The organism is Bradyrhizobium sp. CCGUVB14, assembly GCF_024199935.1.
In the GTDB taxonomy this organism is placed as follows: Bacteria; Pseudomonadota; Alphaproteobacteria; order Rhizobiales; family Xanthobacteraceae; genus Bradyrhizobium.
Window position 1 is genome coordinate 5608624 of sequence record NZ_JANADS010000001.1, and the last position, 56663, is coordinate 5665286.

54 protein-coding genes (2 of these 54 only partly in view) are annotated in these 56663 nt (G+C 64.2%); 24 read left to right on the forward strand and 30 right to left on the reverse strand.

All coding sequences use genetic code 11. The annotated features are described in order from the left end of the window. The 3 genes from NLM32_RS26165 to NLM32_RS26175 all read left to right on the forward strand — a co-directional run. Positions 1 to 1049, forward strand: the 3' end of a protein-coding gene (locus NLM32_RS26165; protein WP_254131719.1) for a PAS domain S-box protein. The gene continues 1384 nt to the left of window position 1, outside the view; 1049 of the gene's 2433 nt are visible here — the last part of the coding sequence; its start codon lies beyond the left edge, outside the window; its stop codon occupies positions 1047 to 1049. Beyond that, a complete protein-coding gene (locus NLM32_RS26170) occupies positions 1046 to 1711 on the forward strand; it encodes a response regulator transcription factor (protein ID WP_254131720.1) in 666 nt (221 codons plus the stop codon). Before NLM32_RS26165 ends, NLM32_RS26170 begins: the two co-directional genes overlap by 4 nt. An 88-nt stretch (positions 1712 to 1799) precedes the next feature. After that, positions 1800 to 2186: a response regulator transcription factor gene (locus tag NLM32_RS26175; RefSeq protein WP_254131721.1), complete on the forward strand. Its 387-nt coding sequence runs from the start codon at positions 1800 to 1802 to the stop codon at positions 2184 to 2186. Between the two features lie 51 nt (positions 2187 to 2237). On the opposite strand, the gene NLM32_RS26180 is transcribed toward NLM32_RS26175, so the two are convergent. The 16 genes from NLM32_RS26180 to NLM32_RS26255 all read right to left on the reverse strand — a co-directional run bounded on the left by NLM32_RS26180 (position 2238) and on the right by NLM32_RS26255 (position 19639). Then, entirely contained in the window at positions 2238 to 3209 is a 972-nt protein-coding gene (locus tag NLM32_RS26180; protein ID WP_254131722.1) for a tripartite tricarboxylate transporter substrate binding protein BugD, read from the reverse strand. 87 nt (positions 3210 to 3296) lie between these two features. Next, the gene (locus NLM32_RS26185; protein WP_254131723.1) at positions 3297 to 4538 is read right to left on the reverse strand and encodes a threonine synthase; all 1242 of its coding nucleotides are present in this window, start codon (positions 4536 to 4538) and stop codon (positions 3297 to 3299) included. Between the two features lie 162 nt (positions 4539 to 4700). Then, positions 4701 to 6122 (reverse strand): dihydrolipoyl dehydrogenase, encoded by a 1422-nt coding sequence (lpdA, locus tag NLM32_RS26190; RefSeq protein WP_254131724.1) that lies wholly within the window; start codon positions 6120 to 6122, stop codon positions 4701 to 4703. Positions 6123 to 6139: 17 nt separating this feature from the next. Next, positions 6140 to 6343, reverse strand: a complete 204-nt coding sequence (locus NLM32_RS26195; protein ID WP_309143701.1) for a hypothetical protein — start codon at positions 6341 to 6343, stop codon at positions 6140 to 6142. 46 nt (positions 6344 to 6389) lie between these two features. Next, a complete protein-coding gene (locus tag NLM32_RS26200) occupies positions 6390 to 7745 on the reverse strand; it encodes a pyruvate dehydrogenase complex dihydrolipoamide acetyltransferase (protein ID WP_254131726.1) in 1356 nt (451 codons plus the stop codon). Between the two features lie 62 nt (positions 7746 to 7807). Beyond that, on the reverse strand, positions 7808 to 8260 hold the full coding sequence (locus tag NLM32_RS26205; RefSeq protein WP_254131727.1) for a nucleoside deaminase: 453 nt from the start codon (positions 8258 to 8260) through the stop codon (positions 7808 to 7810). A 2-nt stretch (positions 8261 to 8262) separates the two neighbouring features. Continuing rightward, positions 8263 to 8565 (reverse strand): DUF5076 domain-containing protein, encoded by a 303-nt coding sequence (locus tag NLM32_RS26210; RefSeq protein ID WP_254131728.1) that lies wholly within the window; start codon positions 8563 to 8565, stop codon positions 8263 to 8265. Positions 8566 to 8568: 3 nt separating this feature from the next. Further along, positions 8569 to 9951, reverse strand: coding sequence for a pyruvate dehydrogenase complex E1 component subunit beta (locus NLM32_RS26215; RefSeq protein WP_254131729.1), 1383 nt, complete (start codon positions 9949 to 9951; stop codon positions 8569 to 8571). A gap of 29 nt (positions 9952 to 9980) precedes the next feature. Then, the gene (gene pdhA / locus NLM32_RS26220; protein WP_254131730.1) at positions 9981 to 11003 is read right to left on the reverse strand and encodes a pyruvate dehydrogenase (acetyl-transferring) E1 component subunit alpha; all 1023 of its coding nucleotides are present in this window, start codon (positions 11001 to 11003) and stop codon (positions 9981 to 9983) included. A gap of 253 nt (positions 11004 to 11256) precedes the next feature. Then, entirely contained in the window at positions 11257 to 12639 is a 1383-nt protein-coding gene (locus tag NLM32_RS26225; RefSeq protein ID WP_254131731.1) for a glycerophosphodiester phosphodiesterase family protein, read from the reverse strand. 163 nt (positions 12640 to 12802) lie between these two features. Further along, positions 12803 to 14320: an aldehyde dehydrogenase gene (adh, locus tag NLM32_RS26230; protein ID WP_254131732.1), complete on the reverse strand. Its 1518-nt coding sequence runs from the start codon at positions 14318 to 14320 to the stop codon at positions 12803 to 12805. 134 nt (positions 14321 to 14454) lie between these two features. Then, on the reverse strand, positions 14455 to 15414 hold the full coding sequence (locus tag NLM32_RS26235; RefSeq protein WP_254131733.1) for a GAF domain-containing protein: 960 nt from the start codon (positions 15412 to 15414) through the stop codon (positions 14455 to 14457). Between the two features lie 200 nt (positions 15415 to 15614). Next, entirely contained in the window at positions 15615 to 15932 is a 318-nt protein-coding gene (locus NLM32_RS26240) for a septum formation initiator family protein (protein ID WP_254131734.1), read from the reverse strand. Between the two features lie 205 nt (positions 15933 to 16137). Further along, complete coding sequence (locus NLM32_RS26245; protein ID WP_254131735.1) at positions 16138 to 16689, reverse strand: NADPH-dependent FMN reductase; 552 nt, start codon at positions 16687 to 16689, stop codon at positions 16138 to 16140. 194 nt (positions 16690 to 16883) lie between these two features. Beyond that, complete coding sequence (locus tag NLM32_RS26250) at positions 16884 to 17879, reverse strand: MBL fold metallo-hydrolase (RefSeq protein ID WP_254131736.1); 996 nt, start codon at positions 17877 to 17879, stop codon at positions 16884 to 16886. Positions 17880 to 18139: 260 nt separating this feature from the next. Further along, entirely contained in the window at positions 18140 to 19639 is a 1500-nt protein-coding gene (locus NLM32_RS26255; RefSeq protein WP_254131737.1) for a hypothetical protein, read from the reverse strand. Positions 19640 to 19726: 87 nt separating this feature from the next. Here NLM32_RS26255 and NLM32_RS26260 point away from each other — a divergent pair, with 87 nt between their 5' ends. Further along, the gene (locus NLM32_RS26260) at positions 19727 to 21004 is read left to right on the forward strand and encodes a S8 family serine peptidase (protein ID WP_254131738.1); all 1278 of its coding nucleotides are present in this window, start codon (positions 19727 to 19729) and stop codon (positions 21002 to 21004) included. On the opposite strand, the gene NLM32_RS26265 is transcribed toward NLM32_RS26260, so the two are convergent. Beyond that, complete coding sequence (locus NLM32_RS26265; protein WP_254131739.1) at positions 21001 to 22143, reverse strand: zinc-binding dehydrogenase; 1143 nt, start codon at positions 22141 to 22143, stop codon at positions 21001 to 21003. The genes NLM32_RS26260 and NLM32_RS26265 overlap by 4 nt on opposite strands. Before the next feature lie 34 nt (positions 22144 to 22177). After that, entirely contained in the window at positions 22178 to 23461 is a 1284-nt protein-coding gene (eno, locus tag NLM32_RS26270; RefSeq protein ID WP_254131740.1) for a phosphopyruvate hydratase, read from the reverse strand. A 128-nt stretch (positions 23462 to 23589) separates the two neighbouring features. Here eno and queF point away from each other — a divergent pair, with 128 nt between their 5' ends. Then, positions 23590 to 24066: a preQ(1) synthase gene (queF, locus tag NLM32_RS26275; protein WP_254131741.1), complete on the forward strand. Its 477-nt coding sequence runs from the start codon at positions 23590 to 23592 to the stop codon at positions 24064 to 24066. Positions 24067 to 24082: 16 nt separating this feature from the next. After that, the gene (locus tag NLM32_RS26280; protein WP_254131742.1) at positions 24083 to 24892 is read left to right on the forward strand and encodes an extracellular solute-binding protein; all 810 of its coding nucleotides are present in this window, start codon (positions 24083 to 24085) and stop codon (positions 24890 to 24892) included. A 29-nt stretch (positions 24893 to 24921) separates the two neighbouring features. Here the strand turns inward: NLM32_RS26280 and NLM32_RS26285 are convergent, their stop codons facing one another. The 5 genes from NLM32_RS26285 to NLM32_RS26305 form a co-directional block, all read right to left on the reverse strand. Continuing rightward, on the reverse strand, positions 24922 to 25374 hold the full coding sequence (locus NLM32_RS26285; RefSeq protein WP_254131743.1) for a universal stress protein: 453 nt from the start codon (positions 25372 to 25374) through the stop codon (positions 24922 to 24924). A gap of 196 nt (positions 25375 to 25570) precedes the next feature. After that, positions 25571 to 27664, reverse strand: a complete 2094-nt coding sequence (locus NLM32_RS26290; protein WP_254131744.1) for a methyl-accepting chemotaxis protein — start codon at positions 27662 to 27664, stop codon at positions 25571 to 25573. A 143-nt stretch (positions 27665 to 27807) separates the two neighbouring features. Next, on the reverse strand, positions 27808 to 29019 hold the full coding sequence (locus NLM32_RS26295; RefSeq protein ID WP_254131745.1) for an MFS transporter: 1212 nt from the start codon (positions 29017 to 29019) through the stop codon (positions 27808 to 27810). Beyond that, positions 29019 to 29870: a 3-deoxy-8-phosphooctulonate synthase gene (kdsA, locus tag NLM32_RS26300; RefSeq protein WP_254131746.1), complete on the reverse strand. Its 852-nt coding sequence runs from the start codon at positions 29868 to 29870 to the stop codon at positions 29019 to 29021. The genes NLM32_RS26295 and kdsA overlap by 1 nt, the downstream gene beginning before the upstream one ends. A gap of 126 nt (positions 29871 to 29996) precedes the next feature. Continuing rightward, on the reverse strand, positions 29997 to 30323 hold the full coding sequence (locus NLM32_RS26305) for an NIPSNAP family protein (RefSeq protein WP_254131747.1): 327 nt from the start codon (positions 30321 to 30323) through the stop codon (positions 29997 to 29999). 172 nt (positions 30324 to 30495) lie between these two features. Between NLM32_RS26305 and NLM32_RS26310 the strand changes: the two genes are divergently transcribed. The 4 genes from NLM32_RS26310 (at position 30496) to NLM32_RS26325 (ending at position 35155) form a co-directional block, all read left to right on the forward strand. Continuing rightward, positions 30496 to 31170 carry a response regulator transcription factor gene (locus tag NLM32_RS26310; RefSeq protein ID WP_254131748.1) on the forward strand — a complete coding sequence of 225 codons (675 nt, stop codon included), beginning with the start codon at positions 30496 to 30498 and terminating at the stop codon, positions 31168 to 31170. Then, entirely contained in the window at positions 31167 to 32543 is a 1377-nt protein-coding gene (locus NLM32_RS26315) for a HAMP domain-containing sensor histidine kinase (protein ID WP_254131749.1), read from the forward strand. The genes NLM32_RS26310 and NLM32_RS26315 overlap by 4 nt, the downstream gene beginning before the upstream one ends. Before the next feature lie 111 nt (positions 32544 to 32654). Next, positions 32655 to 33290: a class I SAM-dependent methyltransferase gene (locus NLM32_RS26320; protein WP_254131750.1), complete on the forward strand. Its 636-nt coding sequence runs from the start codon at positions 32655 to 32657 to the stop codon at positions 33288 to 33290. 206 nt (positions 33291 to 33496) lie between these two features. Further along, the gene (locus NLM32_RS26325; protein WP_254131751.1) at positions 33497 to 35155 is read left to right on the forward strand and encodes a tetratricopeptide repeat protein; all 1659 of its coding nucleotides are present in this window, start codon (positions 33497 to 33499) and stop codon (positions 35153 to 35155) included. A gap of 43 nt (positions 35156 to 35198) precedes the next feature. Here the strand turns inward: NLM32_RS26325 and NLM32_RS26330 are convergent, their stop codons facing one another. The 3 genes from NLM32_RS26330 to tpiA all read right to left on the reverse strand — a co-directional run bounded on the left by NLM32_RS26330 (position 35199) and on the right by tpiA (position 38280). Then, on the reverse strand, positions 35199 to 36830 hold the full coding sequence (locus NLM32_RS26330) for a CTP synthase (RefSeq protein ID WP_254131752.1): 1632 nt from the start codon (positions 36828 to 36830) through the stop codon (positions 35199 to 35201). A 166-nt stretch (positions 36831 to 36996) separates the two neighbouring features. Further along, positions 36997 to 37386, reverse strand: coding sequence for a preprotein translocase subunit SecG (secG, locus tag NLM32_RS26335; RefSeq protein ID WP_254131753.1), 390 nt, complete (start codon positions 37384 to 37386; stop codon positions 36997 to 36999). Positions 37387 to 37524: 138 nt separating this feature from the next. After that, positions 37525 to 38280, reverse strand: coding sequence for a triose-phosphate isomerase (tpiA, locus tag NLM32_RS26340; RefSeq protein ID WP_254131754.1), 756 nt, complete (start codon positions 38278 to 38280; stop codon positions 37525 to 37527). Positions 38281 to 38502: 222 nt separating this feature from the next. Here tpiA and NLM32_RS26345 point away from each other — a divergent pair, with 222 nt between their 5' ends. The 4 genes from NLM32_RS26345 to moaC are packed head-to-tail and all read left to right on the forward strand — an operon-like array spanning position 38503 to position 42787. Then, positions 38503 to 40401, forward strand: coding sequence for a SurA N-terminal domain-containing protein (locus NLM32_RS26345; RefSeq protein ID WP_254131755.1), 1899 nt, complete (start codon positions 38503 to 38505; stop codon positions 40399 to 40401). Between the two features lie 14 nt (positions 40402 to 40415). Continuing rightward, positions 40416 to 41429, forward strand: a complete 1014-nt coding sequence (gene trpD, locus NLM32_RS26350) for an anthranilate phosphoribosyltransferase (RefSeq protein ID WP_254131756.1) — start codon at positions 40416 to 40418, stop codon at positions 41427 to 41429. A gap of 7 nt (positions 41430 to 41436) precedes the next feature. Further along, complete coding sequence (gene trpC, locus NLM32_RS26355; RefSeq protein ID WP_254131757.1) at positions 41437 to 42258, forward strand: indole-3-glycerol phosphate synthase TrpC; 822 nt, start codon at positions 41437 to 41439, stop codon at positions 42256 to 42258. Position 42259: 1 nt separating this feature from the next. Continuing rightward, on the forward strand, positions 42260 to 42787 hold the full coding sequence (gene moaC / locus NLM32_RS26360; RefSeq protein WP_254131758.1) for a cyclic pyranopterin monophosphate synthase MoaC: 528 nt from the start codon (positions 42260 to 42262) through the stop codon (positions 42785 to 42787). Positions 42788 to 42796: 9 nt separating this feature from the next. Here moaC and NLM32_RS26365 read toward each other — a convergent pair whose 3' ends face one another. Beyond that, on the reverse strand, positions 42797 to 42961 hold the full coding sequence (locus NLM32_RS26365) for a Flp family type IVb pilin (RefSeq protein WP_254131759.1): 165 nt from the start codon (positions 42959 to 42961) through the stop codon (positions 42797 to 42799). 323 nt (positions 42962 to 43284) lie between these two features. Here NLM32_RS26365 and NLM32_RS26370 point away from each other — a divergent pair, with 323 nt between their 5' ends. Next, the gene (locus NLM32_RS26370) at positions 43285 to 46005 is read left to right on the forward strand and encodes an EAL domain-containing protein (protein WP_254131760.1); all 2721 of its coding nucleotides are present in this window, start codon (positions 43285 to 43287) and stop codon (positions 46003 to 46005) included. A 44-nt stretch (positions 46006 to 46049) separates the two neighbouring features. On the opposite strand, the gene NLM32_RS26375 is transcribed toward NLM32_RS26370, so the two are convergent. Both NLM32_RS26375 and NLM32_RS26380 read right to left on the reverse strand, forming a co-directional pair. Next, positions 46050 to 46415 (reverse strand): hypothetical protein, encoded by a 366-nt coding sequence (locus NLM32_RS26375; protein WP_254131761.1) that lies wholly within the window; start codon positions 46413 to 46415, stop codon positions 46050 to 46052. Positions 46416 to 46483: 68 nt separating this feature from the next. Continuing rightward, positions 46484 to 48076 (reverse strand): tyrosinase family protein, encoded by a 1593-nt coding sequence (locus NLM32_RS26380; RefSeq protein WP_254131762.1) that lies wholly within the window; start codon positions 48074 to 48076, stop codon positions 46484 to 46486. A gap of 429 nt (positions 48077 to 48505) precedes the next feature. Between NLM32_RS26380 and NLM32_RS26385 the strand changes: the two genes are divergently transcribed. After that, complete coding sequence (locus NLM32_RS26385; protein WP_254131763.1) at positions 48506 to 49261, forward strand: SDR family oxidoreductase; 756 nt, start codon at positions 48506 to 48508, stop codon at positions 49259 to 49261. Between the two features lie 80 nt (positions 49262 to 49341). Here the strand turns inward: NLM32_RS26385 and NLM32_RS26390 are convergent, their stop codons facing one another. Continuing rightward, complete coding sequence (locus NLM32_RS26390; protein ID WP_254131764.1) at positions 49342 to 50676, reverse strand: S41 family peptidase; 1335 nt, start codon at positions 50674 to 50676, stop codon at positions 49342 to 49344. A gap of 290 nt (positions 50677 to 50966) precedes the next feature. On the opposite strand from NLM32_RS26390, the gene NLM32_RS26395 reads away from it, so the two are divergent. The 8 genes from NLM32_RS26395 to NLM32_RS26430 form a co-directional block, all read left to right on the forward strand. Beyond that, positions 50967 to 52094, forward strand: coding sequence for an alpha-hydroxy acid oxidase (locus tag NLM32_RS26395; protein WP_254131765.1), 1128 nt, complete (start codon positions 50967 to 50969; stop codon positions 52092 to 52094). A 4-nt stretch (positions 52095 to 52098) separates the two neighbouring features. Continuing rightward, positions 52099 to 52725 carry an HAD family phosphatase gene (locus NLM32_RS26400; protein WP_254131766.1) on the forward strand — a complete coding sequence of 209 codons (627 nt, stop codon included), beginning with the start codon at positions 52099 to 52101 and terminating at the stop codon, positions 52723 to 52725. Between the two features lie 135 nt (positions 52726 to 52860). Beyond that, complete coding sequence (locus tag NLM32_RS26405; RefSeq protein WP_254131767.1) at positions 52861 to 53046, forward strand: hypothetical protein; 186 nt, start codon at positions 52861 to 52863, stop codon at positions 53044 to 53046. Between the two features lie 230 nt (positions 53047 to 53276). Then, positions 53277 to 54488, forward strand: a complete 1212-nt coding sequence (glp, locus tag NLM32_RS26410; RefSeq protein WP_254131768.1) for a gephyrin-like molybdotransferase Glp — start codon at positions 53277 to 53279, stop codon at positions 54486 to 54488. 176 nt (positions 54489 to 54664) lie between these two features. Then, the gene (gene lexA / locus NLM32_RS26415; RefSeq protein ID WP_014494969.1) at positions 54665 to 55366 is read left to right on the forward strand and encodes a transcriptional repressor LexA; all 702 of its coding nucleotides are present in this window, start codon (positions 54665 to 54667) and stop codon (positions 55364 to 55366) included. 177 nt (positions 55367 to 55543) lie between these two features. After that, the gene (locus NLM32_RS26420) at positions 55544 to 55747 is read left to right on the forward strand and encodes a hypothetical protein (RefSeq protein WP_254131769.1); all 204 of its coding nucleotides are present in this window, start codon (positions 55544 to 55546) and stop codon (positions 55745 to 55747) included. Between the two features lie 194 nt (positions 55748 to 55941). Beyond that, the gene (locus NLM32_RS26425; RefSeq protein WP_254131770.1) at positions 55942 to 56376 is read left to right on the forward strand and encodes a hypothetical protein; all 435 of its coding nucleotides are present in this window, start codon (positions 55942 to 55944) and stop codon (positions 56374 to 56376) included. Between the two features lie 213 nt (positions 56377 to 56589). Next, positions 56590 to 56663 carry the start of a GAF domain-containing protein gene (locus NLM32_RS26430; RefSeq protein ID WP_254131771.1) on the forward strand. It continues 868 nt past the right edge of the window, so 74 of the gene's 942 nt are visible here — the first part of the coding sequence; the start codon lies at positions 56590 to 56592; the stop codon falls past the right edge of the window.

Genomic DNA, 56663 nt, shown 5'->3' on the forward strand with positions numbered 1-56663 from the left:
TCACGCACATATCGGAACACGCTGATACGTCCTCCGCCGCGCCGACGGGATTGATCGGCCTGACGCGTTGGGACATTCCGCCCGATGCCGAACTCGAGCCCGAGAAGTGGGAGCAGCATCGCCTGGCGCTCGATGCCCATCTTCCGTTCCGCGATCTCGTCTACCGCAGCAGAGATCTCAACGGACATCCCATCTATGTGCGCACCAGCGGCAAGCCGTTCCACGATGCAAGCGGCAGTTTTCTCGGCTATCGCGGCGTCAGCAGCGACGTGACGGCGGCGATCCGCGCCGAGCAGGCCGAGGAGGCGTTACGCAAGGCGCAAGCCGAGCTGACCCATGTCACGCGCGTGACGACACTCGGTGAACTCACCGCCTCGATTGCCCATGAAATCACCCAGCCTCTCGCCGCGGTGATCTCCAATGCGGACGCCTGCATCGGCTGGCTTGGCCGCGAGCCTGCCGATCTGACGGCTGCACGCCGTTCCGCGGAATGGATCGTCGAGGACGCCAACCGGGCCAGCGAGGTGATCCGCCGGATCAGGGCGCTGGCGAAGAAGACCGAGATCGAGGTGATTCCGCTCGACATCAACGAGGTCGTCAGGGAGGCCGTGGCGCTGGTTCGGCGCGAGCTCGCCACCCATGCCGTATCGGTGCGAATGGAGTTGGCGTCCGACCTGCCCAGGATTTGCGGCGACCGGATCCAGCTGCAGCAGGTCCTGATCAACCTGCTGATGAACGGGATCGAGGCCATGCAGGCCAATATCGACCGCCCGCGCGAGCTGGCGATCCGCTCCGGCCATGCGGACGAAGACGGCGATCGCCGCCTGCTCCTCACCGTGACGGATCGTGGCGTCGGCCTTGGCAAGGACGTGACCGATCGTATCTTCACGCCGTTCTTCACCACGAAATCTGGCGGCCTGGGCATGGGCCTCTCGATCTGCCGATCAATCATCGAGGCTCACGCAGGACGGCTTTCGGCCTTCCCCAACGAAGGGAGCGGAGCAACTTTCCAGATCGCCCTGCCCTTGCCGCACAAGGACGCATCGTGACTGATCATGGCAAGCAAGCGCAGGCGAATGCCGATGAGCCGATCGTTCGGATCGTCGATGACGATCCGTCGATGCGCCGCGCGCTCACCAATCTCTTTCAATCGGTTGGTCTCAAGGTCGAAGCCTTCGGCTCAGCGGCGGAGATCATGGAAGCCAAGCCGCCGGCGGTCCCCAGTTGCCTCGTGCTCGACATTCGCCTGCCGGGCTCGAGCGGCCTCGACCTTCAGGCCGACCTCGCCAAAGCCAACATTCACACACCGATCATCTTCATCACCGGTCATGGCGATATTCCCATGACCGTCCGGGCCATGAAGAGCGGTGCCGTCGATTTTCTGACCAAGCCGGTACGCGACCAGGACATGCTGGATGCGGTGCAGGCTGCGCTCGAACGGGACCGCAAGCGGCGCGACGCCGAGAAATCGGTCTCGGGCGTGCGATCCCGTTTCGAGGGCCTGAGCGCGCGCCAGCGCGACGTCCTCAGTCTGGTCGCGTCCGGCCTGATGAACAAGCAGGTCGCCGCCGAGCTGGGATTGGCCGAGATCACCGTGAAGATCTATCGCGGGCAGATCATGCGGAAAATGGGCGCGAGGTCATTGGCCGATCTCGTCAGAATGACCGACGCGCTCGGAATCCCACGCACAAGGGGAAACCTGCAAACCTAAGTATGCTTTCCAATCTCGCTCCGGGGGCCCACTTTCCGGTCGGCGGCCGTGCCACGGCCGGAGGCTCCCCCAATCAGGAGCGATCATATTGTCATTGTCTTCAATTATTTCCGTCATTGATGATGATCCGTCCGTTCGCCTTGCGACGAACAACCTCCTGACGTCGCGGGGATACACGGTCTACACCTTTGGCTCCGCTCACGAATTTCTCCAATCCGGCAAAATCGACACGATCGCCTGCGTGATCGCGGATGTGCAGATGGCGGTCATGAGCGGCGTCGATCTCCTGATGCATCTGCGCGACCTTGGGCATCTGACGCCGTTCATCTTCATGACAGCTTTTCCCGATGATGATGTGCGCGCCCGCGCGCTGAAGGCCGGTGCGATCTGCTTTCTCGCCAAGCCGTTCTCCACGCCGACCCTGCTGCAATGCCTGGAGACGGCGCTCTCGGCGCCCGGAAAGGCCGCGACCTGATGACGTGGCCGCGACCTGGCGGCCACCCACGGCGGGAAACTCCGCGTTGCGTCAATCCACCGTGATGTTGGCGGCCTTGATGATCGGCCACCATTTTGCGATCTCGGCCTTCTGGCGGACGCCGAGGGCTTCGGGCGTGAGCTGGTCCTGCGGCGTCATCTCCAGGCCCTGGCTTTCGAGCTGCTTCTTCACCGCGGGATCGTTCAGCGCTTCCACGGCTGCGGCGTTGAGCCTGGTCACGATCTCCTTCGGCGTGCCCTTGGGCACCCATAGGCCCGACCATAGCGTCATGTTGAAACCCTTCAGCCCCGCCTCCTCCGCGGTCGGGATGTCAGGCGCCGACGACAGGCGCTTGTCATCGGTGATGGCGTAGGCACGGATGGTGCCGGCGCGAACCTGGTTGATGGAGTTGGAGGTCTGGTCGACGATGACGTCGATCTGGCCGGCGATCAGATCGTTCAGCGCCGGTGCAGTGCCGCGATATGGCACGTATTGCAGCTTGATGCCGCTAACGCTCTCGAAATAGACGCCGGCGATGTGGCTGCCCGAGCCGGCGCCGGCCGTGCCGGCCGTTGGCGGCGATGGCCGCGACTTGAGCCAGGCCAGGAGCTCCTTCAGCGAGGTCGCCGGCACCGCGTTCTTGCTGACGACGATCATCGGATTGCTCGGCAGCAGCACCACCGGTTCGAGATCGGCGACGAGGTCGTAGTTGAGCTTGTAGACGGCGCCGTTGGCGACGTGCGTGCCGAGATGGCCGAACGAGATGGTGTAGCCGTCCGGCGGCGAATGCACGGCTCGCCCAACCCCGATCGAGCCGCCGGCGCCGGTGACATTCTCGATCACCAGGGCCTGGCCGAGCGATTGGCGCATCCGCTCGGCGAGCACGCGTGCCATCGCATCCGACGGGCCGCCGGCCGCGAACGGCACGATGATGGTGATCGGATGCGACGGATAATCGTCGGCGCGCACGACGCCGGTGAGAGCGAGAATGCCGATCAGCCCGGCCCAGACGGCCTTCTTCATTGTGCTCTCCCCAACGATGTCGTTCTTGTTTTTATCTCTTCCCGCGTACGGGAAGAGCGATCGTTCGTGAAGGGACGTATTGTCGCGCTAAAACTGCGTGTAGTCGATCGGCTTGTGGCGATCGAGCGTGCGGGTGACCGGCGGCAGCGGATACTTCAGGCCGGTCGCGCAGTTGAACAGCATCACGCGATCGGTCTTGCTGACGCGGCCGTCGGCGAGGCTCTCCTTGTAGGCGGCGTAGGTCGCAGCACCTTCGGGGCACAGCAACAGCCCCTCCTCGCGCGCCACTTCGTTCAGCGCCGCCGAGATCTTGTCGTCGTCGACCGCGATGGCAAAACCCTTGCTCTGCCGCACCGCGCGCAAAATCAAAAAGTCGCCGATCGCTTGCGGCACGCGGATGCCGGATGCGATGGTGTGGGCGTCCTCCCAGCGCGTCGCGTGCTCAGTGCCGGCGTCATAGGCGCGCACCATCGGCGCGCAGCCGGAGGCCTGCACCGCGACCATGCGCGGGCGCTTCGAACCGATGAAGCCGATCTTCTCCAGCTCGTCGAAAGCCTTCCACATGCCGATCAGTCCGGTGCCGCCTCCGGTCGGATAGAAGATCACGTCGGGCACGTCCCAGTTGAGTTGCTCGGCAAGCTCGAGGCCCATCGTCTTCTTGCCTTCGATGCGGTACGGCTCTTTCAGCGTGGACGTATCGAACCAGCCAACCTTGGCCTTGCCCTCGCCGACGATCTTGCCGCAATCGTCGATATAGCCGTTGACGCGGTAGACGGTCGCGCCCTGCAGCTCGATCTCGCTGACATTCACCTCGGGCGTGTCGGCCGGGCAGAAGATCGTGGTCTTGATGCCGCAGGAGGTCGCGTAAGCCGCGAGCGCCGCGCCGGCATTGCCGTTGGTCGGCATCGCCATATGCTTGATGCCGAGCGCCTTGCCCATCGACACCGCCATGACCAGGCCGCGCGCCTTGAACGAACCGGTCGGCAGGCGTCCCTCGTCCTTGACGATGATCTCGCCGCCACCGAGCTTCTTAGCCAGCTTCGGCAGCCGGATCAGCGGCGTGGTGACTTCGCCGAGCGAAACGATGTCCTTGCATTTGCGCACCGGCAGCAGCTCGCGATAACGCCACATGTCGGCGGGGCGCTGCGCCAGCGCGTCCTTGGTCAGCGCCTTCTTCACGCCCGCGAGGTCGTAGCGCACGAGAAGCGGCTTGCCGGCCTTGGAGAGGTTGTGGACCTGATCGGCCGCGTAATGATCACCCTCCATCGCGCATTCGAGATGGGTGACGAAGGTCGGGCGTTCGATAGTCAGGTTGTCGTTGTCATGCATGGGTTCATTCCCTTTTTGTTGTTGTGTTGTACTCTCTGACCGTCACCCTGAGGTGCCGGAGCGTAGCGGAGGCCTCGAAGGGCGACGAGCCCGGCTGCTCGATCTGGCCGTGCATCCTTCGAGGCTCGCTTCGCGAGCACCTCAGGATGACGGGTTTGATGCTTAGATGTTCAACACCCGCCCGTACGCATCCAGCACGGCTTCCTTCATCATTTCCGACAGGGTCGGGTGCGGGAACACGGTGTGCATCAGCTCTTCTTCCGTCGTCTCCAGGTTCATGGCGACGACATAGCCCTGGATCAGCTCGGTCACTTCGGCGCCGACCATGTGGGCGCCCAGAAGCTGGCCGGTCTTCTTGTCGAAGATCACCTTGACCAGACCCTGGTCCTCGCCGAGCGCGATCGCCTTGCCGTTGCCGACGAAGGGGAAGCGGCCGACGCGGATCTCGCGGCCACTCTCCTTGGCCTTCGCTTCCGTCAGGCCGACCGAGGCGACCTGCGGATGGCAATAGGTGCAGCCCGGGATCATGTTCTTGTCCATGGGGTGCGGATGCAGGCCCTTGATGGCCTCGACGCAGATCACGCCCTCATGCTCGGCCTTGTGCGCGAGCATCGGGGGACCAGCGACATCACCGATGGCGTAGATGCCGGGAATGTTGGTCTTGCCGTAGCCGTCGATGACGATGCAGCCGCGATCGGTCTTCACGCCGAGCTTTTCGAGGCCGAGATTCTCGATGTTGCCGACAACGCCGACCGCCGAGATCACGCGCTCGAACTCGGTGGTGACGGGCTTGCCCTTGCCGTCGTCGATGGTGGCGACGACGCTGTCGGCCTTCTTCTCCAACTTCGTGACCTTGGTCGAGGACATGATCTTGATGCCCTGCTTCTCCAGCCGCTTGCGCGCGAGGCCCGCAATCTCGGCGTCCTCGACGGGGAGGATCTGCGGCAGCACCTCGACGACGGTGACGTCGGAGCCCATGGTGTGGAAGAACGAAGCGAACTCGATTCCGATCGCGCCGGAGCCGACCACCAGCAGCGACTTCGGCATCCGCTCCGGCACCATCGCTTCAAAATAGGTCCAGACCAGCTTCTTGTCGGGCTCGAGCCCCGGCAGCACGCGCGGCCGCGCGCCGGTCGCGATGATGATGTGTTTTGCCTGATAAGTCCCCTCGCCGAGCGAACCCTTCGGGCCCTCGACGTCGGACTTCTTCACGGTGACCTTGCCGGGCGCGTCGATCGAGGCAGCGCCCCAGATCACGCTCACCTTGTTCTTCTTCATCAGGAAGCCGACGCCGTCGTTGAGCCGCTTCGAGACGCCGCGCGAGCGCTGCACCACCGCCTTCGGGTCGAACGAGACGTTGTCGGCCGACAGGCCGTAGTCCTTGGCGTGCTGCATGTAGTGATAGATCTCGGCCGAGCGCAGCAGCGCCTTGGTCGGGATGCAGCCCCAGTTCAGGCAGATGCCGCCGAGATAGGATTTCTCGACGATCGCGACCTTGAAGCCGAGCTGGGCGGCGCGGATCGCGGTGACATAGCCGCCGGGGCCGGAGCCGATGATGATGACGTCGAAGGATGTATCGGCCATGGCGGCTCCCGTTCAACTTAAGAAGTTGCGCCGCGGGCGCGGCGTCTGGAAATTAAAAACCTGACCAGCCATTCGAGCGCGACGATGAAGGCCAGGATAGCCAAACCGATGAAGAAGATCGGCTGGGAGATGTTTCGCGAGAGCTGCTCGCCGGAGAGAAACGCGTCGTGGATGACCTCGCGGCCGATCGGGCTGACGAGGATCGCGATCGCGAGCAGCACTGAAATCCAGGGCCATCGCGTCCGCATGCACCTCGCCCTCCCCGCGTCAGACCATCATCATCACGGGGTTCTCGATCAGCTGCTTGAAGGCGCCGATCAGCTCGGCGCCGAGCGCGCCGTCGATGGCGCGGTGATCGCAGGACAGCGTCACGCTCATCATGTGGGCGATCTCGATCTTGCCGCCGCGCACGACGGGGCGCTCCTCGCTGGTGCCGACCGCGAGGATCGTCGCGTGCGGCGGGTTGATCACCGCGGTGAAGTGGCTGATGCCGTACATGCCGAGGTTGGAAACGGCGGTGGTGCCGCCCTGGTATTCCTCGGGCTTCAGCTTGCGCGAGCGGGCGCGCGCGGCAAAATCCTTCATCTCGTTGGAGATGGTCGAGAGCGTCTTGGTCTCGGCCTTGCGGATGATCGGCGTGATCAGGCCGCCCGGCATCGCCACGGCGACACCGACGTCGGAATGGTGGTGCTTGACCATGCCGCTTTCGGTCCAGCTGACGTTGCAGTTCGGAATCTTCTGCAGCGCGACGGCCATCGCCTTGATGACGAAGTCGTTGACCGAGATCTTGTAGAGCGGCTTCTTCTCCTTGTCCTTCGGCGCGGCCGCGTTGATCTCCTCGCGCGCAGCCATCAGCTTGCCGATGTCGCAGTCGATCGTGAGGAAGAAATGCGGGACGTTCTGGATCGAGGCGGTCAGACGCTGCGCGATGGTGCGGCGCATGCCGTCATGCGGGACGATGTCGTAGGAGCCCGGCTCGAACAGCGACAGGATCTGCTTGTCCGACATGGTCGGTGCGATCGAAGGCGCGCCGGCGGACGGCGCCGCGGCGGGCGCCTTGAGGCCCTTGCCGGACTTGGCCTGCTCGACGTCGCGCGCAACCACGCGGCCATGCGGGCCGGTGCCGGTGACCATGCCGACATCGATGCCGGCTTCCTTGGCGATGCGGCGGGCCAGCGGCGATGAGAACACGCGGCCGCCATGGCCGTTGCTCTGTGCGGCGGGAGCAGCAGCCCGCGGCGCCGGAGCAGCGGCGGGCGGCGCAGCCTTGGGCGCGGCAGGCGCAGGAGCGGCAGCAGGCGCAGCGGCAGGAGCTTCAGCGGCCTTGGGCGGCGCGGCCGACGCGCTGGGCTTGGCGGCGCCCGCGGCCTTCACGTCCTCGCCTTCGCCGGCGAGCACCGCGATCACGTCGTTGACCGGGACGTCCTGCGTGCCCTCCGGCACGAGGATCTTGGCGATCGTGCCCTCGTCGATGGCCTCGACCTCCATGGTGGCCTTGTCGGTCTCGATCTCGGCGATGACATCGCCGGATTTGACCTTGTCGCCTTCCTTCTTCAGCCACTTGGCGAGGTTGCCCTTCTCCATCGTCGGCGAAAGAGCGGGCATCAGGATGTTGATGGGCATGCTGACCTCACGAAGAACTTCTCAAAACGTCGTCTTCGAAAGTGAAGACGAACAGACCAGGTTTAGTTGCCGATGTCGCCTTGCCACAGGCGCTCATTGGCAGGGATGGAACGCCAATTCTTCATCATGGTGATGGAGCGATCGTCGGCAAGGTCGATCCAGGGAATCCCGAACTTGTCGAGAATATCCTTGGACCCCTCGAAGGTGACGGATTCTCCGATCACCACGAGCTTGACCTTGAACAAAGCGAGCGCGCCGGCACACATCGAGCATGGCGACAGCGTGGTGTACATGACGGTGTCGTGGAACGAGATCGCACCGGCCTCGCGCAGACAGCTCATTTCGCCGTGCAGGATCGGATTGTTCTCCTGCACGCGGTTGTTGTGGCCGCGGGCGATGATCTTGTTGTCGCGCGCCAGCACGGCGCCGATCGGCAGGCCGCCTTGCGAGATCGAGGCCTCCGCTTCGCGGATCGCCTCCAGCATGAGATCGTAATGGTGGGATTCGACAGCCACGGTCAGTGCCCCTTTGCCCGCGGCGTCGTGGTGCCGGTGTCGGTCGGACGCTCGATCTCGGCCTGAAACATCTCGAGGATCCGGCCGAGCGCATCCTCCTCGCTGTATTCGCTCTCGCGCGCATAGGCCCGCGCGGCGTGGCGGGCGAGATCGACCAGCAATAGGCCCCACATGTCGGGCTCCTCGAAGGCACGCTGGAACGCCATCGACAGCCCGCCATCCAGCACGAACACGCGCAGGATCTCGACCGCATCGTCGCGGGCGATGACGTCGGGCGGCAGTGGCTGCTCCTTCGGGCCCGACATGGCCTACCTGTAGCAGACGGCTTTGGCGGCCTCGACCACTTCCGCAGCCGAAGGCAGTGCGAGCTTCTCCAGGTTCGCGGCGTAGGGCATCGGCACGTCCTTGCCGGAGACGCGCGCAACCGGCGCATCGAGGTAGTCGAACGCGTTCTCCATGATGCGCGCGGCGATCTCGGCGCCGACGCCGCTCTGGGCCCAGCCCTCTTCCACCGTGACGGCGCGGCCGGTCTTCTTGACCGAGTTGATGATGGTCTCGGTGTCCATCGGACGCAGCGTGCGCAGGTCGATCACCTCGGCCTCGATGCCCTCCTTGGCGAGCTCGTCGGCCGCCTTCAGCGCATAGGTCATGCCGTTCGACCAGGAGATGATCGAGACATGGCTGCCGGCGCGCACGATGCGCGCCTTGCCGATCGGGACGATGAAATCATCGAGCTTCGGCACCTCACCGGTGTGACCGTACAGCACCTCGTTCTCGAGGAAGATCACCGGATTGGGATCGCGGATCGCGGCCTTGAGCAGGCCCTTGTAGTCGGCGGCCGAGAACGGCGCGACGACCTTCAGGCCCGGGACGTTCGAATACCAGGCCGAATAATCCTGGCTGTGCTGGGCGGCGACGCGCGCAGCCGCGCCGTTGGGCCCGCGGAACACGATCGAGCAGCCCATCTGGCCACCGGACATGTAAAGCGTCTTGGCCGCGGAGTTGATGATCTGGTCGATCGCCTGCATGGCGAAGTTGAAGGTCATGAACTCGACGATCGGCTTCAGGCCGGTCATCGCGGCGCCGACGCCGACACCGGCGAAGCCGTGCTCGGTGATCGGTGTATCGATCACGCGCCTGGCGCCGAACTCCTGAAGCAGGCCCTGGGTGACCTTGTAGGCGCCCTGATATTCGGCGACCTCTTCGCCCATCACGAACACGTCGGGGTCGCGGCGCATCTCTTCAGCCATGGCGTCGCGCAGCGCTTCGCGGATGGTCTGGGTGATCATCTCGGTGCCGGCGGGCACCTCCGGATCGGGCTCGGCGACGGCCTGCGGCGCAGGCGCGGCCTTCGCTGCGGGCGCCTCGGCCTTGGCAGCGACGGGTGCAGCAGCCTCCGCGGCCGGTTTTGCCGGCGCAGGTGCTTTCGCGAGATCGGCCGCGCTCTCGCCGTCGGCAAGAATGGTCGCGATCGGCGTGTTCACGGGAACGTCGGCGGTGCCCTCGGCGATCAGGATCTTGCCGAGCGTCCCCTCGTCGGTCGCCTCGACCTCCATCGTGGCCTTGTCGGTCTCGATCTCGGCGATCACGTCGCCGGACTTGATCGTCTCACCCTCTTTTTTCAGCCATTTGGCGAGGTTGCCCTTTTCCATCGTGGGCGACAACGCGGGCATCAGCACTTGAATTGGCATATCGACTCCAAAAGAAAGCTTGCGCGCGTTCAGCGGTAGATATCGGTCCAGAGCTCGGCGGCATCCGGCTCGGGATCATGCTGGGCAAAGTCGGCAGACGCGTTGACGATGTCGCGCACCTCGGCGTCGATCGCCTTGAGATCGGCCTCGCTCACCTTGGCGGCCAGCAGGCGGTTGCGCACCTGCTCGATCGGGTCCTGGTCGTGACGGACCTTCTCGACCTCCTCGCGCGTACGGTATTTCGCAGGATCGGACATCGAGTGGCCGCGATAGCGGTAGGTCTGCATTTCAAGGATAAAGGGGCCCTTGCCGGCGCGGCACCAGGCCGCCGCCTCCTCGCCCGCCGCCTTGACGGCGCGGACGTCCATGCCGTCGACCTGCTTGCCGGGAATGTTGAAAGAAGCACCGCGCTTGGAGAAATCCTGCTGCGCCGAGGCGCGCGAGACCGAGGTACCCATGGCGTAGCGGTTGTTCTCGATGACGAAGATCACCGGCAACTTCCAGAGCTCCGCCATGTTGAAGCTCTCATAGACCTGGCCCTGGTTGGCCGCGCCGTCGCCGAAATAGGTGACGCTGACATTGCCATTGCTGCGATAATTATTGGCGAAGGCGAGACCGGTGCCGAGCGAGACCTGCGCGCCGACGATGCCGTGGCCGCCGTAGAAGTGCTTCTCCTTGCTGAACATGTGCATGGAGCCGCCCTTGCCCTTGGAATAGCCGCCGCGGCGCCCCGTGAGCTCGGCCATCACGCCGTTGGCCTCCATGCCGGTGGCCAGCATATGTCCGTGATCGCGATAGCCGGTGATGACCTGATCGCCCTCCTTCAGGGCCATCTGCATGCCAACTACCACGGCCTCCTGGCCGATATAGAGGTGGCAGAAGCCGCCGATCGCGCCCATGCCATAGAGCTGGCCGGCCTTCTCCTCGAACCGCCGGATCAGGAGCATGTCGCGGAGCGCCTTCAGCTCCTGCTCCTTGGTGAACTCCGGGGGCGAACCGCCGTTGGTCTTGTCCTGCTCAGCGCTTGCGGCGGCTTTCTTGGGTGCGGCCATGGGAATTCCGGGTCAGAGAAATCTAGGTCCTCTCTAACCTAACTCAATCGCGTGTGAAAGCACCGCAGCGGCATGACGCGACTTTCATTATGCCGCACTGCAACGTGGCCGAAATTTTGCAAAACCTTTGGCGCGGATCAGGCAACATTAGCTCCGCGCCAACGAGAGCTCTGCACGCAGACGAGGCAACGACATCGGACACGCATATCTCGGGGCGCTCGGCCCCGATGCCTGTTCGATTCGTATCCGGCGACTACCAGCCGAGTTCGCGCAGATAAGCCGCGCGGGCGGCAACGCCGGTATGGGTGAAGTCGGTGAAGACCCCATCGACGCCGAGACGGAAGAATTTGAGATATTCCAGAGCGGGATCGGCGTGATAGTCGGCCGCGAGATATTTCTTCTCGTTGCGGAACGTGAAGACGTGGACGAACAGGCCCAGCTTGTGCGCGTCGGCGATCAGGCTGGTTGCCTCCTGCGTCGATGCCTCCGGGGTCGAGCCCTTGTAGGGCGTGCCGTCGGCATTGGTATCCTTCCACGGCGCGATCTTGAGCGGAACGATATAGGCCTTCCACGGACCGATGCCATCGGCATAGGTCTTGATCTCGGCAAGGCCCGCAGGCGTCAGCATCGCATCATAAAGGCGCGCATCACCGGCCACCGTCCAGTCGAACGGTCGGGAATTGGTGATGTTGTTGAGCAGGACCCTGCCGGTCTTGAAGTCGATGCCGTTGCCGTCGACGAGCTGGACCTGCCGCGTCTCCAGGCCATGGCTGCGCATATATTTCAGGCTGCCGGGCTCGAAGCTCTGGACCAGGATCGGCGCGTCCTTGGTGTTGAGGCCGTTGTCCTTGATGATCTTGATCAGGGCATCCTCGAGCGGATGGCTGCCGGGCGCGCCGCAGCCATTGGCGATGGCCTGGGCATTGTTCCAGGTCGGGTTCTTGGTTTCCGGATAGACCAGGATCGAACGCCCGGTCTCCTTGCTCTTGGCCTTGGCGATGTCGAGGATGTCCTGGAAGCTGATGACCGGGAATTTGCCGTTGAACAGCTTCGGCCGCTCATTGGCCGCATCGTAGGTGGTGCCGCCGATCCATTCCTTCAGCTCGGCCATGGTGAAATCGGTGATCGACCAGTCGTTGGTGTGGTCCTCACCGTCGACGATCAATGACTTCAGCACCGATTTGGGATCGGCCGGATCGGTGAGATCGACGAGATAGTCCGTGGGCGTGCCGGCAGCAGCCGGTGCCTTGACGCGCACGCCGGGCACCGTGCGCTTGCGGGCCGCGACCGCCGCATTGGTCTTGGCCACTTCGGCCACGTTGGTGTTGTCGGCGAGCCAGGGGTTGTGGCGTGCAACCAGCACGCAATCCTTGGTGAGGTGAAGGTCCTCTTCGAGCGCGTCGGTGCCGAGCGCGGCGGCGAGGTCATAGGAGGCCTCGGTCTCTTCCGGCACCAGTCCCGGCACGCCGCGATGTCCGAGGATCAGCGGCGCCTTTCCGTCGACGGTCAGGAAAGGTTTGGCGCCTGATGGCGCCGCCTGCGCAAAGGCGATCGAGGGTGCAAGCAACGCCAGGGCCGCCGCGCCGAGCAGCAATGCTCCGGTATGAATCTTCCGCTGCAAGGGATTGGTCGTCATGGCCGCGCCTCCGTCTGTGCCTGTCATCGCACTTTGTGCGATCGGGGCTGTCGTCTTGTCTCAAGACTCTGACAGATGGATGACGGCGGGGCGAGCGGTAGCCGATGTACACAGGCGGCGCCGCGATGACGCCGCCTGTGCCTTCCCAGTCGAAACCTGCCGATTAGAAGAAACCGAGCTTCTTCGGGCTGTAGCTGACCAGCAAGTTCTTGGTCTGCTGGTAGTGGTCGAGCATCATCTTGTGGGTCTCGCGCCCGACGCCCGACTGCTTGTAGCCGCCGAACGCGGCATGGGCGGGATAGGCGTGGTAGCAATTGGTCCAGACCCGGCCGGCCTGGATCGCCCGGCCGAAACGGTAGCAGCGATTGGCATCGCGGCTCCAGACGCCGGCCCCGAGGCCGTACAGCGTGTCGTTGGCGATCGCGAGCGCCTCGTCGTCAGTCTTGAAGGTCGTGACGGAGACGACGGGACCGAAGATCTCCTCCTGGAAGATCCGCATCTTGTTGTGGCCTTCGAACACCGTCGGCTGGACGTAGAAGCCGCCGGCGAGATCGCCCGTGAGCTCGGCGCGCGCACCGCCCGCCAGCACCTTGGCGCCCTCCTGCTTGCCGATGTCGATGTAGGAGAGGATCTTCTCCAGCTGGTCGTTCGAGGCCTGCGCGCCGATCATGGTGTCGGCGGCGCGCGGGTCACCCTGCTTGATCGCGGCGACGCGCTTCAGCGCCCGCTCCATGAAGCGGTCGTAGATGTCGGCGTGCACGAGCGCGCGGCTCGGACAGGTGCAGACCTCGCCCTGGTTCAGCGCGAACATGACGAACCCCTCGATCGCCTTGTCGAAGAAGTCGTCGTCTTCGGCGGTGACGTCGTTGAAGAAAATGTTCGGCGACTTGCCGCCGAGCTCGAGCGTGACCGGAATGAGGTTCTGGCTGGCATATTGCATGATCAGCCGGCCCGTCGTGGTCTCACCGGTAAAGGCGATCTTGGCGATACGCGGGCTGGAAGCGAGCGGCTTGCCGGCCTCGAGGCCGAAGCCGTTGACGATGTTGAGCACGCCCGGCGGCAGGAGATCGCCGATGATCTCGGCCCAGACCATGATCGAGGCCGGCGTCTGCTCGGCCGGCTTGAGCACCACGCAATTGCCGGCGGCAAGCGCAGGCGCGAGCTTCCAGCAGGCCATCAGTAGCGGGAAGTTCCAGGGGATGATCTGGCCGACGACGCCGAGCGGCTCGTGGAAATGATAGGCGATGGTGTCGTGGTCGATCTCGCCGATCGAGCCTTCCTGGGCGCGCACCACGCCGGCGAAATAGCGGAAGTGATCGATGGCCAACGGCAGGTCGGCGGCGCGGGTCTCGCGGATCGGCTTGCCATTGTCCCAGGTCTCGGCAACCGCGAGCCGTTCGAGATTCTCCTCCATGCGGTCAGCGATGCGATTGAGGATCGCGGCGCGCTCGGCGACGCTGGTGCGTCCCCACGCGGCCTTGGCGGCATGGGCGGCATCGAGGGCCGCCTCGACGTCCTGCGCGTCGGAGCGCGCGATCTTGCAGACGATCTTGCCGGTCACTGGCGAGGCGTTGTCGAAATACTTGCCAGAGATCGGCGCCACGAACTTGCCGCCGATGAAATTGTCATAGCGTTCGGCGAACGGACTCTGGGTGACGCCGAGGAATTCTACCTTGTTCATTGATCACTCCCGATGTTGATGTTTGCGCAAATCGTCGTGTGTTCACGACTTGCGCCGACGATCTCGCGGGAGGTGATTTCTGTCAGCCCGGGCGGGAGCGATGGCCGGGCCGACCTGTCGCAGTTCTGCGACAGTCAGTGCTTCAGCTCGAACCGATTCAGCTTCCGGTGCAGCGTGGCGCGGCTGACGCCGAGGGCTTTTGCGGCGGCCGACACGTTGCCGCCGGCGCGCAACAATGCTCGCTGCAGCACCGCGCGCTGCCCGCCTGCGAGATGGTCTTGCGCAGGTTCGCCGCCGAGCAGGTCGGCCGCAGGCATCGGCCGCAAGGGGCGGCCCGGCGCAATCCCGAGCCCCGCCCTCGCCGTCCGGGTCGCACCGATCACGAGATCGTCCGCATCGACCGCGACGAGTCCGATGGACTGGCCGTCCGCGCCTTGCGTCAGCACGATGCGGGCATGGGCGAAAGCACGGCGAAACATATCGGCCTCGATGCGCTTCGCCGCATCGCCGGCCGCCAGCGCGATCAGATTGGAGAAGGCGTCGGTGCGGTCGGCGCGGCAGGAGGAGACATCGAGCACGCCGGCAAAGACCGCCTCGTGGTCGTAGATCGGAACCGCCGTGCAGCTGAGCAGCGTGTTGCGCGTGAAGAAATGCTGGTCGCGGTCGATCGTCAGCGGCCGCTGCTCGACCACGCAGGTACCGATGCCGTTGGTACCCTCGTGCTCCTCGCTCCAGAGTGCGCCGGTCCACAGGCCCCATGATTCAAACGTCGCGTCGTCGGCCGGCGTGCCACGGCGATCGACGGGAACCCCCTCACCGTCTGCGAGCAAGACGCAGCAGCCGGCAGCACCGACCGCCTGATAGAGCCGGTCCATGGCGCCCTGCGCGGCGGCGAGCAGCGGTGCGATGCGCTCGCGCGCCTGCCGCAACTCGGCCTCGCTCAGCCGCAGCGGCAGGCCACGGCCAGCGGGATCGAGGTGATGCAATCGCGACGAACGGCGCCACGAGGCCACGAGCGCGGAGCGAGCCGCCTGGCCTGATGCAATGGCGGCTTCGACACGAGCCGCGTGATGCCGGGGCATTGACCCATCCATCACCGTTTCCTCCGGAAGGCAGTCTAGGCGGCGCCTCGCACAACCCGATTGATCTCCGTCAACCTTCGGCGGCATGGCGCCCGGACAAGGAATGCCTGCCCCGCCATATCGGCGTCAAGGCGGCAACCGGGCGCGGCTCTACGACTTTCGGAACAAGTGAGGACGGCTTTCGCGCGCCGTTTCGGATGCTGCGGAAAACGCTAGTTTTGCGGGATCATCCGAACGAGATCGTGCGGATTGACATAGTCGAGCTGGAACCGGGCCCGTTCGTCCAGCATATCAGGATCGATCTTCTCGGTGCGCAAGAGCGAGACGCGCTGCTCGCTCCGGGTGCGCTCGCGCTTGAGCTGCGCCAGCTCGCTGGTCAGCGCGATGATCTCCTGGTCGAGCTCCTGGCGGGCGTTGAGGCCGTATTTGCCGGTATAGGCGTTGACCCCGAAATAGCCGACGATGGCGGCCGCCATCGCATAGAGGGCAAGACCGGTCAGGATCGATTTCAGGCGCGCGCGGGAGACCATTTTGGCAAGATGGGCCAGCTTGGTTAAGGGAGTGCTAACCGCCCCTGGCCGATCGGCCCAACGGCCGCCAGACCCTCATGGTGAGGAGGCGCGAAGCTCCATCTCGAACCATGAAGGCCCAACTGTCCCCGCGGCCATCCTTCGAGACGACCGCTACGCGGTCTCCTCAGGATGAGGACTGAATTTGCGGCCGCGGGCGGTTAGATCAGCCGTGATGCTTCGCAACGTGCGCTGCGTAGGCGTCGATATAGGCCTGGAGAACGCCCTTCAGCGAGTCCTTGGTCAGATTGCCTTCCGCATCGAAGGCATCGCCGACGGCGTTCAAATAGGTCTCGGGCTGCTGCAGGATCGGGCCGGCAATGCCCGGCAGGATGTTCTGCAGCGTCTTGGCGGCGCTGACGCCACCGAGCGGGCCCGGCGAGTTCGAGATGATGCCGACCGGCTTGCCGTTGAACGAGCTCTTGCCATAGGGGCGCGAGGCGACGTCGATGGCATTCTTCAGGACGCCCGGGATGGCGCGGTTGTATTCCGGGGTCACGAAGATGACGCCGTCGGACTTCTGCAGCTTTTCGCGGAAGGCCAGCCAGTCGGCGGGCGGTGCACCCTCGAGGTCCTGGTTGAAGAAAGAAATGCCCTCGAGCGTCACGACCTCGAGCTTGAGAGACGCCGGCGCGAGCTTGGTGAGCGCCTTGGCGATCTTGAGCGAGAAGCTGTCCTTGCGCAGGCTGCCGGCGATCACGACGATGTTGTAGGCCATCAGATTATCCTTGGTTTGTCCTTGAAGCCCCGAGGGGGAAGTGCCGGGCGGCACTTAAGCGATCCGGGCCAATGGATGCAAGTGCATGAACCGGTCCGTTTTGGAAACGCTGAGTTTCGCGAAAGCAGATGGTCACCCAAAACAATCGGGCCGCCAAGCGGCGGCCCGATGCTTCGTGCAAATCTGAAACCGGCTCAGATCGTCGGATTCCACGCCGACGGGATCAGGCGATATTTGGCGCCGTCCTTCTCGACATGGCCGACCGAGGGGAACGTGAAGTGGAAGCCGATCACGGTCGCCTTTTCGGCGGCCGCCATGTCGTAGAACTTGTGGCGGGTCTGCTGCGCCAGCGCGCCGTCGGTGTCGAAGGCGACGTGCCAGTCCGGATTGCGCAGGAACAGCTCGGGAATGTTGGTGACGTCGGACTGGATCAGCACCTTGTTGTCGCCCGAGGCGACTGCGAACGAGGTGTGACCGGGCGTGTGGCCGGGCGTCGCGATCGAGGTGATGCCGGACACGACCTCCTTGCCCCAATCGTACTTCGTCACCTTGGACTCGATGCCGGCGAAGGTCTTCTTCACGTTGGCGAAGTAGTTCTTCATCATGTCGCTCGAGGCCTTGCCTGCGTTCTCCTCGCTGGCCCAGAACTCCCAATCTTTCACCGGCACCATGATCTCGGCATTCGGGAAGGCCAACGAGCCGTCGGCCAAACGGATGCCGTTGGTGTGGTCCGGATGCAGATGCGACAGCAGCACGACGTCGATGCTCTTCGGGTCGACGCCGGCGGCCTGCAGGTTTTGCAGGGTGCGGCCGACCGCGCCCTTGCTGGGCTCGAGATTGGCGACGCCGTTGCCGGTATCGATCAGCACGAGCTTGGAGCCGGTGTTGATCAGCTGCGGATTGAACGGGACAGTGACCATGCCCTTCGGCATGTAGGCGGCGTCGGCAGCGGCGAGCGCCTCCTCCTTCGGAATGTTGACGACGAACTTGTCCGGCATCGGGAAGCTGCGCGCACCGTCATTGATCGAGGTGCACTCGAAGCTGCCGACCTTGTAGCGGTAGAAGCCCGGCGCCTGCGCGCCGGCTTGCGGCACCGCGGCATTGGTTGCGATTGGTCGCAGTCCGGTGATGGCGGCCGCGCCGACTGCAGCGGCGCCTGCGAACAAATGGCGGCGATTGAGATCGGTCATGGAGATGTCCCCTTCTGAGCGCGTTGCGGTTTTTCCGCTTTCAACGCGGCGGAATAATCTCCCGCTTCGCTCAGAAGGCAAGACCTCTTTTGGTTGAGCAGCCGCCGCAGATCACGAAGATTTATTTGGGTTGATGAGGAATTTTTCGCCGGTGGCGCGTTTGCCGTACACCGCGATGTTGGCGGGATCGAGCGCCTCCTGCAGCGACACCACCTTGGTTGAGACCAAGCGACAATCTGCGGTGGAAATCTTAACACGTCTCAGGGCTTCAAACCGACTCGCGCGAGCAAATTAGCAAAACTGCAAACTGGCAAACCACTCCCGGGAAACCAGTTAGAACAGCTCCCCCTCGCAATATGCTCGTTGCAATGTCCAGCAGCACACAAATTAAGATCCGTTGGGTCCAGCTGCTGCGCGCGAAAGCAATTTAGACTTGATTGCGAAGCATACAACTCACGCATCAAACTAGTCAAAAAACAATACTTAACCCACGCGTCGGTAGCTTTCGGCGATTGCATATAAGAAGCGAACCGAACCGAACCTCCCTCCAGGAAAACAGGCACGGAAGGCAGATCAGGTATCTTCTCAAGGTATTTTGACACTGAGTAGAACACCTCATGCTTTGTCTCCAGCCGAGCTTTCAGCAACGGCTTGACAATATTGTGCATCACTATCGATTCAATCATCCGAATCGGAGACAAGAGATCGCCTTCGTACTCAATATCTTCGGGCAATGGCGTATTGGACATTGCATCCAAAAAGGTTCGGTAAACATCCAACAGCCCGTCAGGATAATGCACGGTTCCAGCAACCAAATTTTGCAGAGGCGCGGCCTCAAGCAACCCGACGAACGTCCTCCCGATGTCAACAAGCTCGAACGTCGCTGGCACTTCCCACGGCTTGCTGCGCGGCCGCATAAACGACCAACTTAGCGCTTGGTCAGTGAGCTGAAGTATGGTCGAACGTTGAAATCTGGGATGTCCTTTCAATCGCAGAAATTTTGATACCAGCAGATCCGTGATATTGTAGGGCATAGCGCCGGCTCGCAGTGCCTCCATGGGATCATCGGCGCCGAGTTTCTGATGATGCATGAGAGGAACGAGCTGGTCCGCAAGGGCTGGAGAACACTCGACCTCCATTAGTCCTCGCTGAAGAGCCTGGGCATTTCCTTCTAGCAAGACCTCTAACCCGATCGGATAAAATACCGTAACGGGATCGACTCTTCCGTGTTGGCCGATACCCATCTGCAACGGAAATGTGGGCACATCCGGACCGTTTCCCTCTCTGGGTTTGAAGACAACATGGTCGGCTGGAACGTGTCCTACGTCGATTGTACGCTCGAAGGCTTCAACGAATGTGGTGGTCGAGCGCAGAAATATTCTCCAGTTGCGCACGAGACCTTTTGCCAGATCCTCGAGTGGCGTTCCTGAGAACGAAGAGGGATTAAAGGGGAAGGCCAATTCTTGTCCGAATCCGCGTACTCCCTCAAGAAAAGACGCGAACGCTCGAACTTGTTCCAGATGGGCAGTGAACAACGATATGCCGGCCGTCGTGCCGAAGTAATCGTGAAAATGACGAAGCTCGTGAAGAAATGTATATCTTGCTAGCGCATAGCCAATCAACTGTTCAGACGTCAGCACACCTCGGAGCTCTTCAGGCGGCTTGGCCGTCAACTCCGCTGGGAACGTAATAGAAGCGAAAAGATAAAACGGCTGATAGAAGCCGAAGACCGCACCATCGTCGAGGCTTTTAAGCAACATCGCTATTCCCCCAAATGGCCAGAAAGAGTACTTTGTCTGAAAGCTATTTTAAGTTGATTTGCGTTGATACAACAAAATGAGCAAAAGATGAATGTCGATTATCTCGTACTCCGGTTTGAGGGACCGGGCGGATTACCAAAGGCTGCCAGAAAAGCGACCAGCCGTGGATCGGAACTGCGCAGCGCAGCTTCCGCGGAACTACTTGGCTTTGAAAGCCGGCTATCAAGCCAAGGAAAGATGACCGCCGAGCGAATAATTCTGAGCGAAAAGCAAGCAATCGTTGCTAGCAAGGATTCTGCGAACTTTGTGGCTCCTATCATGCCAGTTGCGTTGATCGAACCTTGCGCTTCGATCGACTACGGCATCGCAAGCACGATAAATCCAATTGATCTGGCAACCAAGGCCAAGACATCGTGGGGTATCACCGAAGTCGGCGCCGACAGAAGCAGCTTTACGGGGCAAGGAGTCAGAGTGGCTGTGCTTGATACCGGCATCGCATGGAAACATACTGCGTTTGCAGGCAAGACAAAGTTATCTCGCAATTTTACCAACGAAGGACGAGCACACGACGTTACAGACCGAAACGGCCACGGAACGCACTGCGCAGGAACTATCTTTGGACAGACGATAGATGACATCCGAATTGGAGTTGCACCAGGTGTGCAAACCGCCCTGATCGCGAAGGTTCTGGATAAACTGGGAAGAGGTACCACCGAAGGTGTACTGAGAGCTTTGCAGTGGGCAATCGCCGAAAAATCCAACGTAATTTCGATGTCTTTGGGATTCGATTTCCCCGCGATGCAAGAGAAGTTGGTCGATTTAGGTTGCCCTCCTAAGATGGCAACGTCCAGGGCACTAAAGGCTTATCGCGAAAATCTGCGGCAATTCGAGGCTCTCATCGGCTTCTTGCTGCAGGAGCACTCGGAGAGTCCCGGCGCAGTGATCGCAGCCGCCGCCGGCAACGAAAGCCTGCGGCACATCGATCCTCAGCTTGTCATAGATGCGAGTATTCCAGCGGCTGCATCCACTAGCATAGTGTCTGTAGGAGCGCTGATGAGGGGCCAAAGCGGTTTTACAATTGCTCCCTTTTCCAATGCAAATCCAACTATGTGCGCTCCGGGGGTGGACATTGTATCCGCAGGACATAAGGGCGGTCTCGTTGCAATGAGCGGGACAAGCATGGCTTGTCCACACGTCGCGGGTTTGGCCGCGTTATGGTGGGAGTCCTCGGCAAAGAACGTCGGACAAGCATCCGGCTCGCTAGTGCGTGCACAGTTGTTGGCCGCAGCTAATCCAAGCGGCTTCGCCGCTGATATAACCATTGTTGATCGGGGGGCCGGAAGGGCGGCCGCTCCGCACGTCTAGCCAATACTTTTATTCGGATCTATGAGGAATTTTTCGCCGGTGGCGCGTTTGCCGTACACCGCGATGTTGGCGGGATCGAGCGCCTCCTGCAGCGACACCACCTTGGTGTAGTGGCTGGCAAAGGTGGTCTTCAATTCACTCACGACGCGCTGACGCAGACGGCCGATATCGGCCGGCCCGATCTTCTGCAGGAACGGGGTCAGGAGCCAGCCGCCAACGCCCCAGGCCATGCCGAAGCCACGCGGCAATTCGATCGGACGGATATCGAGCGCGCCATAAACGTAGACCTGCTTGTGCACGCTGGAGCCGTAACGGCTGTATTCCTTCGCGGTCTTGTTGATCGCGATTTCCATACAGTTGAGGATGTCGCCGGCGAGCTTGCCGCCGCCGATGGCATCGAAGGCGATGGTGGCGCCGGTCTCGACCAGCGCATTGGTGAGATCGTCGAGGAAGCTCGGCTTGCTGGAATCGACGACATGCTTGGCACCGATCTTCTTCAGGATGTCCGCCTGCTCCTGGTTGCGCACGATGTTCACGAGCGCGATGCCATCCTTGATGCAGATCTTGTTCAGCATCTGGCCGAGATTGGAGGCGGCCGCGGTGTGCACCAGCGCCTTGTGGCCTTCGCGCCGCATCGTCTCGGTCATGCCGAGCGCGGTGAGCGGATTGACGAACCAGGACGCCCCCTCGGCCGCCGTCGTGCCCTCGGGCAGCGGCTGGCAGTCCCTCGCCTTCAGGGTCCGGTACTGCGCGTACATGGCGCCGCCGATCATCGCGACCGTCTTGCCCATCAGCGCCTTCGCGGCATCGGACGAGCCGGTCTTGATCACGACGCCGGCGCCTTCATTGCCGACCGGCAAAGACTGGTCGAGCCGCGCGCCCATTGCGCGCATCGCACCGTCAGGCACCTTCGCGGTGATGACGGGCGCCTCTTTCGTACCGGACGCCTTGGCCGTGCTCATGTCGGCCGCGCCGACAAGCAGGCCGAGGTCGGACGGGTTGATCGGCGCCGCCTCGATGCGGACGACGACCTCGTCGTCCGCGGGCTCGGGGGTCGGCACGTCCAGAAGCAGGATCTCGAGCTCTCCGCTTGTCTTGATCAGCGAACGCAGTTGCAGTCCGGTCTTGCCGTCGCTCATGTCGATCCTCCCCTGTCCTTGTTCAAGCGCTGGCTTATGCCAGCGCCTTCAGTGCCGCCTTGCCGCCGTAGAGCGCCTGCTTGCCGAGCTGCTGCTCGATGCGGAGAAGCTGGTTGTATTTGGCGGTGCGATCCGAACGTGCAAGGGAGCCGGTCTTGATCTGACCGCAATTGGTGGCGACCGCGAGGTCGGCGATGGTCGAATCCTCGGTCTCGCCCGAGCGGTGCGACATCACCGAGGTGTAGCCGGCCTTGTGCGCCATCTCGACGGCGGCGAGCGTCTCGGTCAGGGTGCCGATCTGGTTGACCTTGATCAGGATCGAGTTGGCACGGCCGGCCTTGATGCCTTCGGCGAGACGCTTGACGTTGGTGACGAAGAGATCGTCGCCGACGAGCTGGCACTTCTTGCCGACGAGGTCGGTGAGCTCCTTCCAGCCGTCCATGTCGTCCTCCGACATGCCGTCCTCGATCGTGACGATCGGATAGCGGCCGACGAGGTCGGCAAGGTACTTGGCCTGCTCGGAGACCGAACGGGTCTTGCCTTCGCCTTCATAGACATACTTGCCGTCCTTGAAGAACTCGGTCGAGGCGCAGTCGAGCCCGATCACGATGTCGGCGCCCGCCTTGTAGCCGGCCTTGCCGATCGCGTTCATGACGAACTCCAGCGCGGCATCCGCCGACGGCAGGTTCGGGGCGAAGCCGCCCTCGTCGCCGACATTGGTGTTGTGGCCGGCCTTCTTCAGCTCCGACTTCAGCGTGTGGAACACTTCCGCGCCGTAGCGCAGGCCCTCGGCGAAGGAGGACGCGCCGACCGGCAAGATCATGAACTCCTGGAAGTCGATCGGGTTGTCGGCATGCACGCCGCCATTGATGATGTTCATCATCGGCACCGGCAAGAGCCGCGCCGAGGTGCCGCCGACGTAACGGTAGAGCGGCATGTCGAGCGAATTCGCGGCCGCCTTGGCGCAGGCCAGCGAGACGCCGAGGATGGCGTTGGCGCCGAGCCGGCTCTTGTTGGGCGTGCCGTCGAGGTCGATCATGATCTGGTCGATCTGGGCCTGCTGTTCGACATCGAGGCCGCTCAGGGCCTCGAAGATCTCGCCATTGACGGCGCCGACCGCCTTGGTGACGCCCTTGCCGAGATAGCGGGCCTTGTCGCCGTCGCGCAGCTCGACCGCCTCATGGGCGCCGGTGGAGGCGCCCGACGGCACGGCGGCGCGGCCGAGCGCGCCATCTTCCAGCACGACGTCGACCTCGACGGTGGGATTGCCACGGCTATCGAGAATTTCGCGGCCGATGATGTCGATGATGGCGGTCATGAGGAGCCTCTTTTCGGGGAACAAAGGGGGCAGTTCGCGGCTGCTTCTACCGCAATGCATCGAAGCGGAAAAGGCCGGGTGACGGCCGGGCGATGATTGGCTAAGAGGGCCGCACCGGAGGCGGCCTCATGTCGAAAAAACCCAGCAAATCGAACAACTCACCCAGCTTGCAACTCGGCCGTGCCGTGGAATGGCCCGACGCGCCCGAGAAGGCCAAGCTCGACCGCGTGCCCAATCCGCAAGCTGGCACCGATTATCTGGTCCGTTTCACCGTGCCGGAATTCACCTCGCTCTGCCCGGTGACCGGCCAGCCCGATTTCGCCCATCTGATGATCGACTACGCGCCCGGCCAATGGCTGCTGGAGTCGAAATCGCTCAAACTCTACATCGCGAGCTTCCGCAACCACGGCGCCTTCCACGAGGACTGCACCGTGATGATCGGCAAGCGCATCGCTTCCGAGATCAAACCGAAATGGCTGCGCATCGGCGGCTATTGGTACCCGCGCGGCGGCATCCCGATCGACGTGTTCTGGCAGACCGGCCGCGTACCGAAGGGCCTGTGGGTGCCCGAGCAAGGCGTCGCGCCCTATCGCGGCCGGGGTTAGTTGGAGACCAATGACGATGACATCGATGTCTGCGAAATTCCGTGGCCTTGCCCTGAAGTTTGCCCTGGGCCTTCTCGGCATCCTGTGGCTGACCAGCGCGTCGGAGGCTGCCGAGGTCCGGGTGATGATCTCGGGCGGACTGACGGCGGCCTATCAGGCACTGGTGCCGGAGTTCGAGAAAGCCACCGGCAACAAGGTGCTGACCGCCTACGGCCCGTCGATGGGCACCACCGCCAACGCGATCCCGGTCCGGCTCGAGCGGGGCGAGCCGGCGGACGTGCTGATCATGGTGGGCTACGCGCTCACTGATCTCGTCGGCAAGGGCAAGGTCGTGGCCGGCAGCCAGGTCGACCTGACGCGGTCGCCAATCGGGGTCGCCGTGAAATCGGGCGCGGCGAAGCCGGACATCAGCTCGGTCGACGCGGTCAAGCGCGCGTTGCTGGAGGCGAAGACGATCGCCTATTCCGATAGCGCCAGCGGCGTCTACGTTTCGACCGAGATGTTCAACAAGCTCGGCATCGCTGAAGCCATGAAGGACAAGGCACGAAAGATTCCGGCAACGCCGGTCGGCGAGATCGTCGCGCGCGGCGAGGCCGAGCTTGGCTTCCAGCAGATCAGCGAATTGAAGCCCGTGAAGGGCATCGACATCGTCGGTCCCCTGCCCAAGGAAATTCAGCAGATCACGATCTTCTCGGCCGGGATTGCAACCGTCTCCAAGGAACAAGAGGCTGGCCGCGCCCTGATCAAGTTCCTTTCCTCACCCGCGGCGCGCGAGGCGATCATCGCGAGCGGCATGGAGCCGATCTCGGCGGACGGCGCGAAATAGCGCGTCGCCGCCGACAGGCCTGACGGCGACTACGGCACGACCAGGACCGGCACGCTTCCGTTGACGAGAACTTCGGACGTCTGGCTTCCCAGAAACAGCTTTCTGAGGCCGCGCCGCCCATGAGAGGCCATGACGATCAAGTCGCAGCCTCCAGACTTTGCCGTCTCGACGATCGCAGTGGCCGGGTGCGCATTGGGGACGTGGACGAGTTCGACCGACAGCCCGCTCCGCTCGGCCATGGCTCGCGCTTCATCGAGCACTTTGCCTGCCCGCTCCCTGCAGGCCGCATCAAAACTATCAACCTCTCGCTGCGACGGAACCCATCCCGAATCGTGTCCGCCGCCAAAATCGATCGGCAGCGGTTCAGTCACGGTGACGATTGTCGCTTTGGCCTTCAAGGCCTTTGCCAGAGCAATTCCATGCTCGACACCTTTTCTTGCGACATCCGAACCATCGGTGCTCAAGAGAATATTGGCGTACATTCGGTGGCTCCCTGCTGCCTGCCCCCGCCTGCCCCTCGCAAGTGACGCCTGCGAATATGATCCGATCCTCGGCCCCGGTCTATTCGCTTTTATCTTAATCTCGATATCCCTCATGGCGCAGCGACGCGCTCTTTTCGCGCGTTCTGCGACCACGTTTGCGGCAGGCTGTTGTCCTGCGGCTGTTCCGACCAGCGCCTTACGCCACCTCACGCACCCTGGTGATGAAGCTGTCCACCTCGCCCGTCAGCGATGACGACTGGCTCGACAGGTCGGCGGCCGCCTTCAGCACGCCGGAGGCCGCGCGACCGGTCTCGTTCGCGGCCGACGAGACGGTTGCGATGTTGCGCGTCACCGTCGAGGTGGCTTCGGCCGTGTGCTGCACGGTGTTGGCGATCTCGGCGGTCGCCTTGTTCTGCTCCTCGATTGCCGCCGCAATGGTGCGATTGATTGTCGAGACTTCCTCGATGGTCTTGACGATGCCGTCGATGGCGGAGACCGCCTTCTGCGTCGCGCCCTGGATCTCCGTGATCTGGGCGCTGATCTCCTCGGTCGCTTTCGCCGTCTGCGACGCCAGGTTCTTCACCTCGCTCGCCACGACCGCAAAACCGCGTCCGGATTCGCCCGCACGGGCGGCTTCGATCGTCGCGTTCAAGGCCAGCAGATTGGTCTGGCCCGCGATCGAGGTGATGAGGCCGATGACCTCGCCAATGCGGTCGGCGCCGTCGGCGAGCGCGCGCATGGTGCTGTCGGTCTCCCTGACGGTGACCACCGCATGCTCGGTGGCGCGGCTCGCCTGCTCGACCTGGCGGTTGATCTCGCGGATCGAGGCATTGAGCTCCTCGGCCGCAGCCGCAACCGTCTGCACGCCGCCGCCGACCTGGTCGGCCAGCGTCGAGGCGGAGCCGGCCTGAGCCTGGGCTTCCGCCGCGGTGCCCGACATCGAGCGCGCCGTCGTCTCCAGCTCGCCCGAGGCGCTCGACAACGTCTGCACCATCTGGCCGATCCGGCTTTCAAACTGCCGCACCAGCCCCGTGAGTTCGCTCGCACGCTTCTCCTTGTCGGCGCGCTCGGCCGCCTGATCGCCCGAGAGGCGCTCGGCGTTGATCATGGCCTCCTTGAACACCTGCAAGGCGGACGCGATGCGGCCGATCTCATCGTTGCGGTCGAGACCCGGGACGTCGCTCGCGAAATCACGATCGGCAAAGCGCGTCATCACGCCGGTGATCGCGGTCAACGGCCGGGTCACGCGGTTGCGCATCAGCATCAGGCCACCGATCATCAGCGCCAGCGAGGCCGGCATCAGGAGACCGAACAGGATCAGGGTGAAACGGGCGCGCGAGGCGCCCTCCTCGGCCCGCGAGATCATGTTGGCCAGCGCGGTCTGCGTGACGATGACGACGTTGTTGGCGCCGACCAGCTGACGGTCACGGTAGTCGATGCCGGCAACGCCGGCAGGCTCACCGGCGAGCAGCTTGGTCGCAATCGCATTGCGCTCGTCGCTGAGCGCGCCGGAGATTTCCGGCTCGGCAGTGCGGATCGCCTGCAGCAGCTCGGGCGAGGCCACGTTCGGGCTGAGGTCGCGCACCACCAACCAGGACTGCTGGATGCGACCGCGCAGATCGGCGAAGGTGACGCCGTCCGCCGCGGTCCAGGTCTTGTTGGCCAGGATCGAGGAGAACTGGACGAGAATGGTCTGGCCGGCATTGGCGCGGGCCTGCCAGGAGGCCTGCTTGGCGATCAGGAGGCGGTCGACCACGGGGTCGATCAGCGTCATCGCATTGTCGACATGGGCGGTGACGTCGCCGATCGCGTCCATGAAGCCGTCGCTGATCTTGGCCCAGCTCGGCTGCAGGCTGGCTTCACGCGCCCCCTTCTCCTGCTTCAGCGCAGTGATCGCGCGCGGCCGCAGCTCCTCGAGCTGCGCCCAGATGCCGCGGAGCTTGTCGAGCTTCTCGCTGAGGCCGGGCGCATCGACCGCGGCGAGGCTCTGCAGGGCCTGCGCGTAATTCTTCTGCACGGTGGCGCGCTGCTCGGAGAGGCTGCTCATGACGCTGTCGGGCGCGGGCGAGGCCGAGGCCAGATAGCTCAGCGTGTCACCGCGCTCCAGGCGAAAGATCACCAGCGTGTTGGTCAGGTCGCGGCTCGCAATCGTGAGCGAGACGATGCGGTTGCTGTCCGAATAGCGCGTCACCGCCAGCTTCAGGGCGTAGGCGCAGATGACGACGAGGATGAGACCGAGAGACCCAACCACCGCCCCGAGAATGCGGGCGACCGAACGCTGTTTTTGCATCGACTGATCCACAGATGTTGCCGCCGGCTAGCGGTTCGGACGGCACTCTACGGAGCGAAGCGTGAGATTTGATTTAAGATTGAAGGGGTTTGGCTACCGCCATCCCACGGGAAAATACGGGGATCGGCAGCGAAATGCGGCCCTCAGGCGCGCGCATCGGACGGTGCCCGCGGCTTGAGCAGCGCAGCGCAGGCAAAGCCCAGCAGCACCATCAGCACGGCACTCGCGACTAGGGTCGGTGCCTTGCCCGTGTGGGCAAGCCCGAACCCGTAGGCGAGCGGACCAACCGTCTGGCCCATGAAGAAAAAGAACGAGTGCAGCGACATCGCGGTCGCCCGCGCCTCGACCGACAGTTCGCTGGCGAACACCTGCAGGCAACCGTGGATCATGTAGAAGCCCCAGCCCATCAGCAGCATGATGGCGAACTGGACTTTCCAGCCGGGCCCAAGGGCGAGTGCTGCGAGCTGGAGCGCGACGAGGCTCGCGCCTGCGATCATCATGCCCTTGACGCCCAGCCGCGGCAGGAAGCGCGAGACCGTGAACGTGTAGAAGAGACCGCCGACCGCGAACCCCGCGATCACGATGCCCGCGATCGACAGCGAGGTCTCGCCGAGATCGAACAGCAAGGCGGCGATGAAGGGAAACAGGCCGAACACGCAGCAGCCCTCGACGAACACGGCCGAATAGCAATAGCGGGCGTTGGGATTGGCGAGGATGGTGCGATAACCCTGCCGCAAGGTCTTCAGATCGCTCTTCGGCGGCGCCGTCAGGGCGGCGCCACGAAAGCCCGCCGCAACCGCGACGGCTGCGATCAGCCCGAGCGCCCCGATGATCACGAGCACGCCGCGCCAGCCGACGAGATCGCCGATGATGCCCGAGGCGGTCGCGCCGAGCAGATTGCCGGTCATCGAACCCGCCAGCGTGCGCCCGATCGCCACCTGTCGCTTCGCCGGCGCGACGAGGTCCGCGGTGAGGCCGAGCGCAACCGGAAACACGCCGCCCGAGGCAATGCCGGCGAGCATGCGGCTCGCAAACAGGCCCGAGAAGGATGTCGAGAGCGCGCCCAGAATGCAGGCGACACCGAGCAGCGCGAGGCACAACGTCATCAGCCGCGCCTTGCCGAACAAATCGGCCGCAGCGCCGACGAGCGGCTGGATCAGTGCGTAGATCAGGGCATAGCCGGCCGCGATGCTTGCCGCGGTCGTGATGCTGATCGAAAATTCCTCCGCGACATGCGGCAGCACCGGATCGAGCGCGCGCGTGGACAACGCCGCCGAGAAGCTCGCAAGCGCGATGATGTTGATCGCGGGTGGAAACTTCTGGTCGGACGACGGCCTGGCCACGGGCTCGTGCATCAGTGCGCTTGGCCCTTGGTCACCGCATCGAACGCCATCAGCTTAGCGATGAGCCCTTCGAACTCGCGCAGCGGCACCATGTTCGGACCGTCGGAAGGCGCGCGATCCGGATCGGGGTGGGTCTCGATGAAGACGCCGGCGACGCCGACGGCGACGGCCGCGCGCGCCAGCACCGGCACGAATTCGCGCTCGCCGCCGGAGGATCCACCCTTCCCGCCCGGCTGCTGCACCGAATGGGTCGCGTCGAAGATCACCGGTGCACCGGTCGTGCGGGCCATGATCGGCAGCGCGCGCATGTCGGAGACCAGCGTGTTGTAGCCGAAGGAGGCGCCGCGCTCGGTGACGAGCACGTTGGGATTGTTGGCGCTGGTGATCTTGGCGACGACATTCGTCATGTCCCAGGGCGCGAGGAATTGCCCCTTCTTGACGTTGACGACCTTGCCGGTTGCGGCCGCGGCCAGAAGTAGATCGGTCTGCCGGCACAGGAAGGCCGGGATCTGCAGGATGTCGACGGCCTGTGCGACGTCGGCGCATTGCGCGGCATCGTGCACATCGGTCAGCACCGGCAGGCCGAGCGAGGACCGGATCTCGGCGAAGATCGGGAGCGACTGCACCAAGCCGAGGCCGCGCTGCGCCGAGGCGCTGGTGCGGTTGGCCTTGTCGAAGGAGGTCTTGTAGACGAGGCCGATCTTCAGCCGCGCGGCGATCTCCTTCAGCGCGGAGGCGACCTCGAGCGCGTGCTGACGGCTTTCGAGCTGACACGGCCCGGCAATGATCGAGATCGGCAGATCGTTGCCGAATTTGACCGTGCCGACGCTGACGACCGGGGCCGCGGATGATGAAGAGTTCAAGGCCAATTCCCTCGTTTCGCCGCGACCATAGCGGTGATGAGGGGCCGATCAACCCCATTCGGCCCGGGCTATCAGAATATCAGGGTTGCGCGGGAAGTCCCCGTCGCAACCCATGCCGGACGGGCGCTATTTCACTGACGAAAAGGCGGTCGGCGTCAGCAGCTGGCTGACGATATTGTCGATGATCTGGCCGTCCGCTTCGCTCTCGGCACGGGCTTTCATCCAGTCGGGGTCCGTCATGAACTTGCCCCACTTCGCCTCGCGGTCGGCAAGCGACTCCCAGGCCAGGAAATAGGTCAGCTGCTGGTTGGATGCACCGATCAGCGTCGTAAAGAAGCCGGCCTGCTTGATACCGTGCTTTTCCCACAGCTTCAGCGTCACCGTCTCGAACCGCTTCAGCAGCGCCGGCAGGCGGCCGGGCAGGCAGTGATAGACTCGCATCTCGTAGATCATTGTTGGTTTGCTCCCTGAACAGTGCGCCGGTTATAGCGGCGGGTCCTGATGCTGTCTTGGGCCCTCCCCGGCCGCCCCCCGCGGCGTTTCGCGCATGGCTGGATCATTTCCCGCAATGCTGCCGTAATGATCGGGCCGCTAGAAGGGCTCAATGCGGTTGAGGTGCCGGATCATGCGGATTTTGCTCGTCGAGGATGAGGCGGAGATGGCCACAGCGCTTTCGTCGGCGCTGCGGCGCTACGACATGGTGGTGGATCACGCCCCCACGCTTGCGGACGCCGAGGAAGCGATTTCCGCCGACGTCCATGCCGCCGTCCTGCTTGACCGCCAGTTGCCCGACGGCGACGGCCTCGCCCTGATCCCGAAGCTGCGGGCACGCGCCGACGGCGTGCCCATCATCGTCTTGACCGCACGCGGCGAGCTTGCCGACCGCATCGCCGGGCTCGACAGCGGCGCCGACGACTATCTCGCCAAGCCGTTCGCGGTCGAGGAATTGCTGGCGCGGCTTCGTGCCGTGCTGCGGCGGCCCGCGGGTCTGTCTCCCGACGTGATCCGTGCCGGCCGCATCGCCTTCGATGTCGGCCACCGCGAGGCCAGCATCGACGGCCAGCCGTTCGAGCTGCCACGCCGCGAGCTGCTGGTGCTCGAAGCCCTGATCCGCCGAATGGGCCGCACGGTGCTGCGCTCGGCGCTCGAAGAGGCCGTCTACAATTTTGACGACGAGATCCAGTCGAATGCGCTGGACACGCACATCTCGCGGTTGCGCCGCAAGCTCAGCGATGCCGATGCCGGCGTGGAGATCCACGGCATTCGCGGCGTCGGCTATCTCCTGAAGAAGTTGCCATGAGCAGGCACGACGATCCCTATTGCCTGCGCTCGCGATTGAGCTGGCGCCTGCTTGCGCTCCAGGCCGCACTGTTGCTGGCGCTGGTTACCGTCGTCGTCGGTGCGCTCTGCGCCTCGGGCTTCGTGCTCGCCGAGCGCGACGAGGATCGCGTCATCGATGTCGTGCAGCGCGCGCTCGCGCATAATGCGGACGGCGACCTGATCCTGCGGTCGACGCCCGATTTGAAGCAGCTGCGTGCTGAAACGTCGGACCTCTGGTTTCTGGTCCGCGACCGGCAAGGACATTCCCTGACCGAAGGCGCCGTGCCGCCGGAATTCGCGGCGATCGGCGGCGGCCTCGACCAGATCAGCCAGGCGCGGCTCGGCTGGCAGATGTTCGAGGACGATCCACGCAAGCCGGCGGCGCGGCTGAAGCGCGTCGAGACCGACGCCGGCAATGTGCAGATCATCACGGCGACGCAGGGCCGGCTGACCGGGGCCAAGGCGCTGTTGATGACCTCGCTGGCGTTTCTCGGCATCGCCCTGCCCGGTCTGCTCGTGATGGGTACCGCGACCTTCATTGCGACGCCGATGATCGTGCAACGGGCCTTCAGGGGGTTGGATACCACCGCGGATCAGGCGCGGCGCATCGACATCCATCAGCGCGGCGCGCGGCTGTCGGTGGAACGCATTCCGCTGGAGGTCGTGCCGCTGGTCACTGCGGTCAACGACGCGCTGGCGCGGCTCGACCAGGGCTATGCCCGTCACAAGCGCTTCGTTGCGGATGCCGCGCACGAATTGCGCACGCCGATCGCGATCCTGAACACGCGACTGGAATCGCTCCCCTCCGGTCCGGACAAGACACGGCTGCTGGAGGACGCCGCGCGGCTGGCGACGCTTGCCGAGCAATTGCTCGACATCCAGCGGCTCGACCGCTGCGGTCATCCCTTCACGCGCATCGATCTCGTCGCGATGGCGCAAAGCGCGGCAGCCGACCTGGCGCCGCTCGCGATCGCCGCAGGCTACGAGCTGGCGCTCGATGCGCCCTCATCGCCGATCGAGACGATCGGCGATGCCGCCGCGCTGGAGCGCGCGCTGACCAATCTCGTGCAGAACGCGATCCAGCACGGCCCTCGCCGCGGCACGATCGGCATTCGCGTGAGCAAGCCCGCCTGCATCGAGGTCACCGACGAAGGCGCCGGCATTCCACGCGATCAACGCGAGCAGATCTTCGAGCCGTTCTATCGCCTCTCGCCGCTCGATCGCGGCGCCGGCCTTGGTCTCAACATGGTGCGCGAGATCGTGCTCCTGCATGGCGGCCAGGTCTCGGTCACCGATGGCGCCGACGGCGGCACCTGCTTCAGAATGACGCTGCGGCCAGGCCCGCAGATTTGATTCAATCCGCGTTCGCGGCTCACTGCGCAATGCTGTCGCAATCTGCTCCCGCGACAGTGCATCCGCCTCACCTCTGATCCCAGGAGGCGCCATCGAGATGCCGGAGTGCGCATGCCCAATGATTTCCTCTCCTTCTTCCTGTCCTGGATGTCTTCGCCGCGTCGGGTCGGCGCCATCGCGCCATCGGGTGCGGCGCTCGCCGATCTCATCACGCGCGAGATCACCGAGAAGACCGGCCCGATCCTCGAGCTCGGTCCAGGCACCGGCGCGTTCACCTACAAGCTCCTGAAGCGCGGCGTCAGGCCACAGGATCTCACGCTGATCGAATACGGCTCGGACTTCATGAAGCTCTTGCAGATGCGCTTCCCCGGCGCGCGCGTGCTGTGGATGGATGCGGCGCGGCTGGCGACGGAGCGCCTCTATGACGGCGCGCCCGTCGGCGCGGTGGTGAGCGGGCTGCCGCTGCTCAACATGTCGACGCGCAAGGTGATCTCGATCCTCGGTGGCGCATTCAGCTATGTCCGCCCTGGCGGCGCCTTCTACCAGTTCACCTATGGCATGAGCTGCCCTATCCCGCGACCGGTGCTCGATCGTCTCGGCCTGCGTGCAACCCTGGTGGACCGCGCCTTCCTGAACGTGCCGCCCGCCGCCGTCTACAAGCTGACGCGTCGGCCGCAGATGACGCTCGTTGCGGGATCGCTGGCGCCGGCGATTTCACCGCCGGTCTCAGCGGAAGCGGATTGTTAAACCGGCCGCCTCCCCGATCGCAACGCTTCGCGCAGAGCTTACCCGGACGTGGGCGCGAAAGACGCAAGGCAAGCACGGGCTCAATAGCGCCCGGCCACTGTTCTTGATATTGTCGCGGCGCGGTCTTCCGTCGGCCGGCGCGGACGCCCAAGGTACGCCCAAGGCAAACGGCGGCGCGGCCGACACGATCAAGGGAGGCAAAACCAATGACCTATTTTGATCTCGGACCGTACAGCCGCAAAATCACCACGTCGTCCCCCGATGCCCAACTCTGGTTCGACCGGGGGCTCAACTGGGTGTTCGGTTTCAACCACGGCGAAGCGATCAAGTGTTTTCGCAAAGCGCTCGAATCCGACGGAAACTGTGCGATGGCGCATTGGGGCATCGGCTACGCCGCCGGCCCCAACTACAACTTGCCCTGGGTTCGCTATGACGCACACGGCCGACGACTGGCACTCGCGGCATCTTACGACGCGACGCAGGAGGCGCTCGCGCATACGGGCAAGGCAAGCCCAATCGAGCAAGCACTGATCCGCGCCTTGTCTGCGCGCTATCCCCAGCGCGAGGCGATCGACGACATGGCGCCGTGGGACAAGGCCTTCACGCACGAAATGCGCAAGGTCTTCACGACATATTCCGATGATCTCGATGTTCGAGCCATTCTTGCCGAGGCGATCATGAACGAGACGCCATGGCTGATGTGGGACCTCGCCACCGGAAAGCCCACCGCGGGAGCGGGCACCGAGGAATGCAGGGCGGCTCTCGAACAGGCTTTCGACAGGATGCCGGCTGCGTGGGATCACCCAGGGCTGCTGCATCTCTACGTTCATCTCATGGAGATGTCGCCGATCCCGCAACGGGCGATGCGGGCCGGTGACCGGCTGCGTGCGATCATTCCCGACAGCGGACATCTGATCCACATGCCGACGCATCTCGATGTGCTGTGCGGGCAGTACAACGACGTGCTGCTCTATAACCAGAAGGCGCTGGCGACGGATCGAAAATTCCTCGCTTATTCGGACGATCCGGGTGTCTATCTGGTCTACGTCATTCACAATTTCCACTTCGCAATCTACGGTGCGATGTTCCTGGGCCAGTACGCTCCCGCCATTGCGGCAGCCGAGGAACTCATTGCGAGCGTGCCCGAGCCAGTGCTGCGCGTTCAGTCGCCGCCGATGGCGGACTTCCTGGAAGGCTATCTGACGATGAAGCAGCACGTTCTCGTGCGCTTCGGCAAATGGAACGACATCATTGCTCAAAAGCTGCCGGAGGATCGCGAGTTGTACTGCTCGGTGACCGCCATGATCCACTACGCCAAGGCGGTGGCTCACTCGGCGCTTGGCCACGTCACTGAGGCCGAAAACGAAAAAGCACTGTTCACGCAGGCGAAGACGCGGGTGCCGGAGAGCCGGCTCGTGCACAACAACAAGGTCGTGAACCTGCTCGCCGTGGCCGAAGCCATGCTGAATGGCGAGCTGGAATATCGCAAAGGCAACTACGACATGGCATTCGCGGAGCTGCGCAGATCGGTCGCGCTCAGCGACGCCCTGCCCTATGACGAGCCCTGGGGATGGATGCAGCCGCCGCGCCACGCACTCGGCGCGCTGCTGCTGGAGCAGGGCCGGATCGAGGAAGCCGAAGCGGTGTACCGTTCCGACCTTGGCCTCGATGGAAAGCTAAGCCGTGCCTGTCAGCATCCCGACAATCTGTGGTCGCTTCACGGATTGCACGAGTGCCTGGTGCGGCGCGGCGACAAGGCCGAGACACCGCTGATCAGGCAGCGGCTTGATCTCGCTCAGGCGCGGGCGGAGGTGCCGATCAAGGCTTCCTGCTTCTGTCGCAGGATGGACGTTGCGGCCGCGTAGCGACCGCGCGAGTCAGAATGATTTTTGGAAACAGCGGAGCCGGCTACACCAGCCGGCTCTGCTTCGCCGCCGCTGCGATGAACGAGGCGAACAGCGGGTGCGGCTCGAACGGCCGCGACTTCAGTTCGGGGTGGAACTGGACGCCGATGAACCAGGGGTGATCCTCGTACTCGACGATCTCCGGCAGCACGCCGTCGGGCGAGAGGCCGGAGAATTTCAGGCCGTGCTGCTCGAGGCGGTCCTTGTAGGCGGTGTTGACCTCGTAGCGATGGCGATGGCGTTCCGAAATCTCGGTCGCGCCGCCATAGACCTGCGAGACGCGGCTGCCGCGATTGAGCGCGGCGGGATAAGCGCCAAGCCGCATAGTGCCGCCGAGATCGCCGGCCTGCGAGCGCTTCTCGAGCTCATTGCCGCGCAGCCATTCCGTCATCAGGCCGACCAGCGGCTCCTTGGTCGGACCGAACTCGGTGGAGTTGGCCTCCTCGATGCCGACGAGGTTTCGCGCCGCCTCGATAACAGCCATCTGCATGCCGAAGCAGATGCCGAAATACGGCACGTCGCGCTCGCGCGCGAACTGCGCCGCCTTGATCTTGCCTTCCGCGCCGCGCTGGCCGAAGCCGCCCGGCACCAGGATGCCGTTGACGTGCTCGAGGAACGGCGCCGGATCTTCCTTCTCGAAGATCTCGCTCTCGATCCAGTCGAGATTGACCTTCACCTTGTTGGCGATGCCGCCATGCGAGAGCGCCTCGATCAGCGACTTATACGCATCCTTCATGCCGGTGTATTTGCCGACGATGGCGATGGTGACATCGCCCTCGGGATTACGGATACGCTCGTTGATCTGGTGCCAGCTCTTGAGCACCGGCGGGATGCGCGATTCGATGCCGAAGGCGGCGAGCACTTCGTCGTCGAGGCCTGCCGCGTGATAGGCTTCGGGCACGGCGTAGATGCTGTCGGCGTCGCGCGCCTCGATCACGGCGCTCTCGCGCACGTTACAGAACAGGCCGAGCTTGCGCCGCTCTTCCTTCGGGATCTCGCGATCGGTGCGGCAGAGCAGGATGTCCGGCTGGATGCCGATCGAACGCAGCTCCTTCACCGAGTGCTGCGTCGGCTTGGTCTTCAGTTCGCCCGCGCTCGGGATGTAAGGCAGCAGCGTGAGATGGATGTAGATGGCGTGATCGCGCGGCAGCTCGTTCTTGAGCTGGCGGATCGCCTCGAAGAACGGCAGGCCTTCGATGTCGCCGACGGTGCCGCCGATCTCGACCAGTACGAAATCGTAATCGTCATTGCCGGAGAGGACGAATTCCTTGATCGCGTTGGTGACGTGCGGCACCACCTGGATGGTCGCGCCGAGATAATCGCCGCGGCGCTCCTTCGAGATGATGTCCTGGTAGATGCGCCCCGTCGTGATGTTGTCCTGCTTTGTCGCAGGCCGCCCGGTGAAGCGCTCGTAGTGACCGAGATCGAGATCGGTCTCCGCGCCGTCATCGGTCACGAACACTTCGCCGTGCTGATACGGCGACATCGTTCCGGGATCGAGGTTGAGATAGGGGTCGAGCTTGCGGAGGCGGACCTTGTAGCCCCGGGCCTGCAGCAGGGCACCGAGTGCCGCTGAAGCCAAACCCTTGCCGAGCGAAGAAACCACGCCGCCGGTGATGAATATGTACCGCGCCATGGGACCTAACCTCTAATCCCTCGAATCCGATTCGCCAAAGCGATTCGTATTCCGCCCCAAAGAATCTGCGGGCCTGTGGGTGAGCCAAAACTAAGTGTGGTGACAGTGCCTTGATGGGGATTGTTGATGCAGGACGGTAGCCTCCGCCCTGCATGGCCCCCCTGCTTTATTGCGAGCGAGGCACCTGCGGGCCGCTCGGCGCTGCCGGGGCCTGCTGCTGCTCGTCCGCCTTCTTCAGCGTATCCAGAATACCGCCCGACGTCGGCGCGGTGATCGGGTTGGCGCCGCCCGGCTGGGTCTGCGACGCCGGTGTGCCGATGATCGAGGACGGCGCGCGGTTGTAGCCGGCGTACCAGGACAGGAACAGGCTGGTCAGGAAGAACCCGGCAGCCAGGATCGCGGTGGTGCGCGACAACAGATTCGCGGTGCCACGGCTCGACATGAAGCCTGCGCCTCCGCCCATGCCGAGGCCGCCGCCTTCCGACTTCTGGAGCAGCACGGCACCGATCATGACAGCAACGATCATGAGGTGGATGACGATGACAACAGTCTGCATAGTATCCTTCCGTCACAAGCCGACAGCGCCGAGACGGCGGCCGATCGCGCTTCGCGGGTTTTCCTGAAGTTGCGCGGTGTTACACGATCGGAAGTGGCTTTGCCACCCCCGATCGGACACGGCCGCGCTTTCACTTAGCTAGGGGCAACCTTTGGCGATCGCAAGGAAATCGGCTGCTTTCAGGCTGGCGCCGCCGACCAGCGCGCCGTTGACGTTTTTGACCGCCATCAGCTCGGCTGCGTTCGACGGCTTGACCGAACCGCCATAGAGGATCCGCATCGCGGCCCCATCAGCCTTGAACCGGGAGGTCAGGAGTTCCCGGATAAAGCCATGAATCTGCTCGACATCCTGGGCCGTGGGGGTCAAGCCCGTGCCGATCGCCCAGACCGGCTCATAGGCCACGACCAGGTTGGCGGCCGTGGAGCCGTCGGGAAGCGAGCCGTTGAGCTGGCCGCGGACGATGTCCAGGGTCTGGCCGGCATCGCGCTGGGCCTGGGTCTCGCCGATGCAGACGATCGCGACCGCTCCCGCCCGCCAGGCCGCTTCCGCCTTCTGCCGGATCAGCGCATCGCCCTCGCCGTGGTCGGCGCGACGCTCGGAATGGCCGACGATGATGGCGGTCGCACCCGCATCCGCCAGCATTTCGGCCGCGATATCGCCGGTATGGGCGCCGGAGGCCTTGGGATGGCAATCCTGGGCCCCTACGGCCACCTTCTTGCCGCGCGCCTTGTCCGCAAATGCCGCGATCAGGGTCGCCGGCGGGCAGACCAGCAGATCGGCCTTGCCGGCCACCTCTGCCGCGCCATTGAGCATGGCGTCGAATTCGGCGGCCGCGGCCTTCAGGCCGTTCATTTTCCAGTTGCCGGCAATCAGCGGTCGGATGGCGTCGGTCATGTCAATGTCCAGCAAATTGAGGTTTGTGCATGCGCTAGCAGAGGTACTGCCGCAGTTCCAGAGACCAGGGACCTTTAACCGCAGATTCGAAGGCCGGCCTGACCTGAGGTTGCGGGGGGAAAGGTGCCACTTTATGATGGCATATCAATTTGGTGACGCGCTTCTGCGGAATCTGCATTAAGACGCGCTCCCGTTCCCCTCCTGCCAAACAAGTTGGACCAAATGCTTCGAGGAATGCGCAAGGCCTCATCAAACTGGGTCGGCAAGACCATCATGGCCGTCGTGATGGGCGTGTTGATCATCAGCTTCGGCATTTGGGGTATCGCCGACATCTTCAAGGGCTTCGGCCAGTCCACGGTGGCCAAGGTCGGCCACACCGAGATCTCGCTGAACGAGTTCCGCCAGATCTACACCGATCGGCTCCAGCAGATCGGGCGCCAGTTCGGCCGCCCGCTGACGCCCGAACAGGCGCGCGCATTCGGCCTTGACCGCCAGGTGCTCCAGCAGACGATCGCGGAAGCCGCCCTCGACGAGAACGCGCGGCGGCTCGGGCTCGGCCAATCCGATGAGCAGATCCGCGAACTCATCATGAACGACCCGAACTTCAAGGGCGTCGACGGCAAATTCGATCCGAACCGCTTCCAGGGCCTGATCCGCAATTTTGGCTACACCGAGCAGCGCTACGTCGCCGAGCAGCGCAAGGTCGCGCTGCGCCGGCAGATCACCGGCACGATCGGCGCCGGCCTCGAGCCGCCGAAGGCCATGCTCGACGTCGCAACCCGCTTCCAGAACGAGCAGCGCGCGATCGAATTCGTCCGGCTCGACACCGCGCAAGCAGGCACGATCGAACCGCCCTCGCCCGAGGCCCTCGCCGCCTATTTCGAGGACCACAAGGTCCAGTTCCGCGCGCCCGAATATCGCAAGATCGTCTTCGCCGTGATCTCGCCCGAGGAGATCGCCAAGTGGAGCGACGTCTCCGATGACGACGCGAAGAAACTGTTCGATCAGCGCAAGGACCAGCTCTCCACGCCGGAGAAGCGCCAGATCCACCAGATCGTATTCCCGAACGTTGCCGACGCACAGGCCGCGCGCGAACGCCTCGCCGGCGGCCTCTCCTTCGAGGACCTCGGCAAGGAGCGCGGATTGAGCGCCACCGACGTCGATCTCGGGCTCGTGGCCAAATCCGCACTCGAACCCGCCGTCGGTGATGCCGCTTTCGCGCTTCCCGCAGGCGAGATCAGCCAGCCGATCCAGGGCCGTCTCGGCGTCTCGATCGTCAAGGTCGACAAGATCGAGCCGGGCGCCGAGGCCGACTACGCCAAATTTGCCGCCGACGTGAAGCGCCAGATCGCGGCCGAGCGCGCGCGCGTCAAGGTCGGCGAGCTCCGCGACAAGATGGAAGACGAGCGCGGCGCCGGCACCAGCGTCGCCGATGCCGCGCAGAAGCTCGGGCTCACAGCCGTGACCATCGATGCCGTCGACCGCTCCGGCCGTGCGCCGAACGGGCAGACCGTTGCCAACATTCCGCAGGGCCTCGATGTGGTGTCGCAGGCCTTCAACAGCGACGTCGGCGTCGACAACGATCCGATCTCGTTCAAGAACGGCTATGTCTGGTACGACGTGCTCGCCATCACGCCGTCGCGCGACCGCAACCTCGACGAGGTTCGCGACCAGGTCGAGGCCCGCTGGCGCCAGGACCAGATCGCCACCAAGCTGAAGGCCAAGGCGACCGAGATGGTGCAGAAGCTCGAACAGGGCGGCAAGCTCGCTGACGAGGCGGCTGCGATCAACGCCAAGATCGAGACCGCGAGCGGCTTCAAGCGCGACGACGCGCCGGCCGGCGTGCCCGCGAACATCGTCGCGGCCGCTTTCCGGACCGCCAAGGACGGCGTCGGACAGGCGCCCGTGACCGGTGGCAGCGAAGTCATCGTCTTCCGCGTGACCGACATCGTCGATCCCGCGGTCGATACCGCCTCCGACGCCGTCAAGAAGATGAAGGACGGCATTGACCGCTCGCTGACCGACGAGCAGGTTGCCTCCTACGTCAACAAGCTTCAAACCGACATCGGGACCAGCATTAATCAGGCCGCCTTCGCGCAGGTGACCGGCGCGAACCAGTGAGTTGAAAGCACGCGATGGACGACCTGAAATCGATCATTGGAAAAGTGGCGACCGGCGCCAGCCTGTCGCGTGACGAGGCCGCATCGGCCTTCGACGCCGTGATGTCCGGCGAGGCCACGCCCTCGCAGATGGGCGGCCTGTTGATGGCGCTGCGCGTGCGCGGCGAGACCGTGGAGGAGATCACCGGCGCGGTCGCGGCGATGCGCTCCAAGATGCTCACAGTCGACGCGCCCGCGGACGCCGTCGACATCGTCGGCACCGGCGGCGACGGCTCCGGCTCGGTCAACGTCTCGACCTGCGCGTCGTTCATCGTCTCGGGCACCGGCCTGCCGGTCGCCAAGCACGGCAACCGCGCGCTGTCCTCGCGCTCGGGCGCGGCCGACGTGCTGGCCTCGCTCGGTGTGAAGATCGACCTCAAGCCCGAGCAGGTCGGGCGCTGCGTGCGCGAATGCGGCATCGGCTTCATGTTCGCGCCAGCTCATCATCCTGCGATGAAGAACGTCGGCCCGACCCGGGTCGAGCTTGCCACCCGCACGATCTTCAACCTGCTCGGCCCCCTGTCCAACCCGGCCGGCGTGAAGCGGCAGATGGTCGGTGTGTTCTCGCGGCAATGGGTGCAGCCGCTGGCGCAGGTGCTGAAGAATCTCGGCTCCGAATCCGCCTGGGTGGTGCACGGCTCCGACGGGCTGGACGAGATCACCCTCACCGGCCCGACCTTCGTCTCCGCGCTCCATAATGGCGAGATCCGGAATTTTGAAGTCACGCCCGAGGATGCCGGCCTGCCGCGCTGCGAGCCCGGTGCGCTGAAGGGCGGTGACGCCGATGCCAATGCGGTCGCGCTGCAAAGCGTGCTCGACGGCAAGCCGAGCCCCTATCGCGACGTCGCACTCCTCAACGCCGCTGCCGCACTCATCGTCGCGGGCCGCGCCAAGGACCTCAAGGAGGGCGTCGCCATCGGTGCGAAATCGCTCGACAGCGGCGCGGCAAGCGCGCGGCTGAAGCATCTGATCGCGGTCTCGAACAGCTGAGCCTGTCATGTCTGATATCCTGACCAAGATCGAAGCCTACAAGCGCGAGGAGATTGCCGCAGCCAAGCGTGCTCAGCCGCTCGCGGCAGTGGAGGCAAAGGCCAAGGCGCAAGGCGCGCCGCGCGGCTTCGTGCGCGCGATCAAGGCCAAGCATGCCAATGGCGACTATGCGCTGATCGCCGAGGTGAAGAAGGCCTCGCCGTCCAAGGGGCTGATCCGCGCCGATTTCGATCCGCCCCTGCTCGCCAAGGCCTATGAGGCGGGCGGTGCGGCTTGCCTGTCGGTGTTGACCGACGCGCCGTCGTTCCAAGGCCATCTCGACTTCATGGTGGCGGCGCGCGCGGCGACCTCGCTGCCGGTGCTGCGCAAGGATTTTCTGTTCGACACCTATCAGGTCGTCGAAGCGCGCGCCCACGGCGCCGATTGCATCCTCATCATCATGGCTGCGCTCGACGACGCCACCGCCAAGGACCTCGAGGACGCCGCAATCGCCTACGGCATGGACGTGCTGATCGAGATCCACGATCGCGCCGAGCTCGAGCGGGCGTTGAAGCTGCGCTCGCCGATGATCGGCGTCAACAACCGCAATCTGCGCACCTTCGAGACGACGCTCGCGACCAGCGAGACGCTGGCGCCGCTGATCCCTGCGGACCGGCTGATGGTCGGCGAGAGCGGCATCTTCACGCCGGCCGATCTCGCCCGGCTCGAAAGCGTCGGCATGTCGACCTTCCTGGTCGGCGAGAGCCTGATGCGGCAGGCCGACGTCACCGCGGCGACGCGCACGCTGCTCGCGCGCGAGACCAAGGCCCGCGCCACGGGCACGCGCTGATATGGCGCGCAAGCCGTCCAAAACCAAACCGAAGCCCAAGCCGTCGGACAAGGCGAGCCCTGCCCTCACCCATATCGGCGCCTCCGGCGAGGCGCGGATGGTCGACGTCTCGGACAAGGCCGCGACCGAGCGGCTGGCCGTCGCCGAAGGGCGCGTCGTCATGGAAAGGGCGACGCTCGACCTGATCGTCTCCGGCAATGCCAAGAAGGGCGACGTGCTCGGCACCGCGCGTATCGCCGGAATCATGGCGGCGAAGCGCACCTCGGAGCTGATCCCGCTCTGTCATCCGCTCGCGCTGTCCAAGGTCACCGTCGACATCGAGCCCGACGCCAGGCTGCCGGGCTGCGTGGTGCGTGCCAGCGTCAAGGTGACCGGCCCCACAGGCGTCGAGATGGAAGCGCTGACGGCGGTCTCCGTCGCCTGCCTCACCATCTACGACATGATCAAGGCGGTGGAGCGCGGCGTCCGCATCGAGGGCATCCAGCTCATCGAGAAACTCGGCGGCAAGTCGGGCCACTACCGCGCCTGACCAAGGTTGCTACTTCAGCGACGAGCTGATCGAGCCGAATTTTGCACTGAGCTTGCTGCCCATGCCGTTGACGACGGTGATGATGGCGAGCGCGATGCCGGCGGCGATCAGGCCGTACTCGATCGCGGTCGCGCCGGATTCGTCGGCCCAGAAATTGTTCAAAGTCTTTTTCATGATCGTATCCTCTCCGCGTCGTTGTGAGCGCGGTTCGCCGGTCAGTTTGCAAATCGCGCGCCAGCGCGGCAGCGAGGACCGTCAACACGTTAGATGGTTAAGCACGGGTTGACGTCGCCGTGACCGGCAAGAACTGTCCGGCATCGTGATCGGCGCAGGCAAAACCTGCACACCTCTCGCTGTGCGCATCGATCGCATTTGTATGTTGCGGTTTATGTCGCGTTAACCGCGCTTCCTAACGTCGCCTCCACATCGATCCCGTAAACCGACGGATGTTACGGGGGTCGTGAATTGACCCTGACGTGTGTACGGCAACGATCGACATGATAACGAGATACGGCAGTCGCCTCCTCGACCAGGCCTTCGTCCGCAGCGGACCGATCCGCTGGCTGGTGGTGGGCGGTACACTCCTGATCGCTGCGATCGCCGTCGGCGCGGTGCTGATGGCGCAGAATTTCCGCGAGCGCGCGCTACGCAATTCCGGCCGCGAGCTGGAAAACACCGTGCTGCTGCTCGCCCACCATTTCGATCAGCAATTGCAGGATTTCGCGGTCATCCAGAAGGATTTCGTCGGCCATGTGCGCGCGACCGGAATCACGACCGCGGAGGACTATCGCAGGCGCCTCGCCGGCCAGGACGTGCACCAGATGCTGCGTTCGAAGATCGAGGCGCTGCCTTACATCGGCGGCGTCAACATCATCGACGCCGATGGCAATGTGATCAACTCCTCGACGACATGGCCGGCCCCGAAGGTCAACGTGGCCGATCGGGCCTATTTCCGCACTTTCCGCTACGATCCGCAGGCGCCCGACGTGCTGATCGAACCGGTGTACAGCCGCATCTCCGGCGCCTGGACCATCCTGATCGTGCGCAAGGTCATGGGAGCACACGGCGAATTCATGGGTGTTGTCGGGCGCGGCATCGAGCCGGCCAATTTCGAGAAGTTCTTCGGGTCCGTCGTGCTCGGCGAAAGTGCCACGATCTCGATGCTGCACCGGGACGGCACCCTGCTTGCCCGCTTCCCGCATTCCAACGAAATGATGGGGCACAATTTCAGGAACGGCACGTTCGAGCAGCAGAAGGTTTTCGCGCTCGATCACTTCGCCGGACGCTTCGTGAGCCCGGTCGACGGTGAGGACCGGCTGGTCTCGGCGCGGGCCCTGCCCCACTTCCCGATCCTGATGATGGCGACGACCACGCGGGCAGCGGCGCTTGCCGACTGGCGCGAACAGATCGGCATCCTGATTTCGGTCGCCGGCGCGTCTGCGCTCGCGATCGCCGGCCTCTTGATCGCGATCGTGCGCAAGCTGGTGGCACAGCACCGCATGTCCCGTGAGCGGCTGACGCTGGAGAAGCAGCGCCTCGACCGCGCCGTCAACAACATGACCCAGGGCCTGCTGCTGTTCGACGCCTCGCAAAAGCTCGTGATCTGCAACCAGCGCTACATCGAGATGTACGGCTTGTCGCCCGAGATCGTGAAGCCCGGCTACAGCTTCCGCGACATCATCCTGCACCGCAAGGCCACCGGTTCATTCCCGGGCGACGTGGAGCAGTATGTCGCGCGGGTGCTGCGTGACATCCACGTGCGCAACTCCATGGTGGTCGAGACCGGCGATGGCCGCGCGATCCAGATCGTCAACGAGCCGCTCGGCGACGGCGGCTGGGTCGCGACCCACGAAGACATCACCGAACGTCGCCGTATCGAGGAGCGCATCACCCATCTCGCGCACTACGACGCGCTGACCGACCTTCCGAACCGCGCCATGTTCCACGAACATCTGCGCGGAGAGCTTCTCGCCATCGTCGACGGCGAAGAGCTCGCAGTGCACTACATCGACATCGACGAATTCAAGGGCGTCAACGACGCGCTCGGCCATCTCGTCGGCGACGAGCTGTTGAGGTCGGTGGCGGAGAGCCTGCGCGCCTGCGCCGGCCCCTCCGATTTCGTGGCGCGGCTCGGCGGCGACGAATTTGCGATCGTGCAGAGCGCCGTGACCTCGCAGGACCAGGTCAACGAGCTCGTCGCCCGCGTCTTCGCGGCAATCCGCACGCCGTTCGACTGCATGGGCCATCATCTCACCACCGACGCCAGCATCGGCATTGCGCTGGCACCGGGACACGGCACCGCGCTGGACCAGATCCTAAAGAACGCGGACATGGCGATGTACGCCGCCAAGTCCGCCGGACGTCGCACCTTCCGCTTCTTCGAGCCGGAGATGGACGCCAAGGTGCGCGAGCGGCGCCAGTTGGAGATCGACCTGCGCCACGCCATCGCTTACGGCGGCCTCGAGGTCTATTACCAGCCCTGTCTCAGCCTCAAGGACGACCGCATCACCGGCTGCGAGGCGCTGGTGCGCTGGCACCACCCCGAGCGCGGCATGGTTTCGCCGGCCGAGTTCATCCCGATCGCCGAGGATACCGGGCTGGTCAACGAGATCGGCGAATGGGTGCTGGCGACGGCCTGCCGCGACGCCGCCGGCTGGCCCGACGACATCCGCCTCGCCGTCAACGTCTCACCGGTGCAGTTCAAGAGCGGCACGCTGGCGCTGAAGATCATGGCGGCGCTGGCCGCCTCCAATCTGCCGGCGAGCCGGCTCGAGCTCGAGATCACCGAGGCCGTGCTGATCCGCGACGACGAGACCGCACTTGCGATCCTGCACCAGCTCCGCGCCATCGGCGTCCGCATCGCGCTCGACGATTTCGGCACCGGCTACTCCTCGCTGAGCTATCTGCACCGCTTCCCGTTCGACAAGATCAAGATCGACCGCTGCTTCGTCAATGACATCGCCGGTCCCGACGGCTCCGCCAGCATCGTCCAGGCCGTGGTCAATCTCGCCAGCGCCCGCCGCATGGCGACCACGGCCGAAGGCGTCGAGACCGAGGAGCAGCAGCGGCTGCTGCGCACGCTCGGCTGCACCGAGATGCAGGGATATCTGTTCAGCGCCGCAAAGCCCGCCGACAAGGTCATGGAGCTGTTCGCGCTCCATCGCAGCCGCCTCGCCCAGCGCGACGGCAACGAAGCCCGCCGCCGCGAGGCAAGCTAGCCGACCGGCGTGCCGCGGCGACCGCCGCAATTGCCGTCAGGCCATCAGGATATCTGCCTCATCGTCCCGTGGAATTTCGAGAAGTCAGGGCGAGCTTTGGCGTCTTTGGCATCCTTGGCGGGTTGCGTGATGTTCGTGATGATGGTGTTCAGCCTGTAGTCCTCGAGATGAACCACGGTCGTGCCATCGCGCTCCTGCCAGGTGACGAGGAAAAGCAGGTCGCGAATGGGTTCGACCGTTATGTCGACCGTCTCCGAACTGTCCGGGATCGGATTCCCGTTCGCGTCGAGGCCGACATAGGTCATCGACGTCTCGGACGTGAAGTCGAGTTGCACGCGAAAGTGACCGCCGCTCGCTGAACTGAAGTCGACGATATACTTGTGACCAACTGCGGGAAAAACATCCGGCATCGTTCAATCCTCCGGAATGAGACATCGAGGCAATGCCGCGATGTCTGAGCTGCCATGAAACCCGATAGCTATCGCAGCTCGACCTTGAAGGGCTTCTTCGCCGGAGCGGCCGTCAGCGACGCCATCGCACGCGTCTGGGGACCGCTGCCAAGCAAGCCGTCGCGGGTGCGGACCTGAACCTCGATGTCGTCGGCGGTGATACGGGCTGCCGCCACGCCGAGCGACTGCGTGCTGATCGCCGCCCTGCCCTCGATATGGGTCTGGCAATTCGCGCAACCGTCGACGTGCCAGCGGCTCAGCACCGCTTCGGTCCCGATATGCTGCCGCTGTCCATCGACATTGGCGAATGCGCTGATCAGAAACGAGCCGCGGATGCGCGCACGATTGAGGCCGCGCACACTGATCGTTCTGCCGCTGCCGGCGGCGCTGGCGGCGGCCGCGAGCAAGGCATGCTGATCGAGCGAACCGGGGCCGTAGGTATATCCCAGCTGCGTCTCGATATTGATGCAGTCCTGTGACGTGTAGGGACGCTCCTTGCCGCGCTCGGTCAGCTTGAACGGATCCAGCGGGGATTCGAGCGTCAGCCAGGAATTCGCCGCCGTGCCCGGCGTCGGCCCCTGGCTGTCGACGGAATTGGTGCCGGGATATTGCGGGATGATCTCGAGTTTGTCGGTGAACCCGTTCTTCTTCTGCCACAGCCAGAACACGCGATCGACAAAGCAGTGATGGAAGAAGAAGATCGGATCGAGGCCGGCGGTATCGTTCTCGCCCATATCGCCATTCGCCCCGTCGATCGGAGAGGCGTCGAAAATCTTCGGCAGATCGAAACCGCCGACGGCGAGATGGATGCTGTTGTGCGGGCTCTCGATCGGAACGATGCGCTGCCCGTGGTCGTCGAACCATTGCGCCGCGGACGTCGTGTTGGAAAACACCGTGTAGTTCGGCGCGTTCAGACACGCCGTGTATTTGTCTTTCACATGCCCGCCGCCGACGGGCTTGCCATCGACGATGACGGTCTCGGACAGCCAGTTGCGGACGTTGTCGTTGAGCAATCCCACATTGGTGTCGTAGTTGGGAAACTGCGCATTGTGCGCCGCCGTCGCCGCCTTGTCCGCGTCCGTCCCGACCAGCCCCGACAGCGGATAGCGCACCGTCTCGTATCCCTCGGGCTTGCTGTAATCGGCGTCAGGGATCGGGCTGAGATGATCGACGATGCCTCGCGGAAACACGAACGAGCGCAACGGGTTTGGAATCGTCTGGCCGTCCAGGACGAAGTCCTTCTGGGTGAGCGCGCTCGGAATCCCGTTGGTCGTCGACGCGGTGCTGGTCTCGTCCCAGAACGGCAGCGTCACGTCGGCGCAGCCCGGAATGCTTCTCAGCGCCTCTTCCAGTTTCACCAGGTAGACACGGTGCCAGGTCGGAAACAGGATGTTGCCGTGATTGCAGTAGCCGCCCCAGTACTGCGAGTTGCCCCAGCCCGCGCCGCGAAACGGCTCGCCGTGATAGCCCCCGAGCACGAAGAATGATCTGGGATCGTCGGGCGGCAGCTCCTTGATGCCCTTCCAGGCCCGCATCACGTCTTCAAGCGGCTTCTTGTTACCGTTGTTGTACTCGTCCTGGAGATCCTGGATCGAACGACGGACTCGCAGCGTGGCGCTCATGGCTTTTGCTCCCCAGACAGGCCAAGCGTTATCCTCGCACCTCGGATTGCATCGTAAATCATCTACCGAAGGTTGAATAGTAAATACTTCTCGACCAGAGAGCCGACGCGCCGTTCTGTCGCATCCGGCCTTCCCGCTTGACGACGAGGACCGGCCCGGATACGTCCGTCCCTGCAGCTGCCATCATGGTGCTGCCGTAGGCGTTACCGTCATCCAACGCGTCCTTTGTCGAGAGGATCCCAGCAGGGAGATCTCGATTCACGAGACGCCACGGTCATGCCATCACTCCCCGCCTTGCGGTCGCTCAACCGTCCACGACGTCCCATCCTGCAGGGCTTGCCCGCGCCGGGATGTTTGCCGTCGTGCCGGGATCGTCCGCACGCGCACTTGCTGGATTGCCGTGGTCCTCAACTCCATTGAGAGGCAACCATGAAGATGACTGGCAATACGATCCTCGTCACCGGCGGCACCAGCGGCATCGGCCGCGCGCTTGCCGAAGCTTTCTACGACCGCGGCAATCGCGTCATCGTCGCGGGACGGCGACGGTCTCTGCTCGATCAGATCACGGCCGACCGTTCGGGAATTGTCGCCTTGCCGCTCGACCTCGACGATCCCGCGGCGCCGTCGCGCCTTGCGGCTGAAGTTCGCGCGCGCTTCCCCGAGCTCAACATGCTGATCGCCAATGCCGGTATCTCCAAGGCGGAGGACATGACCGCCGATGACTGGGACGCTGCCGACGCTGAGGCGATGGTGGAGACCAACATCCTGGGCGTGCTGCGCGTGGCGGCGGCGTTTTTGCCGATCCTGAAGGCGCAGCGGAATGCGACGATCATGGTGACGAGCTCGAACCTCGCCTTCGTGCCGCTCGCCGACTTTCCGACCTACTGCGCCAGCAAGGCGTTCCTGCACTCCTGGCTCCAATCGCTGCGCCATCAGCTGCGCAACATCCCCGTCGATGTGCTGGAGCTTGCACCGCCCTATGTGCAGACCGAACTCACCGGCGCGCAGCAGGCGAGCGACCCGCGCGCGATGCCGCTTCCTGCCTATGTCGCGGAGGTGATGCAGCTCCTCGAGCTTGCGGTTCATCCCCGCGGCGAAGTGCTGGTCGAGCGCGATCGCACGCGGCGCTGGGCCGAGCGCGAGGGCCGCTACGAGGCAACCTTTGCCGCGATGAACCCGAGCTGAGACGACGTCCCGAAACGAAATCGCCCGGGAGCGGCATCCGCTCCCGGGCGATCTCCGAAGGTCGCAAGGACCGTGAGAGATTAGTTCGGCACCGTGGCCTTGGGCGCCGGCTTCGCGGCCGCCGCGTTCACGGTGACGCCGTGCAGGAAGTCATAGGCCGCGTGCAGCGCCTTGTCGTCCTTCTCTTCCGGCGGGACATAGGACTGCGATCCGGTCTGCTCGGTGCCGTCGGCGGCCTGCAGATGGCCGCGCATCTGCGACTCCGCGATGGTGTCGACGCGGCCTTTCAGCTCGGGCGGCACGTCCTGGAGGATCTCGATGTCAGGCGCGATGCCCTGGGCCTGGATCGAGCGGCCCGACGGCGTGTAGTAGCGCGCCGTGGTCAGCGCCAGCGCGCCGTTGCCGGCGCCGAGCGGAATGATGGTCTGCACCGAGCCCTTGCCGAACGAGCGCGTGCCGATGATGGTGGCGCGCTTGTGATCATGCAGCGCGCCGGCCACGATCTCCGAGGCCGAGGCCGAGCCGCCGTTGACCAGCACCACAAGCGGCTTGCCCTTGGTGAGGTCGCCGCCATGCGCGGTGAAGCGCTGGGTCTCTTCGGGATTGCGGCCGCGGGTCGAGACGACCTCGCCGCGCTGCAGGAACGCACTCGACACCGACACGGCCTGGTCGAGCAAGCCGCCGGGATTGTTGCGCAGGTCCATCACATAGCCGGCCAGCTTCTCCTGCGGGATGTCCTTGGAGATCGAGGCGATCGCCTTCTTCAAGCCGTCGGTGGTCTGCTCGTTGAACGAGGTGACGCGGATGTAGCCGATGTCGCCTTCGACGTGGAAGCGGACCGGGCGGACATGGATGATCTCACGCGTGATCGCGACATCCATCGGCGCATCGGCGCCCTTGCGGATGATGGTCAGCTTGGTCTTGGTATCGACCGGGCCCTTCATCTTGTTGACGGCCTGCTCGAGCGTCATGCCCTGCACGTTCTCGCCGTCGATCTTGCTGACGAGGTCACCGGACATGAGGCCGGCCTTGGACGCCGGCGTGTCGTCGATTGGGGAAACGACCTTGACCAGGCCCTCCTCCATCGTGACCTCGATGCCGAGCCCGCCGAACTCGCCGGAGGTGGTCTCCTGCATCTCGGTCCAGGCCTTGTCGTTCATGTAGCGGGAATGCGGATCGAGCGAGGTCACCATGCCCGTGATCGCGCCTTCGATCAGCTTGGAATTGTCGGGCTTCTCGACGTAGCTCGCCTTCACCCGCTCGAAGACCTCTCCGAACAGATTGAGCTGGGAGTAGGCATCGTCCGCGCCGGCTGCCGCCCGTGCCGCCCATAGTCCGCCCTGCGGACCGGATACGAGAAGGGTCAGGCATACTCCGGTAAGCGCGCCCAGGGGGAACAGCAGGGTTTTCCGCATGGAATGGTTGGCCTTTTCGCTTGGGACGGGACGCCACGCAAATGGCGATCCAGCCCGGTTCTCACAATACCATTCAGGTTTCTTCAAGGCCGGGCTGCCACGCCCGCGGGTATATCGCAAAAATCCCTTCGCCCTGGCCTAAACTTTTGGCAACGTTCCGAAACCATCGCCCGCCAAGCGGGAATCGATCGGCCGAGCCACGCTTCGCAGCTATGCGATTTTAGGATGGTTTTGGAGGGCCGAACGAGATACCCGATGACATAACGCTTCAAATTCTCGGGAGGATAACAATGAACGAAGCACTCCGGCCGGAACGGAATGTCGAACTCGGCGCCAGCAGCGAGCCGTTCCAGAACCTGCACGAATTCATCCGGAAGGCACGTTCCAACCTCAACCAGAACGCCTGGGACTACATCGTCGGCGCGGCCGAAACCGAAACCACGATGCGCCGCAACCGCATGGCCCTGGACGAGATCGCTTTCCGTCCGCGTGTGCTGCGCGACGTGCGCAAGGTCGACGGCTCGGTCGAGCAGTTCGGCCGCAAGATGCGCCTGCCCGTGGTGCTCGCCCCCGTCGGCGCGCTGGAAATCTTCGATCCCCACGGAGCCGCCAGCGTCGCGCGCGCGGCCGGCACCTTCGGGGCGTCGCACATGTTGAGCTCGGTCTCCGAGCCCGGTCTCGAGAAGACCGCCGAAGCCGCTCCCGACGCGCTGCGCATGTACCAGCTCTACGTTCGCGGCGACGACGCATTCGTCGCCGACGTGGTCAGCCGCGCCGAGAAGGCCAAATATGCCGCCTTCTGCCTGACCGTCGACACCGCCCATTACAGCCGTCGTGAGCGTGACATCGCCAAGCGCTACGTTCGCGAGAGCCGCCTGCGCGCCACCGGCGGCGATTTCCAGAAGGGGCTGGAGTGGCGGACCGTGAAGATGGTCAAGGACAAGTTCAAGATACCGCTGATCCTCAAGGGCATCGCCACCGCCGAGGACGCGCAGATCGCGGTCGATCACGGCGTCGAGTGGATCTACGTCTCCAACCATGGCGGCCGCCAGCTCGATCACGGCCGCGGCGCCATGCATGTGCTGCCCGAGATCGTCGACGCCGTGAGGGGCCGCGCCAAGATCATGGTGGATGGCGGCATCTGCCGCGGCACCGACATCGTCAAGGCGATCGCGGCGGGCGCCGACCTTGTCGGCATCGGCCGGCTGCAATGCTGGGCCCTGGCGGCGGCCGGCGAGACCGGCGTGACGCGGATGCTCGAACTGCTCGAGGACGAGGTGCTGCGCTGCCTCGGGCTGCTTGGCGCCACCTCGTTCGCCGAGGTCAACAAATCCTGTCTGCACCAGGCCACCGCAACCAATGCGCCGAGTGTGTTCAGCGCGTTCCCGCTATTCGACCATGAACCCTACCGATACTGATAGAATGACATCGCTCTCACCCGGCAGCGCGGACGCGCTTCTGTTCGATCTCGGGCGCGTCGTGCTCGACATCGATTTCTCCAAGGCGATCGCCTGCTGGGCGGGACATGCAGGCCTCGAGCCCGAAGCCATCGTGACGCGCTATGAGCGCGACAGCGAGGCCTACCGGCTGCACGAGGTCGGCAGGATCAGCGACGAGGACTATTTCCAGTCGCTGCGCTCCTCGCTCGGCATCGGCATTTCAGATGCGCAATTCCTGGAAGGATGGAACGCGATCTTCGCCGGCGAGATGCCCGACATCGCGGAATTGCTGCCGCGCGCGGCCAAGCAGATGCCGCTCTACGCCTTCTCCAACACCAACCGCCCGCATGTCGACCATTTCTCGAAAGAGTATGCCGATCTGCTCGGTCATTTCCGCGCGCTGTACCTCTCCTCCAGCATCGGCCTGCGCAAACCTGATGCGGAAGCCTTCGACCACGTCGTCACCGCGATGGGGGTGCCCGCTAACCGGATCGTGTTCTTCGATGACCTCGCCGCGAACGTCGAAGGCGCCCGCGCCCGCGGGCTGAAGGCCGTGCATGTCACCTCGCCCCGCGACGTCGGCATTGCACTGAAGGCGCTGGGGATCTGACCGCCGTTTCCGGAGCAATTTCACCCGGAGGAGGAACCAAACGGCTCTGTGCATTTTTATACGAAGTTCCGGGAACGGAATGCCCCCTTCCGGACTCTAGAGTCGGTTGGGAATTCTACGAACGGACGTATCATCGTGTTGGGCAAAACCTACCTCACCAAGCAGGCCTCCCTGCTGGTCAAATTCGCCAGGACCACCTCTGATTCCGAGCTTTCCGCCAAGCTGATGAGCAAGGCGGCTGATCTGAAGGCCCAGGCCGATCCGATGCCCGACAGGGATCAAGGGCCTCAAGCGCCCGACGTCAGTCCGGAGGGGACCTGAGGATGCTGGCCGTGGCTTCCATCATCCTCGTGCTTGCCATGGCTATCCTCCTGCCCGTCTATCTCGCCTTCCGGACCATGCCCCGGCGGACCTGATGCTCCCACTCCATCGCCGCGCGGGTGATGCAGGATCAATCATCCTGCGCGACCGTCGTTTTGCCTCCGTGCCTGCACTCGGCTAGAACTCTCGCCGCTGATTTGCCCGAACGGGCGTAGCTGGAGTTTTTCACCGTGGCCCTGATGCCGGTTTCTGACGCGCTCGCCGCGGTGCTCGCCGGTGCGGAGCCACTGCCTGAAGAGACGGTCGCGCTCGAGGCGGCCTTTCATCGCGTGCTCGCACGCGACGTCGCGGCGCGGCGGACGCAGCCGCCCCAGGCGATGTCGGCGATGGATGGCTATGCCGTCCGCGCAGCCGATGCGGCGAAGATTGACACGACGCTCACCGTCGTTGGCGAGGTCGCTGCCGGCCGTCCGTTTGCAGGAACGGTCGGCGCCGGCGAAGCCGTGCGGATCTTCACCGGAGGCGTCGTTCCCGACGGCGCAGATGCGGTCGTGATCCAGGAAGACACTGTCGCTAACGGCAAGCACATCGCGATCAAGGAGGCAGCCCTCACCGGGCGGCACATCCGCCCGGCCGGCATCGACTTCTCCGAGGGCGACGTGCTCCTGCGCAAGGGCGCCAGGCTCACCGAGCGCGACCTCGCGCTCGCCGCCGGCATGAACCACCCGCAATTGGCCGTCCGCCGCCGCCCTAAGGTCGCGATTCTCGCGACCGGCGACGAGCTGGTGATGCCGGGCAGCACGCCGGGCCATGGCCAGATCGTCTATTCCAACGGCTACGCCCTGCATGCGCTCGCCCGCAGCGAGGGTGCCGACACCATCGACCTCGGCATTGCGGCCGACACGCTTGCCGCCACCACGGCCGGCATCCGGCGCGCGCGCGACTCCGGTGCCGACATCCTGATCACGACTGGCGGCGCCTCGGTCGGCGACCACGATCTGGTGCAGCAGGCGCTGAAGGACGAAGGCACCTCGATGGCGTTCTGGAAGATCGCGATGCGGCCGGGCAAACCGATGATGAACGGACAGCTCGGGGCGATGCGCGTGATCGGCCTGCCCGGCAATCCCGTGTCATCCTACGTGTGCGGCTTCCTGTTCATGGTGCCGCTGATTCGCGCGTTGTCCGGCCGTTCGATGGTTCATCACCGCCGCGAACGCGCGGTGCTCGGCCGCGACGTCTCCGCCAATGACCAGCGCGAGGATTACCTGCGCGCGCGCCTCGATCTGCGTGATGACGGCACGCTCATCGCGCTTCCCGTCAACCACCAGGACTCCTCGCTGCTTGCAAATCTCGCTGCGGCACAGGCACTTCTCGTGCGTGCGCCGTTCGCGCCGAAGGCCGAAGCGGGCGCGCCTTGCGAGGTGCTGCGACTGCCCGCCTGAGCGCATCGTTCGCAACCGTTCCGCGAACTTTGCCGCGTTCACGGTAAATTAAGCAGTTGCGGAACATGTATCGAACATATAGTGTCCGTTCATGATTTGTTTCGAGCATGTAGCGGCTTATCGCTGAATTCAGCGTCTCGGAATCGAACGACATCAACCGGGGGATTTTGGTCGAGATGTTAACGCGCAAACAGTACGAGCTCCTGCGGTTCATCAGCGAGCGCCTGAAGGAAAGCGGCGTGCCGCCCTCCTTCGACGAGATGAAGGACGCGCTCGATCTGCGCTCGAAATCAGGCATCCATCGCCTGATCACTGCGCTCGAGGAGCGCGGCTTCATCCGCCGCCTGCCCAACCGCGCCCGCGCCATCGAGGTGATCAAGCTGCCCGAGCTCCAGGCCGCCGCCGGCAGCCGCCGCGGCTTCACGCCGAGCGTCATCGAGGGCAATCTCGGCAAGGTGCGTACGACGTCGAGCCCGCCCGCCGACGAGGGCGAGCGGCCCGTGGCGGTGCCCGTGATGGGCCGGATCGCGGCCGGTACGCCGATCGAGGCTTTGCAAACCCGCAGCCACACCATCAGCGTCCCGCCCGACATGCTCGGCTCGGGCGAGCACTATGCGCTCGAGGTCCGCGGCGACTCCATGGTGGAGGCCGGCATTCTCGACGGCGACATGGCGCTGATCCAGCGCAACGAGAGCGCCGATACCGGTGATATCGTGGTCGCCCTGATCGACGACGAGGAAGCAACGCTCAAGCGTTTCCGCCGCCGCGGCGCCTCGATTGCGCTCGAGCCGGCGAATGCGGCCTATGAGGTCCGTATCCTGCCGCCCAACCGGGTCAAGATCCAGGGCAAGCTGATCGGGCTGTACCGGAAGTACTGAGCGCGTCGCAATCGACGACCGCAATCAACGATTGGAGCGGACGATTGTCCGCTCCGGCTGGATAGTCTTTCTGGTTTTGCACAGATTATCCGGCCCCCTCTCCAGCGCTACATCCTCGGCACGCCGCAACGAAGCACGCATCGCTTCGCAGGCCTTTGAGAGACCGAGGAGATCACCATGCGCAAGATCGTTTTGAGCACCGTCACGATGGCGCTGATTGCAGCATCAGCGTCTCAGGCTTTCGCCGCACAGCGGCAGCACCGTGCCCGCAAGGCACCGCAAGCGACGAGCGCGCAATTCGGCGATGCCCGCAACGCGATCGAGCGGCCATCACAACCGGCCTGGCCATACTCCGGTTGGTCGGCGCCCGCAGGCCGCTGAGGCAACGCGCTGTTCGAATGCACGAGAGCAGGCTTTGTTCCTCGCGCATTTGAAAAAGATAATGTGATCGCGCTCTGCGGATGCGAGCCGCAGATTTGCCCACAAACAAGCATAAGATCGCGGCCTTCCACTCTGATAGGGGCCTGCGCCTCAGCGGAGGCGCGGGTGCTCTATCCCGATTGAGGAGCACCCCGATGTGTGACTACAGCCTGCACGCTGTCGCGACGCGCCCCGCAGAAGTGGGCGAGACGATCGTCACGACAACCTTCCGCGGCACCTCGACGCGCGGCTTCGCCTCCGAAGCCGACATGTCCGTCGCGGTCTGCCTGCTTCCGGGAACGGAGCTCGCCTTCGCCGACAACGTCCGCTACGACAATCGCTGGATCTGGACCCGCACCGTCAATTCGCGCGTCGGCAAGTTCGGCAAGGTCGATCCGCACATTCCCGATCGTCATCACGACGCGATCGAATTCCCCGACGGCAAATACGTGCTGGTGACGCAGCTGGTCGAAGGCCAGCGCGCAACCGTCCTGCAACTGCCCGTGACGCAGCCGCTCGGCGAGCGCGAGCACAAGCCGCAGATCAGCGCCGACAGGCCGCCGACCATCACCCGCCTGCCGATCGGCTGACGACGCCATCCCCGGCCGACAGGTCGGGCCAGGATCGAGATATCCATCGCCGGCCGCGGCCGGCGAGATGGATTGGTTTGCGTCTGTGGAAATGATGAGCTCATCGCGCCAGCAAGTCGCACGAAGTTTGCGCTGCCTTGCCTGAATTTTGAACGTCCGCTCCGCAAGCAAATGGCCGATGCTGTTTGCAGCTTGAGGCAGCGGACAGGCTCGATGAAAACCTTCATTCGCGTCGTTGAACTCTGGGTGCCTGATCCAACGCGGACGCGGCTGGAATTCGGCGGCGG

Excerpts from the sequence above, each read along its gene's own strand:
- NLM32_RS26180 (WP_254131722.1), bottom strand. The coding sequence starts at position 3,209 with ATGAAGAAGGCCGTCTGGGCCGGGCTGATCGGCATTCTCGCTCTCACC.
- NLM32_RS26185 (WP_254131723.1), bottom strand. The coding sequence starts at position 4,538 with ATGCATGACAACGACAACCTGACTATCGAACGCCCGACCTTCGTCACC.
- lpdA (WP_254131724.1), bottom strand. The coding sequence starts at position 6,122 with ATGGCCGATACATCCTTCGACGTCATCATCATCGGCTCCGGCCCCGGC.
- NLM32_RS26200 (WP_254131726.1), bottom strand. The coding sequence starts at position 7,745 with ATGCCCATCAACATCCTGATGCCCGCTCTTTCGCCGACGATGGAGAAG.
- NLM32_RS26210 (WP_254131728.1), bottom strand. The coding sequence starts at position 8,565 with ATGTCGGGCCCGAAGGAGCAGCCACTGCCGCCCGACGTCATCGCCCGC.
- NLM32_RS26215 (WP_254131729.1), bottom strand. The coding sequence starts at position 9,951 with ATGCCAATTCAAGTGCTGATGCCCGCGTTGTCGCCCACGATGGAAAAG.
- pdhA (WP_254131730.1), bottom strand. The coding sequence starts at position 11,003 with ATGGCCGCACCCAAGAAAGCCGCCGCAAGCGCTGAGCAGGACAAGACC.
- NLM32_RS26225 (WP_254131731.1), bottom strand. The coding sequence starts at position 12,639 with ATGACGACCAATCCCTTGCAGCGGAAGATTCATACCGGAGCATTGCTG.
- adh (WP_254131732.1), bottom strand. The coding sequence starts at position 14,320 with ATGAACAAGGTAGAATTCCTCGGCGTCACCCAGAGTCCGTTCGCCGAA.
- NLM32_RS26235 (WP_254131733.1), bottom strand. The coding sequence starts at position 15,414 with ATGGATGGGTCAATGCCCCGGCATCACGCGGCTCGTGTCGAAGCCGCC.
- NLM32_RS26240 (WP_254131734.1), bottom strand. The coding sequence starts at position 15,932 with ATGGTCTCCCGCGCGCGCCTGAAATCGATCCTGACCGGTCTTGCCCTC.
- NLM32_RS26245 (WP_254131735.1), bottom strand. The coding sequence starts at position 16,689 with ATGGCCTACAACATCGTCGTGATCGCCGGCAGCCTGCGCAAGGACAGC.
- NLM32_RS26250 (WP_254131736.1), bottom strand. The coding sequence starts at position 17,879 with ATGACCGATCTCAATCGCCGCCATTTGTTCGCAGGCGCCGCTGCAGTC.
- NLM32_RS26255 (WP_254131737.1), bottom strand. The coding sequence starts at position 19,639 with ATGTTGCTTAAAAGCCTCGACGATGGTGCGGTCTTCGGCTTCTATCAG.
- NLM32_RS26260 (WP_254131738.1), top strand. The coding sequence starts at position 19,727 with ATGAATGTCGATTATCTCGTACTCCGGTTTGAGGGACCGGGCGGATTA.
- NLM32_RS26265 (WP_254131739.1), bottom strand. The coding sequence starts at position 22,143 with ATGAGCGACGGCAAGACCGGACTGCAACTGCGTTCGCTGATCAAGACA.
- eno (WP_254131740.1), bottom strand. The coding sequence starts at position 23,461 with ATGACCGCCATCATCGACATCATCGGCCGCGAAATTCTCGATAGCCGT.
- queF (WP_254131741.1), top strand. The coding sequence starts at position 23,590 with ATGTCGAAAAAACCCAGCAAATCGAACAACTCACCCAGCTTGCAACTC.
- NLM32_RS26280 (WP_254131742.1), top strand. The coding sequence starts at position 24,083 with ATGACATCGATGTCTGCGAAATTCCGTGGCCTTGCCCTGAAGTTTGCC.
- NLM32_RS26285 (WP_254131743.1), bottom strand. The coding sequence starts at position 25,374 with ATGTACGCCAATATTCTCTTGAGCACCGATGGTTCGGATGTCGCAAGA.
- NLM32_RS26290 (WP_254131744.1), bottom strand. The coding sequence starts at position 27,664 with ATGCAAAAACAGCGTTCGGTCGCCCGCATTCTCGGGGCGGTGGTTGGG.
- NLM32_RS26295 (WP_254131745.1), bottom strand. The coding sequence starts at position 29,019 with ATGCACGAGCCCGTGGCCAGGCCGTCGTCCGACCAGAAGTTTCCACCC.
- NLM32_RS26305 (WP_254131747.1), bottom strand. The coding sequence starts at position 30,323 with ATGATCTACGAGATGCGAGTCTATCACTGCCTGCCCGGCCGCCTGCCG.
- NLM32_RS26310 (WP_254131748.1), top strand. The coding sequence starts at position 30,496 with ATGCGGATTTTGCTCGTCGAGGATGAGGCGGAGATGGCCACAGCGCTT.
- NLM32_RS26315 (WP_254131749.1), top strand. The coding sequence starts at position 31,167 with ATGAGCAGGCACGACGATCCCTATTGCCTGCGCTCGCGATTGAGCTGG.
- NLM32_RS26320 (WP_254131750.1), top strand. The coding sequence starts at position 32,655 with ATGCCCAATGATTTCCTCTCCTTCTTCCTGTCCTGGATGTCTTCGCCG.
- NLM32_RS26325 (WP_254131751.1), top strand. The coding sequence starts at position 33,497 with ATGACCTATTTTGATCTCGGACCGTACAGCCGCAAAATCACCACGTCG.
- NLM32_RS26330 (WP_254131752.1), bottom strand. The coding sequence starts at position 36,830 with ATGGCGCGGTACATATTCATCACCGGCGGCGTGGTTTCTTCGCTCGGC.
- secG (WP_254131753.1), bottom strand. The coding sequence starts at position 37,386 with ATGCAGACTGTTGTCATCGTCATCCACCTCATGATCGTTGCTGTCATG.
- tpiA (WP_254131754.1), bottom strand. The coding sequence starts at position 38,280 with ATGACCGACGCCATCCGACCGCTGATTGCCGGCAACTGGAAAATGAAC.
- NLM32_RS26345 (WP_254131755.1), top strand. The coding sequence starts at position 38,503 with ATGCTTCGAGGAATGCGCAAGGCCTCATCAAACTGGGTCGGCAAGACC.
- trpD (WP_254131756.1), top strand. The coding sequence starts at position 40,416 with ATGGACGACCTGAAATCGATCATTGGAAAAGTGGCGACCGGCGCCAGC.
- trpC (WP_254131757.1), top strand. The coding sequence starts at position 41,437 with ATGTCTGATATCCTGACCAAGATCGAAGCCTACAAGCGCGAGGAGATT.
- moaC (WP_254131758.1), top strand. The coding sequence starts at position 42,260 with ATGGCGCGCAAGCCGTCCAAAACCAAACCGAAGCCCAAGCCGTCGGAC.
- NLM32_RS26365 (WP_254131759.1), bottom strand. The coding sequence starts at position 42,961 with ATGAAAAAGACTTTGAACAATTTCTGGGCCGACGAATCCGGCGCGACC.
- NLM32_RS26370 (WP_254131760.1), top strand. The coding sequence starts at position 43,285 with ATGATAACGAGATACGGCAGTCGCCTCCTCGACCAGGCCTTCGTCCGC.
- NLM32_RS26375 (WP_254131761.1), bottom strand. The coding sequence starts at position 46,415 with ATGCCGGATGTTTTTCCCGCAGTTGGTCACAAGTATATCGTCGACTTC.
- NLM32_RS26380 (WP_254131762.1), bottom strand. The coding sequence starts at position 48,076 with ATGAGCGCCACGCTGCGAGTCCGTCGTTCGATCCAGGATCTCCAGGAC.
- NLM32_RS26385 (WP_254131763.1), top strand. The coding sequence starts at position 48,506 with ATGAAGATGACTGGCAATACGATCCTCGTCACCGGCGGCACCAGCGGC.
- NLM32_RS26390 (WP_254131764.1), bottom strand. The coding sequence starts at position 50,676 with ATGCGGAAAACCCTGCTGTTCCCCCTGGGCGCGCTTACCGGAGTATGC.
- NLM32_RS26395 (WP_254131765.1), top strand. The coding sequence starts at position 50,967 with ATGAACGAAGCACTCCGGCCGGAACGGAATGTCGAACTCGGCGCCAGC.
- NLM32_RS26400 (WP_254131766.1), top strand. The coding sequence starts at position 52,099 with ATGACATCGCTCTCACCCGGCAGCGCGGACGCGCTTCTGTTCGATCTC.
- lexA (WP_014494969.1), top strand. The coding sequence starts at position 54,665 with ATGTTAACGCGCAAACAGTACGAGCTCCTGCGGTTCATCAGCGAGCGC.
- NLM32_RS26420 (WP_254131769.1), top strand. The coding sequence starts at position 55,544 with ATGCGCAAGATCGTTTTGAGCACCGTCACGATGGCGCTGATTGCAGCA.
- NLM32_RS26425 (WP_254131770.1), top strand. The coding sequence starts at position 55,942 with ATGTGTGACTACAGCCTGCACGCTGTCGCGACGCGCCCCGCAGAAGTG.